This is a genomic window from Streptomyces sp. NPDC020807 (genome assembly GCF_040641575.1).
Lineage (GTDB): Bacteria > Actinomycetota > Actinomycetes > Streptomycetales > Streptomycetaceae > Streptomyces.
In genome coordinates this window covers 388320-442749 of the sequence record NZ_JBFADU010000002.1, presented here as the reverse complement: position 1 = coordinate 442749, position 54430 = coordinate 388320, and the positions used below count along the sequence as shown (strand labels likewise).

Below are 54430 nucleotides of genomic sequence, written 5' to 3'. Positions count from 1 at the left end.
CGCGATCCCTGCGGACTCGGGCGTCGGCGAGCGGGTCGTGTACGCGCTCCACGACCGCCGCGTCTGGCTGGTGGACGAGAAGAACAAGGCCACGCGCACGTTCTCGGTGATGCCGAGCACGGTCCACCCCGCGCCGGGCGGCTACCGGGTGACCTCGCGTTCGGGTTCGGTGCGCGGCTCGGACGGCGTGCAGATCGAGCACGTGGTGCGGTTCGCGACGACCCAGGACGTGGCGATCGGCTTCAGCGCGGCGGTCGACGGCTCGACGCCGTCCCCCGACCCCTCGAAGAAGACGGGCGGCATCCGCATGAAGCGGGCCGACGGTGACGCGTTGTGGTCGTTCGCGACGATCGGCTCGAAGATCGTCGTCGTCGACTGACGGAAGCCCCTCCCCAGGGCCCTCGATCACGGTCTGCCCCGATCGAGTGAAGATTGATCTCTCTCCGTAACTGGACGTGTACGCTGCGTAACGCGTCCAACCCCCCACGAGAAGAGAGGGCACCCCTATGCCCACGAACCTGCTGACCCGCAAGATCGGCCGTCACTTCGACCTCGTCGACACCAACGGTGACGGCAGCATCACCTGGGACGACTTCGAGCTGATCATCTCCCGCATGGCGAAGGAGTTCACGCAGTCGGTCTCGTCCCCGAAGATCATCGCCCTCAGCGACGCCTACCAGGGCCTGTGGGACGGCCTGCGGGAGAGCATGGACACGGACGGCGACGGCGAGATCAGCCGCGAGGAGTACGTGGCCGGTCTGGAGTCCGACGCCGCGACGGGCGAGGGCTACCGCCGCCTCGTCGTGCCGGTCGCGAAGGCGATCATCGCGCTCGGCGACACCGACGGCGACGGCCGCCTCGACAGCGAGGAGCTGGCCCGGATCCACGCCGGCCTGGGCATGGGCGACAAGGACCACCAGGAGGCCATGGCCCGCATCGACCTCGACGGCGACGGCTACGTCACCGAGCAGGAGCTCGCGCAGGCCATCGAGGAGTTCTTCCTGAGCGACGACGAGAACGCGGGCGGCAACCACCTCTTCGGCAAGATCTGACGCCGACGACGTACGGGTGGGCGCCTCCGGTCTCGGGGACCGGCGGCGCCCACTGCCGTGTCCGGCACCGGGCGCCCTGCACCGGGGGCCCAGTGCCGGATGCTCGGTGCCGGGGGCTCAGTGCCGGGGGGCTCAGCTCCGTGCGTCCAGGAGGTCCCGCACCCGGCCCCGCTGCCACTTCCCGCTGGTCGTCCGCGGCAGCCCCCCGGGCCGTACGGGCTCCACGTGGACGGCCGCGATCCCCAGCCGCTCGGCGAGCGCCCGGCGGATCGACCCGGCCACGGCCTCCGGGTCGCCGCCGGGGGCGATCTCCGCGGCCACGACGAGCCGCTCCCTGGCGTCGTCCGCGAAGGCGACACAGTTCCCCCGGTGGACGCCGGGCTGCTCGCGGGCGAGGTTCTCGGCGTCCTCGGGGAAGTGGTTCTGCCCGTTGACGATGATCATCTCCTTGCGGCGGCCCGTGACGAAGAGGTCCCCGTCCAGGACGAACCCGAGGTCGCCGGTGCGCAGCCAGGGCCCGTCGAAAGCGGTCGCGGTCGCGGCGGGGGCCGCGTAGTACCCCGTGGTCACGGCGGGACCGGCGATCTGGATCTCGCCGAGCCGCCCCGGCGCGCAGGGGGCGCCGTCCGCGCCGGCGACCCGGAGCCGCATGCCCTCGACCGGCCGCCCGACGCCGACGAGCGCCTTCGCCCGGGGGTCGTCGGCCGGCACCGGGACGGCGAGGCCGTCGTCGGCGAGCCGCGACCGGTCGAGGTGGACGACCCGGGGCTCGGCGCCGGGCGGCGGGAAGGCGACGGCGAGGGTCGCCTCCGCCATGCCGTACACCGGGTACATCGCGGAGGCGGCGAGCCCGGCGGGCGCGAGCCGCGTGACGAAGGCGTCGACGGTGGCGGCCCTGACGGGCTCGGCGCCGTTGAAGGCGAGCCGCAGCGGCGAGAGGTCGAGCTCGGCGAGCAGCTCGGGGGTCGCGACGGCGGCGAGGCGCGCGTACGAGAAGTCGGGGCCGGTGAGGACGGTCGCCCGGGTCTCGGAGAGCAGCCGCAGGAGCCCGGCGGGCCGCCGGACGAAGTCCATCGGCGGCACGAGGTGCACCCGGCCGCCCGCGAAGAACACGGAGAGCGGGCCGAAGAGGCCCATGTCGTGGAAGTGCGGCACCCAGGACACCATCACGTCGTGACGGTCCATCGCGGCGGACGTGACGATCGCCCGGAGCCCGGCGAGGACGGTCGCGTGGGAGAGCATCACGCCCTTGGGAGCGGAGGTGCTGCCGGAGGTGAACTGGACGACGGCGAGGTCGCGGGGCGCGACCCGTGGCAGTACGGCCTCCGGCGCCTCCCCCACGCCGCCGCCCTCACCGCTCAGCTCCCCCCCGTTCCCTTCCGCCCCGCCTTCCTCCTCCCCGACGAGGGTCACGGCGGGGCACAGCGCCCGCACCGCGCGGGCGGTGTCGAGGCACTCCCGGTGGACGACCAGGTGCCGCATCCCGGCGGCGGCGACCGCCGGGGCGAGCCGCTCGGCCTCCCGCTCGGGCAGGCCGACGGCGGCCGGGAACATGCTCGCGGCGGCCCCGGCGCGCGCGATCCCGAGGAGTCCGACGAGGACGAGCGGGCTCGTCGGCGCGAGCACGCCGACGACCTCGCCCGGCCTCACCCCGGCGGCGACCAGCCGGTGGGCGAACCGCGTGGCGGCGGCGTCGAGCTCGGCGGCGGTGAACCGCTCGCCGGTACGGGGGAAGGCCACGGAGGCCCCGGCGCCGAGGGCGCGGACGGCCTCGCAGAGCGTGAGTCGCTCGAAGGGATCCATGGAGGTCACCGGGGGATTCGGTCGAGGCGGACGAGGAGGGGACGGGCCGGGGTGACGGTGGAGCCGTTGAGGGAGACGTCACCCACGTACGGGCCCGGCGGGACCGTCAGCCGGAACTCCCGCACCACCGCGGCGGCGAGGAGCTTGGTCTCCAGGGTCCCGAGGTGGAGGCCCGCGCAGATGCGGCGCCCGGAGCCGAAGGGCGTGAGCGCGTACCGCCCGTGCCGCTCGCCCTCGGTGAAGCGCTCCGGCCGGAACGCGTCGGGCGCGGCGAAGGTGCCGGGGTCGCGCTGGGCCTCCCCCACCGCGTAGAACACCTCGGAACCGGCGGGCACCCGGGTCTCCCCGCACACCAGGTCGGTGAGCGCCCGACGGGGCAGCCAGGCGAGCGGCGGGTGCAGCCGGGCGGTCTCCTGGAAGACCGCGTCGAGGAACGGCCCGTCCAGGAACGACCCGGCCGGGAACGGCCCGTCCGCGAAGGGCTCGGCCGGCGGGCCCCCGACCTCTCTCCGTACGGCCTCCTGGGCCTCGGGGTGCCGGGCGAGCAGCCACAGCAGGCGGGCGGAGAGGTAGCCGGTGGTCTCGTACCCGGCGAGGATCAGGATCGCGATGTTCTCCGCGACGACGTCGTCCGACGGCGGCCCCGGCAGCGCGCGCAGTCGCCGTACGGGCCCGTCGGCCGGGTCGCCGTCGCGGAGCCGTACGACCGCACCGCGCAGCAGCTCCCGCACCCGCCGCCGGGCCCGCCCCACCCGCCGGGCGGCGCGGTTGCCGCCGGGCGTCCCGAGCTCGCCGTCCGGCGGTGTCCGCAGCTCGCCGTAGAGCCCGTACAGCTCCTCGGCCTCCCTCTCGTCGAGTCCGGCGAAGAGCCGCGCGGCGACGGCGAAGGCGGTGGTCTGGGTGACGGCGTGCAGATCGAAGGGGCTGCCCACGGGCAGCGAGGAGACGGCCCTCCCCACCACCTCCTCGATCGTCCCCCGGTGGGCCGCGACGGCGGCGCTGCGGAGCAGGGGCATGAGCGCCTGGCGGTACGTGCGGTGCGGCTCGCCGTCCAGGTTGAGGACCCCGCGGCCGAACCGGCCGCCGAAGACGACGTCCCAGCCCTCCGCGTGCGAGAGCGTGGAGTCCGGGGCGGCGAAGAAGACCTCGGCGGCCTCGGGGCCCGAGGGGCTCAGCCGCCCGCCCGCGTGCGGGCAGGGGGCGGTGAGCACCGCCGTACCGCCGCCACCACCGTCACCACTGCCACTGCCACCGCCACCGCCCAGGACGTCGACGGCGCTCACAGGAGCGCGTCCTCGGCGACGGCGATCTGCGCGACCAGCTCGTCGAGCGTCGACGGCGTCACGAAGATCCGGGGATCCACCTCGTCCTCGACCCCGAACTCCTCCTCGAGCATCACGAGCAGCTCGACCCGGGCCACCGAGTCGAGCCCGAGGTCCGCCGCGAGGTGCTCGTCACCGGTGATCGGCACCCCGGCGAGCTCGGGCCTGAGCTCCCGCAGGGCCGCCACGAGGACCGCCCGCACCTCCGACCTGGTCATCCGTCGCTCGCTCACCGTGCGCACCCCGCACCCCATCCGCTCGCCGTCCCGACCCACGCGGAGAATGCTACTCTACGCAACGTTTTACCCACACAGAGTAATCGTCAAACGGGAGCGAGACCACGATGGCGGCAAGCCTGGCAGGGCGGAACGCGCTGGTCACGGGCGGTTCGCGGGGCATCGGCCGCGCGATCGTGGAGCGCCTGGCCGCCGAGGGCGCCCAGGTCGCCTTCGGCTTCCACCGGGCCGAGGAGGCGGCACGCGAGGTCGCCGCCGCCACGGGAGCGCACGCCATCCGCGCCGACCTCGCCGACTCGGCCGAGGTCGCCGCCCTCTTCGACCGCGCGGAGGAGGCCGTGGGCGCGCTCGACGTCCTGGTGGCGAACGCTGCGGTGTGGCTCCCGCACGCGCGGATCGAGGAGGCGAGCGAGGAGACCTACGACCGGGTGATGGCGGTCAACACGAAGGGCACGTTCCTCGCCCTCCAGCACGCCTCGACGCGGCTGCGCGACGGCGGTCGCGTGATCACGATGTCCTCGATCGGGGTCCGCCGCCCGACCCCCGGCAACGCGGTGTACGCGGCCAGCAAGGCGGCGGTCGAGCAGTTCACGGCGGTGGCGGCGCAGGAGCTCGGCCCGCGCCGGATCACGGTCAACTGCGTGGCGCCCGGCGCGACGGACACCGAGATGCTGCGGCAGTCCATGCCGCGGCGCCTGATGGAGCGCGCCGCCCGCAACACCGTCCTCGGCCGACTCGGCACGGGCGACGACATCGCCGGGATCGTGACGTTCCTGGCCGGTCCGGACGCGGCCTGGATCACGGGCCAGACGATCTCGGCGACGGGCGGACTGCTCTGAAGCGGCGCGGCAGGGGGTTACGCGGCCTTCCGGCCGACCCCGCCCTGCCGCAGCACGGTCTCCACGACGGCCCCGGACTCGGCGGCTCTCTCCGCGCCGTCCTGGGACTCGACTCTGCGCGGTGGCGTGGAAACGGCCTGGACGGCGGCACCGAAGGCCAGCAGCTGGCCGATCGAGACCTGCTCCCGGCCCTGGTCGCCGTTTTCCGCGCGCTGTGGCGTCGCCATGCATGCCTCCCGTTGGTTAGGTACCCCTAACCATCTCCTGAGTCCATGTCACCACGACCCCTACCGCCCACGCAATATCTTGCCGACACGTTGTCGGAACCTCCTACGAACGGGCGTACGGGAGACACGGCGTCCACGCGCCGGGGCTCAGCCCAGATCGAGGTCCTCGTCCGCCCACCGCGAGCCGACCCCGCGCAGCACGACCGTGCGCCGGTCGTCGTCGGTGTCGCCGGTCACCCGGTGGATGAGGACGTGGAGCCGGTCGTCGGTCAGGTCCTCGACCTTGCCGTCGCCCCACTCCACGACCACCACGGACTCGGGCAGCGAGACGTCGAGGTCGAGGTCCTCCATCTCGTCGAGACCGCCGCCGAGCCGGTACGCGTCGACGTGGACGAGCGCGGGACCGCCGACCAGGGACGGATGGACGCGGGCGATGACGAAGGTCGGGGACGTGACGGCCCCCCGCACGCCGAGCCCCTCGCCGAGGCCGCGGGTGAGCGTGGTCTTCCCGGCGCCGAGCTCACCGGTGAGCATGACGAGGTCGCCGGGGCGGAGGATTTTCGCGAGCCGGCGGCCGAGGTCCTGCATCTGCTCGGGGGAGTCGATGGACAGGGTGGCGCCGGAGACGGGCGGGTGCGCAGCTTCCATACCCGCAAATCTAGCCCTTGGCCGGGACGCTCCCCGCCGCGCGGACGAGCAGGCCGTCCAGGCGTTCCGTGACGGCCTCGGGGTGCTCCAGCATCACCAGGTGCCCGGCGTCGGGGACGATGACGAGCTCGGCACCGGGCAGCAGCGCGCCGATGGCCTCGGTGTGGGCGGCGGGAGTGACCAGGTCGCCGTCCCCGGCGAGCGCGAGCACCGGGACGTCCCGGAACGCGGAGAGGGCGATGGCCTTGTCGTGCTCGGCGAAGGCCGGATAGAACTCGGCGACGACGTCGATCGGGGTCGCCTCGATCATCCGCTCGGCGAAGCGGGCCACCGCCGGGTCCACGTCCCGGGACGCGAACGAGTACTTCTTGACGACCCCGGCGAACAGGTCGGCCGTCGCCCTGCGCCCGCGCTCGACCAGCTCCGCCTGGGAGCCGAGCGCCCGCAGCACGCCCGGCAGGACCCGGCGCACGGCGTTGACGCCGGCGAGCGGCAGCCCGTACGACACCTCGCCGAGCTCCCCCGCCGACGTACCGACGAAGGCGGCGCCGACGACCCGGTCGCGGACCAGGCCGGGGTACTGCGCGGCGAGCGCCATCACCGTCATGCCGCCCATGGAGTGCCCGACGAGGACGAGCGGGCCCTCGGGGGCGGCGGCATCGAGGACGGCCTTGAGGTCGCGGCCGAGCTGGTCGATGGAGACGGGCACCCCGTCGGGCCCGGACTGGGCGACGCCGCGGGCGGAGCGGCCGTGGCCGCGCTGGTCCCAGTGGACGGTGCGGACGCGACCGCGGAGGGCGGCGCGCTGGAAGTGCCAGGAGTCCTGGTTGAGGCAGTAGCCGTGCGAGAAGACGACGGTGAGGGGCGGCTCTCCGAGAGCGCCCTCGTCGACCCCGTCGACCCCGTCGGCCCCGTCGACCCCGTCGGCCCCGTCGACCCCCTCGACCTCGTCGACCTCGTAATACAGCTCGGTCGAGTCATCGCTCCGAGCCCACCCGGAAATCCCCCGGAGATCCCCGTACGGCCCACTGGAGTCAAGGGCCAGCCGGGCCTTCTGGCGTACGGAACGGCCGACCGTGAGCCGCTCGACGGCGACACCGGCGGCGGCGCCGGCCGCGAGCACGCCGATCGCGGCACCGGCGATCCCGGCCCGCTTCCAACCCCTGGTCGACTCGCCCACGAAGCCCCCTAGAACCGTGTCCGCCGAGCCACTACTCGTCCAGATAGACGCGCGGCACGCGCGCGCCGATCCGGGTGACGATCTCGTACGCGATGGTGTCGGCGGCCACGGCCCAGTCCTCCGCCGTCGGCTCACCCCGGTCGCCGGGGCCGAAGAGCACGGCCTCGGTGCCGGGCCCGGGGGTGTCGCCGCCGAGGTCGACGACGAACTGGTCCATGGCGACGCGCCCGGCGACGGTGCGGACGCGGTCGCCGACGAGGACGGGACCGCGGCCCGAGGCGTGCCGGGGCACCCCGTCGGCGTACCCCAGGGGCACGAGACCGAGGGTGGTCTCGGAGCCCGTGACGTAGTGGTGGCCGTAGCTGACGCCGTGGCCGGCCGGGACCTGCTTGACGAGGGCGACGCTCGCCTTGAGGGACATGACGGGCCGCAGCCCGAAGTCGGCGGAGGTGCCGAGCTCGGGGCTCGGCGAGACGCCGTACATCGCGATGCCGGTCCTGACCAGGTCGAAGTGCGACTCGGGCAGGGTGAGGGTGGCCGGCGAGTTGGCGATGTGCCGGATCTCGGGGGTGACGCCCGCCTTCTCCGCGAAGTCGAGCATCGAGCGGAAGACGTCGAGCTGGGACGCGATGGACGGGTGGTGGGGCTCATCGGCGCAGGCGAAGTGCGACCACAGACCGGTGATCTTGACGAGCCCGTTCTTCTCGGCCGTGAGCGCCTCGCCGACGAGCCGGGGCCAGTCGGCGGGCTGGCAGCCGTTGCGGCCGAGGCCGGTGTCGGCCTTGAGCTGGATGCGGGCGGTGCCGCCGGTGCGGCGGGCCGCCTCCACGACCTCCTCCAGGGCCCACATGCCGCTGACGGCCATGTCGAGACCGGCCTCGATCCCGGCGTCCCACGGATCGCCCGGGGTCCACAGCCAGCACATGACGGGGACGTCGGTGATCCCGGCGGCGCGCAGGGCGAGCGCCTCGTGCGGGGTGGCCGTACCGAGCCACTCCGCGCCCGCCTCCAGGGCGGCGCGGGCACAGCGCACGGCGCCGTGTCCGTACGCGTCGGCCTTGACCACGGCCATGATCCGGGTGTGCGGGGCGATGCGGGCGCGCAGCGTGCGGACGTTCGCACGCAGCGCGCCGAGGTCGATCTCGGCGCGGGCTCTGCGGGGCGGGGGTGTCTCAGTCATCGCGCCCAGTCTCTCAGGTGTCAGGTGCCCGGCCGCTTCCCCCAGATGTAGACCCGGTCACCCTTGCGCAGGACGTCCCAGAGTTTCCGCGCGTTCGCGTAGCTGAGATTGACGCAGCCGCGGCTGCCGGTGGGCGTGGCGATCTGCCCGTAGACGGCGTGGAAGGCCTGTCCGCCGCTGAAGAACTGGGAGTACGGCATGGGCGTGTCGTAGATCGACGACCAGTGGTCCTTGTGCCGCCAGTAGATCGAGTGCCACCCCGTCCGGGTGGCGTACCCCTTCCGCCCGCTCCGGATGTTGACGACGGCGTACGTGATCTTCTTGTCCTTCCGCACCCACATGAGCTGCCGGTCGAGGTCGACGCAGGCGACGGTGTACTTCTTCACGGGGCAGCGACGGCCCGGGTCGAGGTTCTTCCGCGCGGCGAGGAGCTCGGCGCGGGCCCAGGTGATGGGACCGGCGTAGCCGTTGGCCGGCTTGATCTTCTCCTTCACCTGGAAGGCCTTGATGGCCTTGCAGTCGGCGGCGGACTGCTTGCCGTCGACCTTCAGCTTGAGCAGACGCTCCACCTGCCGCTGGTAGATCCCGGTGGTCGCCGTGCACGCCTCGGCCACGGCGCCGCGCGGCAGATGCTCGACGAGCTCGTCGACCTGCCGCTCGGGCTCGGGCACGGGGACGACCGGCTCGCCCTCGGAACGGAGCGGCGGAAGCACCTGGTCGGGCGTGTCCATGGGGTACTCGGCCCGGCCGGCGCCGACGATGCCCGGGACGAGGGGGTCGGGTTCGTCGGCCGCGGCCGTGGCCGAGCCGGGGGTGGGGGCGAGGGCGAGGGCGAGGGCTGCGGCGAGGACGGACAACAGGGGCGCGGTGCGGCATCTTCTCCAACTGATCACCCCACAGACCCTTTCCCGCCGGGGGCGGAGTGGCGCGCGGGGTCGCACGGGTGGGGCAACGGATTGAGCCGGGTGGGGGGGCGGGGCGCCTGCGGGTGGGTGGCGCCTGCGGCGGGCCTTCACCCCACCCCGCCCCTTCCCGAAACCGGGGCTCCGCCCCGGACCCCGCGCCTCAAACGCCGGCGGGGCTGGATTTCCAGCCCGCCCGGCGTTTGAGGGCACGGCCGTCAGGCCGTACGGGGGCCCGGGGGCTTGCCCCCGGTTTCGGGAAGGGGCGGGGTGGGGGAGAGCCCCGCGCAGCGGCCCGCCCGCCTACTCCCCCGCCGTCACGTCCCCCCACGCCCCCCGCAGCGCACCCGCCACCTCCGTGGCCGTGATCGGCCCGCCCCCGGCCGAGGCGCGGCGGGCAGCCAGCCCATGGAGGTACGCCGCGCAGGACGCCGCGTCGAGCGGCGGCAGCCCCGCCGCGAGGAGGGACCCCGCGAGGCCGGACAGGACGTCGCCGCTGCCGGCGGTCGCCAGCCAGGGCGTCCCGGTCGGGTTGACCCGTACGGCCCCGGTGCCGCCCGCCCCGCAGACCAGGGTGGTCGCCCCCTTGAGGAGTACGGTCGCGCCGAAACGGGCGGCCAGCTCGCGGACGGAGGCGAGCCGCCCCGCCTCGACGGCGTCCCGCGACACGCCGAGGAGCGCCGCGGCCTCCCCCGCGTGCGGGGTGAGGAGGGTCGGCGCGCGCCGGGCCCGTACCGCCTCGGGGTCGAGCCCGCGCAGCCCGTCGGCGTCGACGAGGACGGGCACGTCGGAGGCGAGGACCTCGTCGACCGCGACACCGGCCCCGGGCCCCTCCCCGAGCCCCGGCCCGACGACCCAGGCCTGGACGCGCCCGGCCTGCTCCGGCCGCCCCGAGTGGACGAGGGTCTCGGGGTGCGCGGCGAGGACGGCGTCACCGGCGGGCCCGACGTACCGCACGGCCCCCGCGCCGCCGCGCAGCGCGCCCGCGACGGCGAGGACGGCGGCGCCGGGGTAGCGGACGGATCCGGCGACGACGCCGACGACCCCGCGCCGGTACTTGTCGCTGGCGGCGCCGGGTACGGGCAGCAGGTGGGCGAGGTCCTGGTGCTGGAGCGCCTCGATCTCGGGAACGCCCGGAAGGAAGTCGGTGAGCCCGATGTCGACGAGGTGGAGGGCCCCGGCGTACTCGCGGGCGGGGTCGACGAGGAGGCCGGGCTTGTAGGCCCCGAACGTGACGGTCGCGTCGGCGCGCAGCACTTCGCCGGTGACCTCGCCCGTGTCGGCGTCGACGCCGCTCGGCAGGTCGACGGCGAGAACGACGGCGTCGGAGCCGCGGGCGGCGCGGGCGACGGGAACGGCCTCGGGCCGGAGCCCGCCGCGTCCGCCGATGCCGGTGATCCCGTCGACCACGAGATCGGCGACGGCGAGCGCGTCGAAGGGATCGTCGACCACCCGCCCACCGGCCGCCCTGAGCGCGGCGAGCCCGCCGGTGTGGGCCTTGCTCCCCAGGAGCACGGCGCTCACCCCGGCGCCCCGCCGGGCGAGCCGGGCCCCGGCGTAGAGGGCGTCGCCGCCGTTGTCCCCGCTGCCGACGAGCAGGACGACCCGCGCCCCGTACACCCGCGGCAACACCCCCCGACAGGCGGCGGCCAGCCCGGCGGCGGCCCGCTGCATGAGCGCCCCCTCCGGCAGCCGCGCCATGAGCGCGGCCTCGGCGGCCCGAACGGTCTCGACGCGGTAAGCGGTACGCATGGTGAGCAGTCTGCCGCAGCGGGACGGGGGCCGCTGCGCGGGGCTCTCCCCCACCCCGCCCCTTCCCGAAACCGGGGCACTGCCCCGGACCCCGCGCCTCAAGCGCCGGCGGGGCTGGGGTGCCGGGGCTTCGCCCCAGGCCCCCGGTCCTCGGACGCCGGGGGGCTGAAGCATTCGGGGGCTCCGCCCCCGGACCCCGCGCCTCAAACGCCGGCGGGGCTGGTTCTCCGGCCCCGCGGGCGCCTGAGGGCAAGGCCGCAGACCGTACGGGGTCCAGGGCGCAGCCCCGCCGCAGTCCCAGCCCGCCCGGCGCCCGAGGACGCAGCCGCAGACCGTACCGGGTCCAGGGCGCAGCCCCGCCGCAGTCCCAGCCCGCCCGGCGCCTGAGGGCAAGGCCGCAGGCCGTACGGGGTCCGGGGCGGAGCCTCGGCACCCCAGCCCGCCCGGCGCCTGAGGGCAAGGCCGCAGGCCGTACGGGGTCCGGGGGCTTGCCCCCGGTTTCGGGAAGGGGCGGGGTGGGGTGAAGGCCCGCCGCAGGCGCCGCCCACCGACCAGCCCGCACCGGGCACCCCACCCGCCCTACCCCTCCGCGATCACCACCGCCGACGCCACCCCCGCGTCGTGGCTCAACGACACGTGCCAGTGCCGAACCCCGAGCTCCGCCGCCCGCGCCGCCACGGTCCCCCGTACCCGCAGCCTCGGCTGCCCCGTCGGCTCGACGTATATCTCCGCGTCGGTCCACAGCAGCCCGCCCGGCGCGCCCAGCGCCTTCGCGAGTGCCTCCTTCGCGGCGAAGCGCACCGCGAGGGAGGCGATGCCGCGCCGCTCCCCGCTCGGGAGCAGCAGCTCGCGCTCGACGAAGAGGCGCTGGAGCATCGCCGGAGTCCGTTCGACCGACGCGGCGAACCGGTCGATCTCCGCCACGTCGATCCCCACCCCAATGATCATGGCGTCACTCTCGCACGGCCTTCGCGCCTCACTCCACCGTCACCGACTTCGCCAGGTTCCGCGGCTGGTCCACCTCGTTCCCCCGCGCCGTCGCCAGCTCGCAAGCGAAGACCTGGAGCGGCACGGTCGAGACCAGCGGCTGGAGCAGCGTCGGTGTGGCGGGGATGCGGATCAGGTGGTCGGCGTACGGGACGACCGCCTCGTCGCCCTCCTCCGCGATGACGATCGTCCGCGCCCCCCGCGCCCGGATCTCCTGGATGTTGGAGACGATCTTGCCGTGGAGTACGGACCGTCCCCTGGGCGAGGGGACGACCACGACGACCGGCAGGTCCTCCTCGATGAGTGCGATCGGCCCGTGCTTGAGCTCCCCGGCGGCGAACCCCTCCGCGTGCATGTACGCGAGCTCCTTGAGCTTCAACGCGCCCTCCAGGGCCACGGGGTAGCCGACGTGCCGCCCGAGGAAGAGGACGGTGTCCTTCCCGGCCAGGGAGCGCGCGAGAGCCCGTACCGGCTCCATCGTCTCCAGGACCCGCTCGACCTCGTCGCCGATCCGCGCGAGCTCGCGCACGACGGCGTGGATCTCGTCGCCCCACTTGGTCCCCCGCACCTGCCCGAGGTACAGCGCGAGCAGGTAGCAGGCCACGAGCTGGGTCAGGAACGCCTTGGTGGAGGCGACGGCGACCTCGGGGCCGGCGTGCGTGTAGAGGACCGCGTCCGACTCCCTCGGGATCGTCGACCCGTTCGTGTTGCACACGGCGAGCACCTTCGCGCCCTGCTCGCGCGCGTGCCGCAGCGCCATCAGCGTGTCCATGGTCTCGCCGGACTGCGAGATCGCGACGACCAGCGTCCGCTGGTCGAGGATCGGGTCCCGGTAGCGGAACTCGCTGGCGAGCTCGACCTCGCAGGGGATGCGGGTCCAGTGCTCGATGGCGTACTTGGCGATGAGCCCGGCGTGGAAGGCGGTGCCGCAGGCGATGATGACGACCTTGTCGGCCTCGCGGAGCACCGCGTCGGGGATCCGCACCTCGTCGAGGGCGAGCCGCCCCGAGCCGTCGATCCGTCCGAGGAGGGTGTCCGCGACGGCCTTGGGCTGCTCGGCGATCTCCTTGAGCATGAAGGAGGCGTAGCCGCCCTTCTCGGCGGCCGAGGCGTCCCAGTCGACGTGGTAGGCCCGTACTTCGGCGGGCGCGCCCTCGAAGTCGGTGACGGTGACGGCCTCCCTGGTCAGCTCGACGACCTGGTCCTGGCCGAGTTCGATCGCGGACCGGGTGTGCGCGATGAAGGCGGAGACGTCGGAGGCGAGGAAGTTCTCGCCCTCGCCGACGCCGACGACGAGCGGCGAGTTCCGCCGGGCGCCGACGACGACGCCGGGCTGGTCGGCGTGGACGGCGACGAGGGTGAAGGCGCCTTCGAGCCGCCGGCAGACGAGCCGCATGGACTCGGCGAGGTCTCCGACGGAGGAGAACTCCTCGGCGAGGAGGTGGGCGACGACCTCGGTGTCGGTCTCGGAGGAGAGGTCGTGGCCGCGCTCGGTGAGCTCCTCGCGGAGGGCGGCGAAGTTCTCGATGATGCCGTTGTGGACGACGGCGACGCGCCCGGCGTTGTCGAGGTGCGGGTGCGCGTTGACGTCGGTCGGCCCGCCGTGGGTGGCCCAGCGGGTGTGTCCGATGCCGACGGAGCCGCCGGGGAGGGGCCGGTCGACGAGTTCCTTCTCCAGGTTGACGAGCTTGCCGGCCTTCTTCGCCGCGGCGAGGCCCCCGTCGGAGAGCACCGCGACACCGGCCGAGTCGTAGCCCCGGTATTCGAGCCGCTTGAGGCCCGCGACCACCACGTCAAGTGCCGACTGCCCGCCGGCGTATCCCACGATTCCGCACATGTCGGAAGCGTAGGGCGCGGGGCGCCCGGAAGGCAGGAGTCTGCGGGGTTCGGCGCCCGCGCGTTCAGGTGACACCGGGGAGCGGGGGTGACCACCGGCCGGGGAGGACCACCGGGGCCGGCCCGGCCGGGGAGGACCGGCGGGCCGGATGACCGTGGCATGACCACCGCGTGACCGACCCCACGACCCACGCACGCCCTCGACCCCCGACAATGGCGGGGTGATCAGTTCGCCGCCACGAAGCGCCAACGGAGACGGTTCCCCCGACGGGGGCGGCTCCGCCAACGGAGAGTGTCCCCCCGAGGAAGACTGTCCGGGCCAAGCGACCCCGCGCAAGGACGCCTGCCGCGGCAGCAGCAAGACCGGCGGCGGCACCCCCTCCCGCCGCTCCTCCGAGCCGACCCCGTACGTCGACTTCACCCGCGCCGAGTGGAGCGCGCTCCGCGACAAGACCCCGCTCCCCCTCACCGCCGACGAGGTCGAGCGGCTCCGCGGTCTCGGGGACGTCATCGACCTCGACGAGGTGCGGGACGTCTACCTCCCGCTCTCCCAGCTCCTCAACCTGTACGTGAAGGCCACCAGCGGCCTCCGCGGCGCGCTGAACACCTTCCTCGGCGAGAACGCCGAGCAGCGCGGCACCCCCTTCGTCATAGGAGTCGCCGGCTCCGTCGCCGTGGGCAAGTCGACGGTCTCCCGCCTCCTCCAGGCCCTCCTCGCCCGCTGGCCCGAGCACCCCCGCGTCGAGCTCGTCACCACGGACGCCTTCCTCTACCCGATGGAGGAGCTCAAGGCCCGAGGCCTGATGTCCCGCAAGGGCTTCCCGGAGTCGTACGACCGCCGGGCGCTCACCCGCTTCGTCGCGGACGTCAAGGCGGGCAAGGAGGAGGTGACCGCCCCGGTCTACTCGCACCTGATCTACGACCGGGTCCCCGGCGAGCGGCTGGTCGTCCGCCGCCCGGACATCCTCATCGTCGAGGGCCTGAACGTCCTCCAGCCGGCCCTGCCCGGCAAGGACGGCCGCACCCGGGTCGGCCTCGCCGACTACTTCGACTTCTCGGTGTACGTGGACGCGCGGGCCGAGGACATCGAGCGCTGGTACCTCAACCGCTTCCGCAAGCTCCGCGACACCGCGTTCCAGGACCCGTCCTCGTACTTCCAGCGCTTCACCCAGGTCTCCGAGGAGGAGGCCATGGAGTACGCCCGGACGATGTGGCGGACCGTCAACAAGGTCAACCTGCTGGAGAACGTGGCGCCGACCCGGGGCCGGGCGACCCTCGTCGTCCGCAAGGGCCCGGACCACAAGGTGCGACGCCTCAGCCTGCGAAAGCTCTGAGCGCGCGCAGCGGGCGAGCGCGGGCCCGTCTCCGTAAGCTCGCCGCATGCTGCACCTTCGGATCATCGTCCCGAACGACCGCACCAAGGCCGTCGTCCAGTTGCTCGAGTCGACGGTCGGCACCACCCACCTGGTGGTGCTGGAAGGCGCGTCCCGCGAACCGTTCGGGGACGTCGTCATGTGCGACTTCGCCCGCGAGGCGGGGGACGAACTCCTCGGCAGACTGAGGGATCTGGAGGTCGACCACGTCGGTTCGATCGCCGTCACCAACATCGACCTCATGCTCTCCTCGCGCGCCGACGCGGCCGAGAAGGCGGCCCCGGGCGCGTCCGCCGACGCGGTCATCTGGGAGCAGCTGACGGACGCGACGCACGAGGAGTCGACGCTCTCCTTCACGTACGGCGCGTTCATGGTCCTGGCGACGGCGATCGCGGCCTGCGGCGTCGTCCTGGACAACGCGATCCTGATCGTGGGCGCGATGGCGGTCGGCCCGGAGTTCGGCCCGCTCGCCGGGTTCTGCACGGCGATGGTGCAGCGCGCCCCGAAGCTGGCGGCGCGCTCGATGCTCGCCCTGCTCGCGGGCTTCGCGATGGCGATCCTGGCCACCACGGTGTTCAGCGAGGGGATGGACGCGCTCGGCCTGTTCAGCAAGGAGAAGCTGGACGCGGAGCGCCCGCAGACCAGCTTCATCTGGCAGCCGGACCTGTTCTCCTTCGTCGTCGCGCTGCTCGCCGGCATGGCCGGCATGCTCTCGCTGACGTCGTCGAAGTCGGGCGCGCTGGTGGGCGTGGCGATCTCGGTGACGACGATCCCGGCCGCCGCGAACGCGGCGGTCGCGCTGGCCTACGGCGAGGTGGCCCAGATGGGCGGCTCGATCGCGCAGCTCCTGCTCAACCTCTTCGGCATCATCATGGCGGGCACGTTCACGCTGTACGCCCAGAAGACGCTGTGGAGCACCAAGCGGGGCCGCTGGCAGCGCGCCCCGAAGCTCTGACGCGGAGTGCACGCCGAGCGCACGAGGAGAGCGCACGCCGAGCGTACGCGGAAGGCCCCGCCCCTCTTCGGATCAGAAGAGGGGCGGGGCCTTCACGTCGTACGGGCCGTGACGTCGGCTCAGCCGGTCAGCCCCAGCGCCGACTTCACGACGTCCGCGAGCCGCTGCGCGACCGCGCGGGCCTGCTCGATGTCGGCGGCCTCGACCATGACGCGGACCAGCGGCTCGGTGCCGGAGGGGCGCAGCAGGACGCGGCCGGTGGTGCCGAGCTCGCGCTCGGCCTCGGCGACGGCCGTGGCGAGTTCGGCGGAGGTGGAGACGCGCGACTTGTCGACGTCCTTCACGTTGATGAGGATCTGCGGCAGGCGCTCCATGACGCCGGCGAGCTCCGCGAGGGGCTTGCCGGTGGCCGCGACGCGCGCGGCGAGCATCAGGCCGGTGAGGGTGCCGTCGCCGGTGGTGGCGTGGTCGAGCACGATGACGTGCCCGGACTGCTCGCCGCCGAGCGCGTAGTCGTTCACCTTCATGGACTCCAGGACGTAGCGGTCGCCGACCGCCGTCTGGACGAGGTTCAGGCCCTCGCGCTCCATGGCGAGCTTGAAGCCCAGGTTCGACATGACGGTCGCGACGACCGTGTCGCCGCGCAGGGTGCCGGCCTCGCGCATGGCGAGGGAGAGCACGGCGAGGATCTGGTCGCCGTCGACCTCGTTGCCCGCGGCGTCCACGGCGAGGCAGCGGTCGGCGTCGCCGTCGTGGGCGATGCCGAGGTCGGCGCCGTGCTCGACGACGGCGGCGCGGAGCAGGTCCAGGTGGGTGGAGCCGCAGCCGTCGTTGATGTTGAGGCCGTCCGGCTCGGCGCCGATGGTGACGACCTGGGCACCGGCCCGGGTGAAGGCCTCGGGCGAGACGCGGGAGGCGGCGCCGTGCGCCTCGTCGAGGACGATCGTGAGGCCGTCGAGGCGGTTCGGGAGGACGGAGAGCAGGTGGGAGACGTACGTCTCGAAGCCCTCGTCGTAGTCGCGGACGCGGCCGACGCCGGAGCCGGTCGGGCGGGTCCAGGGAGCGCCGGTGCGGTGCTCCTCGTAGACGGCCTCGATCTTGTCCTCCAGCTCGTCGGCGAGCTTGTGGCCGCCGCGCGCGAAGAACTTGATGCCGTTGTCGGGCATCGCGTTGTGGCTCGCGGAGAGCATCACGCCGAGGTCGGCGCCGAGGACGCCGGTGAGGTGGGCGACGGCGGGGGTGGGGAGGACGCCGACGCGCAGCACGTCGACCCCGGCGCTGGCGAGACCGGCCACGACGGCGGCCTCGAGGAACTCACCCGACGCGCGCGGGTCGCGGCCGACCACGGCGATCGGGCGGTGCCCCTCGAAGGTGCCCGCCTCGGCCAGCACGTGCGCCGCCGCGACGGACAGGCCGAGCGCGAGCTCCGCCGTCAGGTCCGCGTTGGCGACACCGCGTACGCCGTCAGTGCCGAAGAGTCGTCCCACAGCTGTCCTCCGAAATGCGTGCCCACGCCGATGAAAGTCTGAAAGCCGGTGATGAAAGAAGGGTGCGAAAAGAAGCGGCTACGAAAAAACGTACGCCCCGACGGCACGGGCAGTGCCGCCGGGGCGTACGCAACAGTCCGAGCAGGCGTGATTAGCGCTTGCTGTACTGCGGGGCCTTACGGGCCTTCTTGAGACCGGCCTTCTTGCGCTCGACCGCACGGTCGTCGCGGGAGAGGAAGCCGGCCTTCTTCAGCGCCGGGCGGTTGTTCTCGACGTCCGCCTCGTTCAGCGCACGGGCCACGCCGAGGCGCAGGGCGCCGGCCTGGCCGGAGACACCGCCACCCGCGATGCGGGCGATGACGTCGTAGCGGTTGTCGAGCTCGAGCACCTTGAAGGGCTCGTTGACTTCCTGCTGGTGCACCTTGTTGGGGAAGTAGTCCTCAAGGGTGCGACCGTTGATCTTCCACTTGCCGGTGCCCGGAACGATCCGGACGCGGGCGATGGCGTTCTTGCGACGGCCCAGGCCGGCGGCCGGCTGCGGGTCGCCGAAGCGGGACGCGAGCGACTCGGAGGTGTAGTCACCCTCGACGAGCTCGGTCTCGGTGGTGTACTCCTCGACGCCCTCGAACTCGTCGACGGGGGTCTCGGGGGTGGTCTCGGCCACGATTCTCCTCAGATTTCTTTCGTTCTTAGGGGGTGTGGCCGGAATTACTGCGCGACCTGGGTGATCTCGAACGGAACCGGCTGCTGGGCAGCGTGGGGGTGGTTCTCGCCCGCGTAGACCTTCAGCTTCGAGAGCATCTGACGGCCCAGGGAGTTCTTGGGGATCATGCCCTTGATGGCCTTCTCGACGGCCTTCTCGGGGTTCTTGTCGAGCAGCTCGTCGTAACGGACGGAGCGCAGACCACCCGGGAAGCCAGAGTGGCGGTAGGCCATCTTCTGGGTCTTCTTGTTGCCGGACAGGTGGACCTTGTCAGCGTTGATGATGATGACGAAGTCGCCCATGTCCATGTGGGGGGCGTAGACGGGCTTGTGCTTGCCTCGCAGGAGGTTCGCAGCCGTCGTCGCCAGACGGCCCAGGACGATGTCCTGCGCGTCGATGATGTGCCACTGGCGAGTGACATCGCCGGGCTTGGGGCTGTACGTACGCACTTCGTAGCCTTCGCTTCTTCAGTGGATGGAGTCCAGACACACCTGAAGCGATCATGCAGCTGGGGCCTGCACTGCCGGGATCACTGCCCGTATGCGAGCCACTGGTAACTGCTCCAGGGAACCTGCGCACCGGCCTGTCGTACGAAGACGACGAACCCAGTACGCATAACAAACCGCAACAGTACCCGCGCCACCCCCGGCGGGTCAAAACGCCGGGGGTGCCCAGGTCAGCGCGTCATCGGCTCACCCGCGGGTCACCGCGCGCGTTCCACCCGCCGCTCGTCCCACACCGGCTCGGGGGTCTCCCGCACGACGCCGTCGGAGCCGAAGACCAGGTACCGGTCGAAGCTCTTCGCGAACCAGCGGTCGTGCGTGACGGCCATCACCGTGCCCTCGTACGACTCCAGGCCGTCCTGGAGCGCCTCGGCGGACTCCAGGTCCAGGTTGTCCGTGGGCTCGTCCAGGAGCAGCGCGGTCGTACCGGCCAGCTCCAGGAGCAGGATCTGGAAGCGGGCCTGCTGCCCGCCGGAGAGCTTGTCGAAGGACTGGTCGCCCTGCCGCTCCAGCTCGTACCGCCGCAGCATCGACATCGCCGCGCCCCGGTCCTTGGCGTGCTCCGTCCACAGGATGTCGACGAGCGGGCGCCCGGCCAGCTCCGGGTGGGCGTGGGTCTGCGCGAAGTGGCCCGGCACGACCCGCGCGCCGAGCTTCCAGTCGCCGGTGTGCGCGACCGTCGGGTCCCCGGCGAGCAGCCGCAGGAAGTGCGACTTGCCGGAGCCGTTCGACCCGAGGACGGCGACCCGCTCCCCGTAGAAGATCTCCAGCGAGAACGGCTTCATCAGGCCGGTCAGCTCAAGGTTCTCGCAGGTCACAGCCCTTACGCCGGTACGTCCGCCGCGCAGCCGCATGCGGATGTCCTGCTCGCGCGGCGGCTCCGGCGGCGGGCCGGCCTCCTCGAACTTCCGCAGCCGGGTCTGCGCGGCCGCGTACCGCGAGGCCATGTCGTGGCTGACCGACGCCGCCTGCCGCAGGTTGAGGACGAGCTTCTTCAGCTGGGCGTGCTTCTCGTCCCAGCGCCGCTTCAGCTCTTCGAAGCGGGCGAAGCGCTCGCGCCGGGCCTCGTGGAAGGTGTCGAAGCCGCCGCCGTGCACCCACACGTCCGAGCCGGCCGGGCCGGGCTCGACCGCGACGATCTTCTGTGCGCTCCGGGAGAGCAGCTCCCGGTCGTGGGAGATGAAGAGCACGGTCTTGCGGGTCTCCCGCAGCCGCTCCTCCAGCCAGCGCTTGCCGGGCACGTCGAGGTAGTTGTCCGGCTCGTCGAGGAGCAGCACCTCGTCCGGGCCGCGGAGCAGCGATTCGAGCACGAGTCGCTTCTGCTCACCGCCGGACAGCGTCCTGACCTCGCGGAACTGCGCCTTCTCGTACGGGACGCCCAGCGCGGCCATGGTGCAGATGTCCCAGAGGATCTCTGCCTCGTACCCCTGCGCCTCGGCCCAGTCGCTGAGGGCCTGCGCGTACTTCATCTGCGCGGCCTCGTCGTCGACCGTCATGATCAGGTGCTCGGCCTCGTCGACCGCCTTCGCGGCCTTCCGGATGCGCGGCTCGGCGACCGAGACCAGCAGGTCACGGACGGTGGACTCGTCCCGTACGGAGCCGACGAACTGCGGCATCACGCCGAGCCCGCCGCTGACGGTGACCGAGCCGCCGTGCGGCTGGAGCTCCCCGGAGATCAGGCGGAGCAGGGTCGTCTTGCCGGCGCCGTTGGCCCCGACGAGGGCGACGACCGCGCCCTCCCCCACCCGGAAGGAGACGTCCCCGAGCAGGACCCTCCCGTCGGGAAGGTAGTACTCAAGATGTGCGGCCTCGACATGTCCCATGAGGTGCATTGTCACCGCCGACCTCCCCTTCGCCCAACCGGTTTAGGATGCGCGGCATGAGCTTTGGGGGACCGCAGTGGCCGCAGGAGCCGCAGCAGCAGGGGCACGGTCAGCAGCCGGGGTACGGGCAGCAGGGTCAGGGGTACGGGCAGGGGCAGGGCTACGGCCAGGGCTACGGCCCGGAGGCGTACGGCCGGCAGCCCGCGTACGGCCAGGAGCAGCCCGGCTACGGCGGGCAGCAGCCCCCCTCCCCCGGCACCCCTGACTGGGGCGCCATGGCGGACGCCTCCGAGAGCCGGGGCCGCCGCAGGCGCTGGCTGCTCGTCGGCACCGGCGTCCTCGCCACCCTGGCGGTGGGCGCGATCGTCGCCACCGCCGTCGTGGCCACGAACAAGCAGAACGACGAGTCGGCCAAGAACGGCGGGACCGTCCCCACCACCGGCGACACCCCGCCCAGCTTCTCCCCCACCCCCGAGCCGACCTTCTCCTCGGTGGCGCCGCCGCCCCCGCCGAACCCGAAGGACTACATCTCGGACCCGAAGAAGGACAAGGCGCCGATCAGCGCCGAGGGCCTCTTCCCGGGCAAGAAGCTCAGCATGAACAAGCGCCCCTACAAGAAGGGGGCCACGGCCACCACCACGAACTGCGCGACCGCCACGCAGGGCGCCCTCGGCACCGTCCTGAAGAAGAACGGCTGCCAGAAGGTCCTGCGCGCGACCTACGTGAAGGACGGCGTGGCGATCACCGTCGGCGTCGCCGTCTTCCCCTCCGAGGCGGCGGCCCTCAAGGCGAAGAGCCAGGCCAGCGGCGGCATCGCCCCGCTCGCCGGCGCGGGCGTCCGCGAGTTCTGCCACGGAACCGTGTGCCTGCGCCGGGCGAACTCGCTCGGCCGGTACGCGTACTTCACCCAGGCCGGCTTCGCCAACGGCAAGAAGGTCACCAAGGCCGACAAGGCCGTCTTCCAGGCCAGCGACGACCTCGGCACCTTCGCGTTCAACCAGATCTACGCCCGCGGGCGCACCCAGGCCTCAGCAGCAGCCGCCGCTCCCGGGGAGTGACCGCTTGTTGCGCGCCTCCCGGCTGCGGGCGGCGAGCAGCGCGTCCTCCGGGTAGCCGACCTCTTCGAGGGTGAGGCCGTGCGGCCGTACGACGTGCACGGCCGAGTCCCGGACACCGGCCGCGAGCACCTTGCCCGGCCAGTCCACGGGCCGGTGCCCGTCGCCGACGAAGAGCAGGGCGCCGACGAGCGAGCGGACCATGTTGTGGCAGAAGGCGTCCGCCTTGACGGTCGCCTCCAGGATCCCGTCCTCGCGCCGCTCCCACCGCAGCACCTGGAGCGTGCGGATGGTGGTCGCGCCCTCGCGCTTCTTGCAGTAGGCGGCGAAGTCGTGCTCGCCGACGAGCGCGGTGGCGGCCTCGTTCATGGCGTCCATGTCGAGGGCCCAGTCGTGCCACAGGACGTGCCCGCGCAGGAGCGGGTCGACGCCGCCGGGGTTGTCGGTGACCCGGTAGGCGTACCGCCGCCAGACCGCGGAGAACCGTGCGTTGAACCCGGCGGGGGCCTCGGCCACCTTCCACACCCGGACGTCGTGGGAGAGCCGCCCGGCGAGCCGCCGCAGCAGCTTGTCCTGGTGCTCGGCCCACACGTCGACGGGCAGGTCGACGTGGGCGACCTGGCCGCGCGCGTGCACGCCGGCGTCGGTCCGGCCCGCGACGGTCAGCTCGTACGTCTCCTTCGACCGCGTCACGGTCCGCAGGGCGTCCTCGATCTCGCCCTGCACGGTCCGCTGCCCCTGGGCCTGCTTGGCCCAGCCGGAGAAGTCCTTGCCGTCGTACGAAAGGTCCAGCCGAACCCGTACGAACCCGTCCTGCACGTCATCGCTGCTCACGCGGAAGATCCTCTCAGAACCATCGAATACAGCAGCGGGCCCGCACCCCCCGAGAGGGGTACGGGCCCGCGAGAGAAAGCTCTCAGGAACGCTTACGCGTCCTTCGACTCCTCAGCCGGAGCCTCGGCGGCCGCGTCGGCCTCCTTGACGGCGCGCTTGGCAGCGGCCTCGGCCTCGGCGACGGTCGCCTTCTTGGCGATCTCGCCCTCGACCAGCTCGATCACGGCCATCGGGGCGTTGTCGCCACGACGGTTGCCGACCTTGGTGATACGGGTGTAACCACCCGGACGCTCCGAGTAGCGCGGGGCGATCTCGGTGAAGAGGGTGTGGACGATGCCCTTGTCGGTGATCGTCTGCAGCACCAGGCGACGGTTGTGGATGTCGCCCTTCTTCGCCTTGGTGATCAGGCGCTCGGCGACGGGGCGCAGGCGGCGGGCCTTGGCCTCGGTCGTCGTGATGCGGCCGTGCTCGAAGAGCGACTTCGCCAGGTTGGCGAGCAGCAGACGCTCGTGAGCGGCGCTGCCACCGAGACGGGCACCCTTGGCGGGACGCGGCATGGTGTTTCTCCTTGTGATCTGCACCGGCCGTATGAGGTACCGATGTCAGTGTCCGAGCGGGCGGTTACCCGTCGGAGACACGCGCCCCCCGGAAGGGGCGCGGGGAACGGGCCTTGCGGCCCGAGCTCTTAGTACTGCTCGGTCTCGACGAAACCGGCGTCCGCGTCGTCGTCGGCGCCGAAGGCGTCGGCGGCGGCGGTCGGGTCGAATCCGGGCGGGCTGTCCTTGAGCGCGAGGCCCATGCCGGCCAGCTTCGCCTTGACCTCGTCGATCGACTTCGCACCGAAGTTGCGGATGTCGAGCAGGTCGGCCTCGGAGCGGGCGACGAGCTCACCCACGGAGTGGATGCCCTCGCGCTTGAGGCAGTTGTACGAACGAACGGTGAGCTCGAGCTCCTCGATCGGCAGCGCGAGGTCGGCGGCAAGGGCGGCGTCCGTGGGGGACGGGCCCATGTCGATGCCCTCGGCGTCGATGTTGAGCTCGCGCGCCAGGCCGAACAGCTCGACCAGGGTCTTGCCGGCGGACGCCATGGCGTCACGCGGGCGCATGGCCTGCTTGGTCTCGACGTCGACGATGAGCTTGTCGAAGTCGGTGCGCTGCTCGACTCGGGTCGCCTCGACCTTGTAGGTGACCTTGAGAACGGGCGAGTAGATGGAGTCGACCGGGATGCGGCCGATCTCCTGGCCCGCCTGCTTGTTCTGCACGGCGGAGACGTAGCCGCGACCGCGCTCGACGGTCAGCTCCATCTCCAGCTTGCCCTTGCCGTTGAGCGAGGCGAGGACGAGGTCGGGGTTGTGCACCTCGACACCGGCCGGGGGCGCGATGTCGGCGGCGGTGACCAGACCCGGGCCCTGCTTGCGCAGGTACATCACGACCGGCTCGTCGTGCTCCGAGGAGACGACCAGCTGCTTGATGTTGAGGATCAGGTCGGTGACGTCCTCCTTGACGCCCGGCACGGTGGTGAACTCGTGCAGGACACCGTCGATGCGGATGCTGGTGACAGCGGCACCCGGGATCGAGGAGAGGAGGGTACGGCGGAGGGAGTTGCCGAGGGTGTAACCGAAGCCCGGCTCCAGCGGCTCGATCACGAACCGGGAGCGGAACTCGTCGACGACCTCTTCGGTCAGCGACGGACGCTGAGCGATCAGCATGCGTTCAATCCTTCAGTCGTGGACGCCCACTATTTGACGTCCTACGGAAATGCCTACTGCAAGGGTACGGGCGGCACGGTCCGAAGAGCCGTACCGCCCGAAAGTCCTCGGTCAAGCAGCCGTGCGTCAGACGCGGCGGCGCTTGGGGGGACGGCAGCCGTTGTGCGGCGTGGGGGTGACGTCCTGGATCGAACCGACCTCGAGGCCCGTGGCCTGGAGGGAGCGGATCGCGGTCTCGCGGCCGGAGCCGGGACCCTTGACGAAGACGTCAACCTTGCGCATGCCGTGCTCCTGCGCGCGACGCGCGGCCGACTCGGCGGCCATCTGCGCGGCGAAGGGGGTGGACTTGCGCGAGCCCTTGAAGCCGACGTGGCCGGCGGAGGCCCAGGAGATCACGTTGCCGGACGGGTCCGTGATCGAGACGATCGTGTTGTTGAACGTGCTCTTGATGTGCGCGTGGCCGTGAGCGACGTTCTTCTTTTCCTTGCGGCGCACCTTCTTGGCAGCGCCCTGACGACCCTTGGGGGGCATCTCTTACTCCTACGGGAGGTGGTCGGTCCTACAGCGAAGACCGCTTGGTCAAGCGTCCGCTGAGGACTACTTCTTGCCCGGCTTCTTCTTGCCGGCGATGGCGCGACGCGGGCCCTTGCGGGTACGAGCGTTCGTGCTGGTGCGCTGACCGCGAACGGGCAGGCCACGACGGTGGCGCAGACCCTGGTAGCAGCCGATCTCGACCTTGCGGCGGATGTCGGCGGCGATCTCGCGGCGGAGGTCACCCTCGGTCCGGAGGTTGGCGTCCACGTACTCGCGGATCTTGACGAGGTCTTCCTCGGCAAGGTCGCGGACACGGGTGGAGGGGTTCACGCCGGTCGCGGCGAGGATCTCCTCGGAACGGGTACGCCCGATGCCGAAGACGTAGGTGAGTGCGACCACCACACGCTTTTCGCGCGGGATGTCAACACCGGAAACGCGTGCCACTAATGGCTCCTGTGTTCTCGGGGGTCTGCTGCAGAGCCGCTCCCGACCGCCGTGTGAGGTACGAGTCGGGTCTCCGGCCCCCGCCGGAGGTACCGCCGACCCTTGAGGGCTGGGCGGGCTCTGCGTATGTACGTATTGCTATGCGTCGCGCGAAGAACTGCGAAATGCAGGTCGGTCGGCGTGCGTCAGCCCTGGCGCTGCTTGTGGCGCAGGTTGTCGCAGATGACCATGACCCGGCCGTGACGGCGGATCACCTTGCACTTGTCGCAGATCTTCTTGACGCTCGGCTTGACCTTCATGGGATGTGAGGTTCTCCGGGTCAGTGCCACCACCCGCGCGGAACGGCGCGGGTGCGGGCAAGATCTACTTGTACCGGTAGACGATCCGGCCACGCGTCAGGTCGTACGGAGAGAGCTCCACGACGACCCGGTCGTCCGGAAGGATTCGGATGTAGTGCATCCGCATCTTGCCGGAGATGTGCGCGAGGACCTTGTGACCGTTCTGGAGCTCCACCTTGAACATGGCGTTCGGGAGGGACTCGATCACGGTGCCCTCGATTTCGATGGCACCTTGCTTCTTGGCCACGCTTCGCCTTTCGAATCGGCTACCTTGATCGACTCTCCGGGCCGGGTGCGGACACACGGGCGCAAGAGAGCCGACGCGTCAGTCTACGCCAGGCACCTGGAAAAGACGAATCCGGGAAGTTTGCCCACCCGGAGTGATCCTTACGCAAGGAACCACGCCGCAGAAAAGAACGACTACGCCAGCGTACGGTCCCGGGCTACGCCAGCGGGTCCGGGGCCGCCGTGACACCCAGCTCCGCGAGCTTCGCCTTGCCGCCGTCGACGGCCGTCAGGACCAGCGGGCCCTCCTCCGTCAGGGCGATGGAGTGCTCCCAGTGGGAGGACCACGTGTTGTCGGTCGTGATGACGGTCCAGTCGTCCTTCAGGACCTCCGTGTGCGGGGTGCCGAGGGAGACCATGGGCTCGATGGCCAGGCAGAGGCCGGGGACCAGCTTGGGACCCTTGCCGCGCTTGCGGGAGACGTAGTTCAGGAGGTGCGGGTCCATGTGCATCTCCGTACCGATGCCGTGGCCGCCGTAGTCCTCGATGATCCCGTAGCGGCCGAGGCTGTGGTCGCCCACGGCCGGACGCGGCTGCCGCTTGATGTACGTCTCGATCGCCTTCGAGATGTCCACGAGGCGGTTGCCCAGCTTCATGGCCGCGATGCCGGCCCACATCGACTCCTCGGTCACCCGGGAGAGCTCCACGAGCTCCGGCGCGTGCCCGGTGCCGACGAAGGCCGTGTAGGCCGCGTCGCCGTGCCAGCCGTCCACGATCGCGCCCGCGTCGATGGAGATGATGTCGCCGTCCTTGAGGACGGTCTTGTCGTCGGGGATGCCGTGGACGACGACCTCGTTCACCGAGGTGCAGATCGTCGCGGGGAAGCCCCCGTACCCGAGGAAGTTCGACTTCGCCCCGTGGTCGGCGATGACCTTCCTCGCGACCTCGTCCAGGTCCTTCGTCGTGGCGCCCGGCACGGCCGCCTCGCGCGTTGCCGCGTGGATGGCGGCGACGACCAGCCCGGCCTCGCGCATCTTCGCGATCTGCTCGGGGGTCTTGATCTGCACCATCGTGGCGGGCCTTTCTTGCGTGTACACGGGACAGAACAACGATACGGCCGCGGCGCCCCTCACGGGCACCGCGGCCGTATCGCACGAACCGGGGTGTTACTTCTGAAGCGCTTCCATCGCCTTGGCGGTGACCTCGTCCACCTTGCCGAGCGCGGAGATCGTCACGACCAGGTTCTGCGCCCGGTAGTAGTCGATGATCGGCTCGGTCTCCGTGTGGTAGACCTCCAGCCGCTTGCGCACGGTCTCCTCGGAGTCGTCCTCGCGCTGGTACAGCTCGCCGCCGCAGACGTCGCAGACGCCCTCGACCTTGGGAGCGTTGTAGGTCGCGTGGAACACGTGCGCGGAGTCGTTGCGGCAGATGCGGCGACCCGCGATCCGCTTCACGACCTCGTCCTCGGGGACCTCCAGGTCGAGGACCGCGTCGAGCTGGACGTCGCCCTCCTTGAGGATCTCGTCCAGAGCCTCGGCCTGGGCCACGTTGCGCGGGAACCCGTCGAGCAGGAAGCCGTTCACGGCGTCCCCCTGCTCCATACGGTCCTTGGCCATCCCGATCGTCACGGAGTCCGGCACGAGCTGGCCGGCCTTCATGTACGACTGAGCCTCCACACCCAGCGGCGTGCCCTGCGAGATGTTCGCACGGAACAGGTCACCCGTGGAGATGTGCGGAATGGCCAGGTTCTTGGCGAGGTACGCGGCCTGCGTACCCTTGCCTGCCCCGGGCGGTCCGACGAGGACGATTCGCATCAGCGGAGGAACCCTTCGTAATTGCGCTGCTGGAGCTGGCTCTCGATCTGCTTCACGGTCTCCAGCCCCACACCCACGATGATGAGGATGCTCGTCCCGCCGAAGGGGAAGTTGGCATTGGCGCCACCGAAGCCTGCCAACGCCATCGTCGGCACAAGAGCGATCAGACCCAAGTACAGCGAGCCCGGCCAGGTGATCCGGTTGAGCACATAGCTGAGGTACTCGGCAGTAGGTCGACCAGCCCGGATGCCCGGGATGAAGCCACCATACTTCTTCATGTTGTCCGCAACTTCCTCGGGGTTGAACGAGATCGCCACGTAGAAGAAGGCGAAGAACACGATCAGGAGGAAGTACGTGGCGATGTAGTAGGGGTGGTCACCCTTGACGAAGTGGGCTTCGATCCAGGTCTTCCAGCCGGCGGTGCTGTTCGAGAACTGCGCGATCAGCGCCGGGATGTAGAGAAGCGACGAGGCGAAGATGACAGGAATCACACCTGCCTGGTTCACCTTGAGCGGGATGTAAGTGGACGTACCGCCGTAGGAACGCCGACCGATCATGCGCTTCGCGTACTGCACCGGGATGCGGCGCTGGGCCTGCTCGACGAAGACCACGAGGGCCACCATCACGAAGCCGATGAGGATGACGGTGCCGAACTCGATCCAGCCCTTGGCGAGCTTGCCGCTCTCCTTGATGGCCCACAGCGCGCCCGGGAAGCCGGCGGCGATCGAGATGAACATCAGGATCGACATGCCGTTGCCGATGCCGCGGTCGGTGATGAGCTCACCGAGCCACATGACGACACAGGTACCCGCGGTCATCGTGATGACCATGGTGGCGATGGTGAAGATCGACTGGTCGGGGACGACCTGGTCGGCGACGACGCAGCCGCTGAAGAGCGCACCGCTCTTGGCGGTGGCGACGAGGCCGGTGCCCTGCAGGACGGCCAGCGCGACGGTCAGGTACCGCGTGTACTGCGTGATCTTGGCGGTGCCGGACTGGCCCTCCTTCTTGAGGGCCTCGAGACGCGGGATCACGACGGTGAGCAGCTGCAGGATGATGCTCGCCGTGATGTACGGCATGATGCCGAGCGCGAAGATGGTGATCTGCAGCAGCGCTCCGCCACTGAACATGTTGACCAGGCCGAACAGGCTGTTGTTGCCCTCGCTGGCCTGCTTCACACACTGCTGGACGGCCTCGTAGCTGACGCCGGGGACCGGGATGTGGGCCCCGAGGCGGTACAGCACGATGATGGCGAGCGTGAAGAGCAGCTTCTTGCGCAGGTCGGGCGTCTTGAACGCCCGGGCGAACGCGGTGAGCACGGTGCCTCCTGCGACCCCCGCGCTATGCGTCAAGGGTGACGGTCTTGAGGTTCGACGATTGGTTATCGGTCTTCAATCCCGTGCGGGCATACCGCACGGAGTCTAGACAGTGCACGCCACCTTACCGGCGACCATGCCCGCCTAGGAACGACCAACGGTGGATACCCCTTTTGCGCGCATCCCCGCCACGGGGTGGCTCCGGGTGTCCACGGTCCGACTTCGGTCGGCCGTCCGCCCCGCGAGCCGGTGAGGAACCCTCTTTCGAAGGGCGGTCCGGAGGAGCGGGGCCCGCGGGCGGAGCCGCGGAAGTCCATCACCTCGGGGGACGGCCCCGGAACGCCGAGAAGCCCGGCCGACTCCCCCGAGGGGGAACCGGCCGGGCTTGCTCAGTGCTGTTGTCTACCGGACTCAGACGAGCTCGGTGACGGTGCCGCCGGCAGCGGCGATCTTCTCCTTGGCGGAGCCGGAGACGGCGTCAACCGTCACCTGCAGCGCCACGGTGATCTCGCCCTGGCCGAGGACCTTGACGAGCTGGTTCTTGCGAACCGCACCCTTGGCGACCAGGTCGGCCACCGTGACCTCGCCACCCTGCGGGTAGAGCGCGGTCAGCTTGTCCAGGTTCACGACCTGGTACTCGGTGCGGAACGGGTTCTTGAAGCCCTTGAGCTTCGGGAGGCGCATGTGGAGGGGCATCTGCCCACCCTCGAAGCGCTCCGGAACCTGGTAACGGGCCTTGGTGCCCTTGGTACCACGACCGGCCGTCTTACCCTTCGACGCCTCACCACGACCGACACGGGTCTTCGCGGTCTTGGCGCCGGGGGCGGGACGGAGGTTGTGGGCCTTCAGCGGGTTGGTCTCCGCCATGTCAGTCAACCTCCTCGACCGTCACGAGGTGGCGGACGGTGTGCACCATGCCGCGGAACTCGGGGCGGTCCTCCTTGACAACCACGTCGTTGACCTTCTTGAGGCCAAGCGAGCGCAGGGTGTCGCGGTGGTTCTGCTTGCTGCCGATGTACGACTTCGTCTGCGTGACCTTGAGGCGAGCCATTACGCACCCGCCCCAGCACGCGCACGGAGCAGAGCCGCGGGAGCGACGTCCTCGAGGGGCAGACCACGGCGAGCCGCGATCTCCTCGGGACGCTGCAGGCCCTTCAGGGCCTCCACGGTCGCGTGCACGATGTTGATCTGGTTGTCGGAGCCGAGCGACTTCGACAGGATGTCGTGGATACCGGCGCACTCGAGCACGGCACGCACCGGGCCACCGGCGATAACACCGGTACCGGGGGAAGCCGGCTTGAGCAGGACGACGCCCGCGGCCTTCTCGCCCTGGATCGGGTGAGGGATGGTGCCCTGGATGCGGGGAACCTTGAAGAAGTTCTTCTTGGCTTCCTCGACGCCCTTGGCAATGGCCGCGGGAACTTCCTTGGCCTTGCCGTAACCGACACCTACGGTGCCGTCACCGTCACCCACCACGACGAGCGCGGTGAAGCTGAAGCGACGACCACCCTTGACAACCTTGGCGACGCGGTTGATCGCGACAACGCGCTCAACGTACGCGGTCTTCTCGGCGGCAGCGCCACCGTCGCGGCCCTTCCGGTCCCGCCGCTCGCCGCCACCGGCACCGCTTCCGCGGCGCTGGGGTCCAGCCATTGGATTACCTCTCTCTGTTACGTCCGTTAGTCCCGGAACCGGGGCTTAGAACTTCAGCCCGGCTTCGCGGGCGGCGTCAGCCAGAGCGGCAATGCGCCCGGCGTACCTGTTGCCACCACGGTCGAACACGACAGCCTCGACACCGGCGGCCTTGGCGCGCTCGGCGACCAGGGCGCCGACCTGCTTGGCCTGCGCGGACTTGTCACCCTCGCCGCCACGGATCGACGCGTCCAGGTTCGACGCCGACGCAAGGGTGTGACCCTTGAGGTCGTCGATGACCTGAGCGGTGATGCCGCGGTTCGAACGCGTCACGACGAGGCGCGGACGCTCCGCCGTACCCGACACGTTCTTGCGGATGCGGATGTGGCGGCGCGCCTTGGCAGCACGCTTGTAAGCGTCGCCCTTGGCGATCTTCACACCGTATGCCATGGCTTACTTACCAGCCTTTCCGACCTTGCGGCGGATGACCTCGCCGGCGTACTTGACGCCCTTGGCCTTGTACGGGTCGGGCTTCCGCAGCTTGCGGATGTTCGCCGCGACCTCGCCGACCTTCTGCTTGTCGATGCCCTCGACCGAGAACTTGGTCGGCGACTCGACCTTGAACGAGATGCCCTCGGGCGCCTCGACCACGATCGGGTGGCTGTAGCCGAGCTGGAACTCCAGACCGGAGCCCTTCGCGGCCACGCGGTAACCGACACCGCTGATCTCGAGCGCCTTCACGTAACCCTGGGTCACACCGGTGATCATGTTGGCCACCAGCGTGCGGGACAGGCCGTGAAGGGCCTTGTTCTGACGCTCGTCGTTCGGACGGTTGACGTTCAGAACGCCATCCTCGCCCTTAACGATCTCGATCGGCGCGGCGACGGTGTGGCTCAGGGTGCCCTTGGAACCCTTCACCGTGACCGTGCGGCCCTCGATGGTGACGTCCACGCCGGCGGGAACCTGGATAGGCAGCTTGCCAATACGCGACATTAGCTATTCCTCCGTTCCCGACTACCAGACGTAGGCGAGGACTTCCCCACCTACGCCCTTCTTGCCTGCCTGCTGGCCGGTCAGGAGACCGTGGGACGTGGAGATGATCGCCACGCCCAGGCCGCCGAGAACCTTCGGCAGGTTGGTGGACTTCGCGTAGACCCGGAGGCCGGGCTTCGAGATCCGCTTGATGCCCGCGATGGAGCGCTCACGGTTCGGACCGAACTTGAGCTCGAGGACGAGGTTCTTGCCGACCTCGGCGTCCTCGACCTTCCAGCCCGTGATGAAGCCCTCCTGCTGGAGGATCTCCGCGATGTGAGACTTGATCTTGCTGTGCGGCATCGTCACGGAGTCGTGGTATGCCGAGTTCGCGTTACGCAGACGAGTCAGCATGTCCGCGATCGGATCAGTCATGGTCATGAATTGGCCTTCGGCCTCTCTCGCCGGGGTTTCCAGTGCGCCATCCCTCTCCCCACACAGGGGCGGGACGGGTGCGGCGCGGGGACCTACGGCGTAGTAAGTCGTACGGGCGGCGGACGCCCAACCACACAAGCCTAAGGCATGCGGGGCCGGGCATCCGCCGACCAATGCTTACCGAGAGACTCCGGTCATCCCAACTAGGGGATTACCAGGAGCTCTTGGTCACGCCCGGCAGCTCGCCACGGTGAGCCATCTCACGGAGGCACACGCGGCACAGGCCGAACTTGCGGTACACGGAGTGGGGACGACCACAGCGCTGGCAGCGCGTGTAGCCACGCACGCCGAACTTGGGCTTGCGGGCAGCCTTCGCGATGAGAGCCTTCTTCGCCATCTCGCTTACGCCTCCTTGAAGGGGAAGCCGAGGTGACGCAGAAGGGCACGGCCCTCGTCGTCGTTGGTCGCCGTGGTCACCACGGTGATGTCCATACCCCGGACACGGTCGATCTTGTCCTGGTCGATCTCGTGGAACATGACCTGCTCCGTGAGACCGAAGGTGTAGTTGCCACGCCCGTCGAACTGCTTGGGGGACAGACCACGGAAGTCGCGGATGCGCGGAAGCGCGAGCGACAGGGTGCGGTCCAGGAACTCCCACATGCGGTCGCCACGGAGGGTGACGTGCGCACCGATCGGCTGGCCCTCGCGCAGCTTGAACTGCGCGATGGACTTGCGGGCCTTGGTGACGGCCGGCTTCTGACCCGTGATGGTGGTCAGGTCGCGGATCGCACCGTCGATCAGCTTCGAGTCACGGGCGGCGTCGCCGACACCCATGTTGACCACGATCTTCACGAGGCCGGGAACCTGCATGACGTTCTCGTACGAGAACTCCTCACGCAGCTTGCCCGCGATCTCCTCGCGGTACTTCGTCTTGAGACGCGGAGTGGTGGTAGCCATCAGATGTCCTCACCCGTCCGCTTGGCAACGCGGATCTTGTTGCCCTCGTCGTCGAAGCGGTAACCGACACGCGTGACGACCTTCTTGCCGTCCTTCTCCACGACCAGCTGGACGTTGGAGACGTGGACCGGAGCCTCGGTCGTGACGATGCCACCGGCCTGCGACGGGCCGGCCTTGGTGTGCTTCTTGACCCGGTTGACACCCTCGACGAGGACGCGGTTCTCGCTGGGGAAGGCCGTGATGACCTTGCCCTGCTTGCCCTTGTCCTTACCGGTGATGACCTGGACCAGGTCGCCCTTCTTGATCTTCATGCTTACAGCACCTCCGGCGCGAGCGAGATGATCTTCATGAACTTCTTCTCGCGCAGCTCACGGCCGACCGGGCCGAAGATACGGGTGCCACGAGGGTCGCCGTCGTTCTTGAGAATGACAGCGGCGTTCTCGTCAAAGCGGATGTACGAGCCGTCCTGGCGGCGGCGCTCCTTGACGGTGCGAACGATGACCGCCTTGACGACGTCACCCTTCTTCACGTTGCCACCGGGGATCGCGTCCTTGACGGTGGCGACGATGACGTCACCGATGCCCGCGTAGCGGCGACCCGAGCCACCGAGAACACGGATGCAAAGGATCTCCTTGGCACCAGTGTTGTCGGCGACACGCAGTCGCGACTCCTGCTGGATCACGTCTATCTCCTGATTTGTCTGCCGGTTCCCGGCCGGGGCTTCTCAGGGAAGCCCCGGCCGAGCCTGGCGGAACTGACTCGCGGGAAACCCCGCGAGCGGAACTTTTGGATTTCCCTCGCGGGAAATTCCTTACTTGGCCTTCTCGAGGATCTCGACGACGCGCCAGTGCTTCGTCGACGACAGCTTCCGGGTCTCCATCAGGAGGACGCGGTCACCGATGCCGGCAGCGTTCTGCTCGTCGTGAGCCTTGAGCTTGTTCGTACGGCGGATGACCTTGCCGTACAGCGCGTGCTTCACGCGGTCCTCGACAGCGACGACGACGGTCTTGTCCATCTTGTCGCTGACGACGAGGCCCTCGCGGACCTTACGAGCGTTGCGCTCGGTCTTCTCAGTCACGTTGCTCTCGCTCATCAGACGTTCTCCACCGTCTCGATGCCCAGCTCGCGCTCGCGCATCAGGGTGTAGATCCGGGCGATGTCCTTACGGACGGACTTGAGCCGACCGTGGTTCTCGAGCTGACCCGTCGCCGCCTGGAAGCGGAGGTTGAACAGCTCTTCCTTGGCCTCGCGGAGCTTGTTGAGAAGCTCCTCGTTGCCCAGCTCGCGCAGCTCGGACGCCTTGGTACCGGCCGACATCACAGCTCACCTGCTTCGCGCTTCACGATCTTGCACTTCATCGGCAGCTTGTGGGCCGCACGGGTGAGGGCCTCGCGCGCGATCTTCTCGTTCGGGTAGGACAGTTCGAACATCACCCGACCCGGCTTGACGTTCGCGATCCACCACTCCGGAGAACCCTTACCGGAACCCATGCGGGTCTCGGCGGGCTTCTTCGTCAGCGGGCGGTCCGGGTAGATGTTGATCCAGACCTTGCCGCCACGCTTGATGTGGCGGGTCATCGCGATACGAGCCGCCTCGATCTGGCGGTTGGTCACGTACGCCGGCGTGAGGGCCTGAATGCCGTACTCGCCGAACGCGACCTGAGTACCACCCTTGCTCGCGCCGGAGCGCTTCGGGTGGTGCTGCTTGCGGTGCTTGACCCTACGGGGGATCAGCATGTCGGTCAGGCCTCCGTTCCGGTGCTCTCAGCCGGAGCAGCGGCGGCGGCCTCGGCCTTGGGGGCCTCGGCGGCCGGAGCCGACTGCTGCGGCTTGCGGCCGCGGCCGCCACGCTCGCCACCGCGGCCACCACGGCCGGCCGGGCGGTCGCCAGCGCCGGCACCACGGGCCGGGCGGTTACCCGCACGGGCCGCAGCGTTCTCGGCGCGGACCTCGGCGATGTTCTTGACGTCGCCCTTGTAGATCCAGACCTTGACGCCAATGCGACCGAAGGTCGTCTTGGCCTCGAAGAAGCCGTAGTCCACGTTCGCGCGGAGCGTGTGCAGCGGCACACGACCCTCGCGGTAGAACTCCGAGCGGGACATCTCGGCGCCGCCGAGACGGCCACCGCACTGGACCTTGATGCCCTTGGCGCCGGCCTTCATCGTGCCCTGCATGCTCTTACGCATGGCGCGACGGAAGGAGACGCGGGAGGAGAGCTGCTCGGCAACGGCCTGAGCGACCAGCTGGGCGTCCATCTCGGGGTTCTTGACCTCGAGGATGTTCAGCTGGACCTGCTTGCCCGTGAGCTTCTCGAGGTCGCCGCGGATGCGGTCGGCCTCGGCGCCACGGCGGCCGATGACGATGCCGGGACGCGCGGTGTGGATGTCCACACGCACACGGTCACGGGTGCGCTCGATCTCAACCTTCGAGATGCCGGCGCGCTCCATGCCGGACGTCATCATCCGACGGATGGCGACGTCTTCCTTGACGTAGTCCTTGTACAGCTTGTCGGCGTACCAGCGGGACTTGAAGTCCGTGGTGATGCCGAGCCGGAACCCATGCGGGTTAACCTTCTGGCCCATTACCGGGTTCCTTCCTTGCTGCTGACGACCACGGTGATGTGGCTGGTCCGCTTACGGATCCGGTAGGCACGGCCCTGGGCACGCGGACGGAACCGCTTCAGGGTCGGGCCCTCATCGACGAACGCCTCGCTGATGAACAGCGAAGAGGCGTCCGAGTGGTCGTAGTTGTGCGCGGCATTGGCGATGGCGCTGTCCAGCACCTTGCCAACCGGCACGCTCGCGGCCTGCGGGGCGAAACGCAGGACCGCCTGAGCCTCCGTGGCATCCATGCCACGGATAAGGTCCACCACACGGCGGGCCTTCATGGGCGTAACGCGGATGTACCGCGCCTGGGCCCTGGCTTCCATGGTTGTCCTTCCAGTGTCTGTCATGGTCATTCCACCCCGCTACTAGCGGCGCTTCGACTTCCGGTCGTCCTTCACGTGACCCCGGAAGGTGCGCGTCGGCGAGAACTCGCCGAGCTTGTGGCCGACCATCGACTCGGTGACAAACACCGGAATGTGGGTCTTGCCGTTGTGCACCGCGATCGTGTGGCCGAGCATGGCCGGGATGATCATCGAGCGACGGGACCAGGTCTTGATGACGTTCTTGGTACCGGCTTCGTTCTGGGCGTCCACCTTCTTGACGAGGTGGCCGTCGACGAAGGGTCCCTTCTTGAGACTGCGCGGCATCTAAACCCGCTCCTAGCGCTTCTTGTTCGTCTTGCGGCGGCGGACGATGTACTTGTTCGAAGCCTTCTTCGGCGAACGAGTACGACCCTCCTTCTGACCCCACGGGGAGACCGGGTGGCGACCACCGGAGGTCTTGCCCTCACCACCACCGTGCGGGTGGTCGACCGGGTTCATCGCCACACCGCGAACGGTCGGGCGAACGCCCAGCCAGCGCTTACGGCCGGCCTTGCCCCAGTTGATGTTCGACTGCTCGGCGTTGCCGACCTCGCCGATGGTGGCGCGGCAGCGGGCGTCGACGAGACGGATCTCACCGGACGGCATGCGAAGGTGGACCATGGTCCCCTCCTTCGCGAGCAGCTGCACGGAGGCACCAGCGGAGCGAGCGAACTTGGCGCCGCCACCGGGACGGAGCTCGATCGCGTGGATCGTGGTACCGACCGGGATGTTGCGGAGCGCCAGGTTGTTGCCGGGCTTGATGTCAGCGCCGGGGCCGTTCTCGACGCGGTCACCCTGCGTCAGACCCTTGGGGGCGATGATGTAGCGCTTCTCGCCGTCCAGGTAGTGGAGCAGCGCGATGCGCGCGGTGCGGTTGGGGTCGTACTCGATGTGAGCGACCTTCGCCGGCACGCCGTCCTTGTCGTGACGACGGAAGTCGATCACACGGTAGGCGCGCTTGTGGCCACCGCCCTGGTGGCGGACGGTCACACGACCGGTGTTGTTACGGCCGCCCTTGCTGTGCAGGGGGCGGACCAGCGACTTCTCCGGCGTGGACCGCGTGATCTCGACGAAGTCGGCTACGGAAGAGCCACGACGGCCCGGCGTAGTCGGCTTGTACTTGCGGATTCCCATTTCTCAGTCCTCGTCCGATTCCGGACGATCCAGACCGCCCTTAGGCGGTCGGACCGCCGAAGATGTCGATACGGTTGCCCTCGGCAAGGGTCACGATGGCGCGCTTGGTGTCCTTGCGCTTGCCGAAACCGGCCTTGGTGCGCTTGCGCTTACCCTGGCGGTTGATCGTGTTGACCCCGGTGACCTTGACCGAGAAGACCGCCTCGACGGCCTGCTTGATCTGGGTCTTGTTGGAGCCAGGCGCGACGATGAACGTGTACTTGTTCTCGTCCAGCAGGGCGTAGCTCTTCTCCGAGACAACCGGCTTGACGAGAATGTCGCGCGGGTCCGAGAAGGTCTTGCTGGTGACGACGGCCTCAGTCATCAGGCGTCGCTCCCTTCGGTCTCAGCGGTCTGGGGGCCAGACACGAAGGACTCGAGGGCGGCCTGGGTGAAGACCACGTCGTCGGAGACGATCACGTCGTACGTGTTGAGCTGGCCCGGCTCCAGGATGTGCACCTGGGGCAGGTTGCGGGCGGACAGCCACGCGGCCTCGTCGGCACGCTCGACGACCAGGAGCAGGTTCTTGCGCTCCGAGATCTTGCCGAGCAGCGTCTTGGCGGCCTTGGTGGAGACGGCACCCTCGACCACGCCGGTGACGACGTGGATGCGGGAGTGGTTCGCCCGGTCCGACAGGGCACCGCGGAGGGCGGCGGCCTTCATCTTCTTCGGGGTCCGCTGCGAGTAGTCACGCGGCACGGGACCGTGCACGACGCCACCACCGGCGAACTGCGGGGCGCGGGTCGAACCCTGACGGGCGCGGCCGGTGCCCTTCTGGCGGTAAGGCTTCTTGCCACCACCACGGACTTCGCCACGGGTCTTGGTCTTGTGCGTGCCCTGACGGGCCGCGGCCAGCTGCGCGACGACGACCTGGTGGATCAGCGGAACGCTGACCTTGGCGCCGAAGATCTCCGCGGGGAGCTCGACGGTCCCGGCCTTGTCGCCAGACGGCGAAAGGATGTCAATGGTGCTCATCGGTTCCTCAAACCCCCTTGGCCGCGGTGCGGACCAGGACGAGGCCACCGTTGGGGCCGGGGACGGCGCCCTTGATGAGCAGCAGACCCTTCTCGGCGTCAACGGCGTGGACGGTCAGGTTCTGGGTGGTCACACGCTCGTTGCCCATGCGACCGGCCATGCGCATGCCCTTGAAGACACGGCCCGGGGTGGCGCAGCCACCGATGGAACCGGGCTTGCGGTGCACGCGGTGGGCACCGTGCGACGCCTTGCCACCACGGAAGTTGTGGCGCTTCATGACACCGGCGAAGCCCTTGCCCTTGCTCTTGCCGGTGACGTCGACCTTGACGCCGGCCTCGAAGAGCTCGGCGGTGATCTCCTGGCCGAGCGTGTACTCGGAGGCGTCAGCGGTGCGGAGCTCCACCAGGTGGCGGCGCGGGGTGACGTCGGCCTTGGCGAAGTGACCCTTGAGGGGCTTGTTCACCTTGCGCGGGTCGATCTCGCCGAAGGCGATCTGGACCGACTCGTAGCCGTCGCTGTCGTTCGTACGGACCTGGGTCACGACATTCGGGCCAGCCTTGACGACGGTCACCGGGACGACCCGGTTGTTCTCGTCCCAGACCTGCGTCATGCCGAGCTTCTCGCCCAGGATGCCCTTGATGTTCTTAGCCATCTCGCGCGTCACCTCAGAGCTTGATCTCGATGTCGACGCCCGCCGGCAGGTCGAGACGCATGAGCGAGTCAACCGTCTTCGGCGTGGGGTCGAGGATGTCGATGAGGCGCTTGTGCGTGCGCATCTCGAAGTGCTCGCGCGAGTCCTTGTACTTGTGCGGCGACTTGATGACGCAGTACACGTTCTTCTCAGTGGGCAGCGGCACCGGGCCCGCGACCGACGCACCAGTGCGGGTCACCGTCTCGACGATCTTCTTCGCCGAAGAGTCGATGACCTCGTGGTCGTAGGCCTTGAGCCGGATGCGGATCTTCTGTCCCGCCATGGCTACTAGTAGTCCTTTGTCTCTTAACGCTCTGGCATCCGGTCGACTGTGCTTCCTGGGAAGCGCCGTCCTCCTCCGACCCACGCGGTCGGGCGTGTCGCACTCCCTCTACGCAGAAATCCCTAAGGATTTCCCAACCAAGGGGGTGCGGTCCCAAGACCGCGAGTCGGGGGCAGAACACCCACCGGGAGCCTGGCAGGCACCCCGCTGACGCTTCCCAGAAGATTCCCGTACGTCCGACCCGAGGGGTCGACGAGTACTGTGGGACTCGCTTCCGGTCCTCCCGACGGGAGGCGCGCAGCATCGGCACTCAACCGAGCAACCCTGACAGTCTGCCATACGCGGCCATCTCGCCGCCAATCAGGAGCGAAGACTGTACCCCACGTCACTCGGGGGTACGCGCCGGGGCACGCGTCGGCCCCGGGAATTCTCGGCGTACGGGCCTCAGCCGAGCCGCCGGGCCCGCTCCGTCAGATGCCGCCGCTCGGGCGCGCTGGTCGCGCGGCGGGCCGCCTCCCGGTAGGCGAGAGCCGCCTCCTCCCCCCTCCCGAGCAGTTCGAGCAGGTGCGCGCGGGTGGCGAGCAGCCGGTGGTGGCGGGCGAGCCGCTTGTCCCCCGCCAGGTCGTCCAGGAGCTCCAGGCCGGCCGCCGGGCCGTGGACCATCGCGACCGCCACCGCCCGGTTGAGCGTGATCATCGGGTTGGGGCCGGTCCGCTCCAGTAGCTCGTACAGGGCGAGGACCTGCGGCCAGTCCGTCACCTCGGCCGACTCCGCCTCGTCGTGGACGGCGGCGATGGCCGCCTGGAGCTGGTACGGGCCGACCCGGCCGAGCGGCAGGGTGCGGCCGAGCAGCTCGACGCCCTCGGCGATCAGTGCGCCGTCCCAGCTCCCCCGGTCCTGCTCCGCGAGCGGCACGAGCTCCCCGTGCGGGCCCGTGCGGGCCGGGCGCCGGGCGTCCGTGAGCAGCATGAGGGCGAGCAGCCCCGCCGTCTCGGTGTCCTCGGGCACGAGGCGGAGCAGGAGCCTGGTCAGCCGGATCGCCTCGGTGGAGAGCGCGGGCGCGGTGAGGTCCTCGCCGCCGCTTGCCGTGTACCCCTCGTTGAAGACCAGATAGAGGACGTGCCGGACCTCCGCGAGCCGGGCCGCCCGGTCCTCCCCCGCCGTCAGCTCGAACCCGCCGCCGGCCGCCCTGATCGTCTGCTTGGCCCGGCTGATCCGCTGCGCCATCGTCGCCTCGGGTACGAGGAAGGCGGCGGCGATCTGCGCGGTGGTGAGGCCGCCGACGGCCCGCAGCGTGAGCGCGATCCGGCTCGGCGGGGACAGCTCGGGGTGGCAGCAGAGGAAGAGCAGCGCCAGGGAGTCGTCGCGGTCGCCGTCCGCGCTCTCGTCGGCCGCCCGCGCGAGGAGCGCGGAGTCGGGCGTGGCGAGCGCGACGGCGTCCTCGCGGCGGCGGCGCGCGGCCTCGGCGCGCACGAGGTCCACGTACCGCCGCCCGGCGACGGTCAGCAGCCAGCCGCGCGGGTTGTCGGGGACCCCGTCGCCGGGCCACTGCCGGGCCGCGGCGATCAGGGCCTCCTGGACGGCGTCCTCGCAGAGGTCGAAGTCGCCGTACCTGCGGACGAGCGCGCCGAGGACCCGCGGCGCGGACGCGCGCAGCAGGTCCTCGACCTCGGCGGAACCGCTCACGCGTCCGCCGCCGCCTCGTGCAGGACGGGCCAGAGCTCGACGGGGTCGACGTCGGCGAAGGGCATGTCGGCGGCGATCTCCTGGGCGCGCTCCAGGCTCTCGCAGTCGAGCAGGTAGAAGCTCGCCAGGTACTCCTTCGTCTCCAGGTACGGCCCGTCGGTGACCGCCGGGGCACCGCCCTCGCGCCGTACGAGCTGCGCGGCGGCCGCGTCCGCGAGGCCGTACGCGCCGATGAGCTCGCCGCTCTCCCGGTACCTGCGGTTGAAGGCGTCCTGGCGGGCGATCGCCTCGGGCCAGGCCTCGGCGGGGAAGGAGTCCCACTTGGCCTGGTTGCCGTAGATCATCGCGACGTACTTCATGAGGGTGTCCTCCGTGTTCCGCGCGCCCCCGTGGCGCACTGTCACCCCTGGGTCGGAGCCCGGAGCCGGGGCTCGACATCGGCGTGCGCGTTTCTTCGAAGATCTTTTTCCGTCGGGTGAATCCTCGCAGCGAAAGGCGCGTCCGTACACAACCACGGGTACCGGACAGACGTCTTGATCACGACGGAGAAGTCGAGGGAACGGACCGCGCACGTGACGACAGCCCCCCGCCGCAGGTCGGTGCTCGCCACCGCGCTCGCCGTCGTCGCCGCGGTCTCCGGCTGCTCCGTGCCCGAGCCGCGCAGGACCGCGCCGACCGCCGACCCGGCCCCCGGCAGGCCGATCGCCCCCGCGCGGGCCCGCCGGGCGCTGCTCCTCCAGGTCTCCGCGCACCCGGACGACGACCTGTACTTCATGAACCCGGACACGCAGCGGCTGCTCGACTCCGGGGTGCCGCTCGTCTCGGTGTACGTGACGGCCGGCGAGCACACCGGGCGGAACCGGATCGCGGGGATGCCGGAGACTCCCCCGGACCCGGCCGCGTACTCCTCCGCCCGCCACCAGGGCCTGCGCCAGGCGTACGCGGGCGCGCTCGGGCTCCCCCTCTTCACGCGGTGGCGGCGGGAGGCCGTCACGCTCCCGGGCGGCCGGCACGCCGAGGTCGCCACGCTCACGAGCGGCCGGCGCCGGGTCGAGCTCGTCTTCCTCAACCTGCCGATGCACACGAGCCGCCGGTACACGGCCGTCCCCGCGCTCTGGCACGACCGGGCCCTCGAACTGCCGACGCACCTGCCGGCCGGTTCGCCGCTGACGCGCTCGGAGCCGTACGACTACGACGGCCTGGTCGGCGTCCTCGTCGGGCTCCTGCGCCGCTACCGCCCGACCGTCGTCCACACCCTCGACCCGGACCCCGACATCGGGACGGGCGACGAGGCCGAGCGGCGGCGGGACAGCGAGCAGCCGGGGTACGAGGACCACGGTGACCACACGGCCGTCGCCTGCTTCACCTGGGCCGCGCTGAGCCGCTGGGTCTCCGAGGCGGTACGGGACGGGGCGCCGGTCCCGGCCTTCGCCACGACCGCCTTCCGCGGCTACTACAACCGGCACTGGCCCAAGAACCTGCCGCCCGGGGTCCTCCGGGAGAAGGCCGCCCACCTCGTCCCGTACGGCGGCGACCCGTCCTGGGCCTGCGGCAACCCCTCGGGCTGCGGCGACTACGCCGTGGGCGGCGACCGGCCGCTCACCAACCGGAAGGGCTGGGTGCGCTCGACGCACCACCGCTGGCCCGTCCGGGGTCCGGCGCTGGCGGAGGGCGCCGACGGCCGCCTGACGGCGTACGGGGTGCTCGGGCTGCGCGCGGTGCGGTGGCGGGAGGAGGACGAGGGGGCGTGGGGCGAGCCCGAGGACCTCGGCGGCGGGCCGCTCGCGCCGGCGCTCGGCCCGGCGGTCCTCGGCGACGGGCGGGTCCTGCTCTTCGGCGTGCGGTTCGCCGCGCTCGAAGGGCACGGCGGGCCGAACCGGCGCGAGGTGGTGCTCCTCGAACAGCGCTCCCCCGGCGGGCCGTTCCTCGCCTGGCGCGGCCTCGGCGGCCCGGAGCGCGGGGACGACCGGGGGCGGCGGATCGGCGCCCCGGTGGCGGTCGCGGCCCCCGACGGCCGCGTCCACCTCTTCGTACGGAACGCGGACAAGGGCGTCTCGACGCGCGTACGGGAGGCGGAGGGCGGCTCCTGGGGCCCGTGGGAGGCGCTTCCCGGCGCCGGGACCGGCGCGGAGGTCCAGGACGGCCTGGCGGTCTCGCTCGACGCGGCGGGCCGGGTCCATCTGTACGCGGCCGGGCGCGCGTCCGTACGGCACTGGGTCGACGGCCTCCCGCGGCCGGAACGGCTGCCGCTCTCCGGCTCCGCGGTCGCCTCGGCCGACGGCGAGCTGTACTACCGGCCGCCCGCCGCGGCGGAGCTGCTCGGCCCGGCGGGTGACGCCGGGCTCGACGGGTACGGGGCCGTGGTCGCCGCGCGCTCGGCGGCGCTGGGCACCGTCCTGCTCGGCACGGACGCGAAGGGGCGGCCCGTACTCAGGGCGGGCGAACGGCTCCGTACGGCCCCGGGGACGGCGGTGGCGACGGCGCTGCACGTCGGCGCGCGCGGGGTGACGGTCGTCGGACTCGGCGCGGACGGCCACCCGTGGTCCTGGCGGCCTTAGCGGATACCGGACGACGTCCCGGAACGCGAGAAGGCCCCGCACCTTGCGGTGCGGGGCCTTCCCTTACTGCTCAGCAGCTCTGACGAGCTACCAGGTCAGTTCAAGATCAGGCAGTGATCTTGACGACCTGGCCGGCGCCGACGGTCCGGCCACCCTCACGGATGGCGAACTTGAGGCCCTCCTCCATGGCGATGGGCTGGATCAGCTCAACGGACATGGAGGTGTTGTCGCCCGGCATGACCATCTCGGTGCCCTCGGGGAGGGTCACGACGCCGGTCACGTCCGTGGTACGGAAGTAGAACTGCGGGCGGTAGTTGTTGAAGAACGGGGTGTGACGGCCACCCTCGTCCTTCGACAGGATGTACGCCTGCGCCTCGAAGTTGGTGTGCGGCGTGACCGAGCCCGGCTTGATGATGACCTGGCCGCGCTCGACGTCCTCGCGCTTGATGCCACGGAGGAGCAGACCGACGTTCTCACCGGCCTGGCCCTCGTCGAGGAGCTTGCGGAACATCTCGATGCCGGTGACCGTGGTGGTGGTCTTCTCGGTCTTGATGCCGATGATGTCGACGGTCTCGTTGACCTTGAGGACACCACGCTCGATACGACCGGTGACGACGGTGCCACGACCGGTGATCGTGAAGACGTCCTCGATCGGCATCAGGAACGGCTTGTCGACGTCACGCTCGGGCTGCGGGATGGACTCGTCCACGGCCTTCATGAGGTCGAGGAGCTTGCCGCCCCACTCAGCGTCGCCCTCGAGGGCCTTGAGCGCGGAGACGCGGACGACCGGCAGGTCGTCGCCCGGGAACTCGTACTCGGAGAGGAGCTCACGGACCTCGAGCTCGACGAGCTCCAGGATCTCCTCGTCGTCCACCATGTCGGCCTTGTTCAGGGCGACGACGATGTACGGAACGCCGACCTGGCGAGCAAGGAGGACGTGCTCCTTGGTCTGCGGCATCGGGCCGTCGGTGGCGGCGACCACGAGGATGGCGCCGTCCATCTGCGCCGCACCCGTGATCATGTTCTTGATGTAGTCAGCGTGACCGGGGCAGTCGACGTGCGCGTAGTGACGCGACTCCGTCTGGTACTCGACGTGCGCGATCGAGATCGTGATACCGCGCTGGCGCTCCTCGGGAGCCTTGTCGATCTGGTCGAAGGCCGAGGCCTCGTTCAGGTCCGGGTACGCGTCGTGCAGCACCTTGGTAATGGCGGCCGTGAGGGTCGTCTTACCGTGGTCAATGTGACCGATGGTGCCGATGTTGACGTGCGGCTTAGTCCGCTCGAACTTCGCCTTCGCCACTGGTTCCTCCTGTGGAGTGGTTCTGTACGCCTTGCTTCATCGGCGCCAGGTGATCTTTGCTGGGATGCCAGTCGCCGGGGTCGCACCTCGGGGTTCCGGGGCCGAGCCCCGACGACTGGTGTCAAGCCTAAAGCGTGAACTCGGGAGAGTTACTCGCCCTTGGCCTTCGCGATGATCTCCTCGGCGACGTTCCGCGGAACCTCGGCGTAGGAGTCGAACTGCATCGAGTAGCTTGCGCGACCCGAGGTCTTGCTGCGGAGGTCTCCGACGTAGCCGAACATCTCCGAGAGGGGCACGAGGCCCTTCACGATGCGAGCACCGTGACGCTCCTCCATGGCCTGGATCTGGCCACGGCGGGAGTTGATGTCGCCAATGACCTCACCCATGTAGTCCTCGGGCGTGGTGACCTCAACGGCCATCATCGGCTCAAGGATGACGGGAGAAGCCTTGCGCGCGGCCTCCTTGAAGGCCTGCGAGCCGGCGATCTTGAACGCGAGCTCGGAGGAGTCGACCTCGTGGTAGCCGCCGTCGAGAAGGATGACGCGGACGCCGGTCATCTCGTAGCCGGCCAGGATGCCGAACTGCATGGCCTCCTGCGCACCGGCGCCGACCGAAGGGATGTACTCCTTCGGGATGCGGCCACCGGTGACCTTGTTCACGAACTCGTACGTGGCGTCGCCGTCCGTGATCGGCTCGATCGCGATCTGCACCTTGGCGAACTGACCGGTACCACCGGTCTGCTTCTTGTGGGTGTAGTCCACGCGCTCGACGGTCTTGCGGATCGTCTCGCGGTACGCGACCTGCGGCTTGCCGACGTTCGCCTCGACCTTGAACTCGCGACGCATGCGGTCGACGAGGATGTCGAGGTGAAGCTCGCCCATACCACCGATGATGGTCTGGCCGGTCTCCTCGTCAGCGTGAACCTGGAAGGAGGGGTCCTCCTCCGCGAGACGCTGGATGGCGACACCCAGCTTCTCCTGGTCACCCTTGGACTTGGGCTCGATGGCGACCTGAATAACCGGGGCCGGGAAGTCCATGGACTCCAGGATGACCGGGTTCTTCTCGTCGCACAGCGTCTCACCGGTGGTGGTCTGCTTGAGGCCCATGACGGCGACGATGTCGCCGGCGCCCACCGAGTCGATCTCCTCACGCTTGTTCGCGTGCATGCGGTAGATCTTGCCGATGCGCTCCTTCTTGCCCTTGACGGAGTTCAGCACCGCGGTGCCGGCCTCCAGGCGACCGGAGTAGATCCGGACGAAGGTGAGCTTGCCCAGGTGCGGGTCGCTCGCGATCTTGAACGCGAGGGCGGCCAGCGGCTCGTCGTCGGACGGCTTGCGCTTCACGACGACCTCGGCGTCCCGGACGTCGTGGCCCTCGATGGCCTCGACGTCGAGCGGCGACGGGAGGTAGCGGACGACGGCGTCGAGCAGGGGCTGAACGCCCTTGTTCTTGAACGCGGTGCCACAGAAGACCGGGGTCACCGTGGTGTCGCCACCCTTGCCAGAGGCAATGGTGATGCGGCGGACAGCGGCGTAGAGCTGCTCCTCGGTGGGCTCGACGCCCTCGAGGAAGAGCTCCATGAGCTGCTCGTCGTTCTCCGCGATGGTCTCGACCATCTTGGCGCGGTACTCGTCGGCCAGCTCGGCCTTGTCCGCGGGGATGTCGACGACGTCGTACATCTCACCCTTGGTGGCCTCGGCGGACCAGACAAGAGCCTTCATGCGGACGAGGTCGATGACGCCCTCGAAGTCGGCCTCGGCACCGATCGGGAGCTGCATGACGATCGGGGTCGCGCCGAGGCGCTCCACGATCATGTCGACGCAGCGCAGGAAGTCGGCGCCCGTGCGGTCGAGCTTGTTGACGAAGCAGATACGCGGAACGCCGTAGCGGTCCGCCTGACGCCAGACAGTCTCGGACTGGGGCTCGACACCGGCCACGCCGTCGAACACGGTCACAGCGCCGTCGAGCACGCGCAGCGAACGCTCCACCTCGACGGTGAAGTCGACGTGACCCGGCGTGTCGATGATGTTGATCGTGTGGTCGACGTTCTCGAGCGGCCAGTGGCAGGTGGTGGCAGCGGACGTGATCGTGATGCCACGCTCCTGCTCCTGCTCCATCCAGTCCATCGTGGCAGCGCCGTCGTGGACCTCACCGATCTTGTACGAAACGCCGGTGTAGAACAGGATCCGCTCGGTGGTGGTCGTCTTGCCCGCGTCGATGTGGGCCATGATGCCGATGTTGCGCACCTTGGCCAGGTCAAGCGAAGTGGTAGCCATAAGGCTTCAGTCTTCTCTCGGTCTCGATGTGGGTTGCGACTACCAGCGGTAGTGCGCGAAGGCCTTGTTGGACTCGGCCATCTTGTGCGTGTCCTCACGCTTCTTGACCGAAGCGCCGAGGCCGTTGGAGGCGTCGAGGAGCTCGTTCAGGAGGCGCTCGGTCATGGTCTTCTCGCGACGGGCGCGGGAGTAACCGACGAGCCAGCGGAGGGCAAGGGTGGACGCGCGGCCCGGCTTGACCTCGATCGGCACCTGGTAGGTGGCGCCACCGACACGGCGGGACTTGACCTCGAGGGACGGCTTGACGTTCTCAAGCGCGCGCTTCAGCGTGATGACCGGGTCCTGGCCGGTCTTCTCGCGAAGACCCTCCATGGCGCCGTACACGATGCGCTCGGCGGTGGAACGCTTGCCGTCAAGCAGGATCTTGTTGATCAGCGAGGTGACAAGAGGAGAGCTGTAGACCGGGTCGATGATGACCGGGCGCTTCGGGGCGGGGCCCTTACGAGGCATTCTTACTTCTCCTTCTTGGCGCCGTAGCGGCTGCGAGCCTGCTTACGGTTCTTGACGCCCTGCGTGTCGAGGGAACCGCGGATGATCTTGTAGCGAACACCCGGAAGGTCCTTCACACGGCCACCGCGCACGAGCACGATGGAGTGCTCCTGCAGGTTGTGACCCTCACCCGGAATGTAGGCCGTGACCTCGATGCCCGAGGTCAGACGCACACGCGCGACCTTACGGAGGGCCGAGTTCGGCTTCTTCGGGGTGGTCGTGAACACACGCGTGCAGACGCCACGACGCTGAGGGGAACCCTCAAGTGCGGGCGTCTTGTTCTTCTCGACCTTGTCCTGCCGGCCCTTACGGACCAGCTGCTGGATCGTAGGCACTACTTCTCCGGTTTCTGTGTGCCGTCGGTAAAACTAACCTGGAACATTCGCCGACCCACGCGGTCGGGTGTGTCGAATCCCGCGGACCTCCACCGGGGGCGGAAAAGGCGCGGATTGCGGTGGCCGTTGATCGGGCTCGCCGTGCGGCTGAAGACACGCACACGACCCCAGGCACACCCCAGGCACAAGGCATGAGCGTACCTATCGCATGGACTCCGGTCAAAACAAATGCCCACGCGCTCGGAGCCCCGGGCGTGTCCCGAGGCGTGGGACGACGCGCGCGGGGCGGGTGCGGGCGGGGTGCGACCGGCCGACCTGCGGTTCAGTCGCGGGCGGCGCGCCTGGCCCCGGCTCCGGCCGCTTCGTCCGCACTTTCCTCGTCGGGCTCCAGGAACTGGTTGACGACCTTGACGAAGACGCCGAGGCGCTCGTCGGGGACGCCGAGCCAGCGGGCGAAGCCCTCCATCGTCGGCTGCCAGTCGCTCGCCCCTCTGCGCCCCGGGGTGGCCCCCGAACGTGGAGAACCGTTCCAGCCCGACCCGTCCCCCTGACAGGCCGCCGCCGCGTGCGCCGGCCTCTCCCCGTCCGTCGTCTTCGCGCGCCGCCCGGCGCGCGGCGCTGCTGCGCGAACAGCGCCACGGACTCGCCGTCCCCGGCCACGTCGCCGACCCGATCCGGCTCCACGTCTCCGACACCGTCCGGGACGTCACCGACGGCTGGAGGAGGCGGCCTGTGCCCGGTTCACACCGGCCCAGGGCGCTTGCGTCGTGCCGTCCTACGTCCGGAGGAAGGCGTGCAGGGAGTCGGCGAAGGCGGTGACGAAACGTTCCCTCACGGGCTCGGTCACGCGGTCGAGGGAGAGGTACGGGTTGAGGTCCTCCAGCTCGACGAGGAGGAGGCCGCCCTCGGGCGTGCGGCAGGCGTCGACCCGCTGGATGCCGTGGTCGAGGGTGTTCCAGTCGACGAAGCGGCGGGCGAAGGCGAGGTCGTCGGCGGTGGGCTCGTACGGCTCCAGGACCCATCGGCGCTCGGGGTCGGGGGCGTACAGGGCGTACTGGAAGAGGTCGTCGACGAAGTAGAGGGAGACCTCGTAGCGGAAGTCGATCCCCGGCTGGACGAGGAGCCCGTCGAGGTCGAGGCCGGCGAGTTCCCCGTACGGGAGGAAGCGCAGGCCTATGGAGTCGGCGCCGGCCCTGGGCTTGACCGCGTAGCGCGCGGCGTCGGGGAGGCGGTGGAGGTCCTCGGGGCGGTCGACGGTGGGGATGACGGGGTAGCCGGCGGCGGTGAGGTCGAGGAGGTACTGCTTTCCGGCCATGTCACCGCGGCCGTGGAGCGGGTTGTAGACGCGGGTCCCGGCGGCCATGGCCCGGGCGCGGAACTCCTCGTACGCCTCCTGGTAGGCGAGGACGGGGCCGCTGTTGCGGACGACGACGGCGTCGAAGCCGTCCATGAGGGCGGCCGCGTCGAGCGGGTGGCAGAGGGCGAGGTCGAAGTCGGCGCGGAGGCGGGCGGTGAGGTGGATGTCCTCGTCGCCGTAGCGGCGGCCGCGGGCGGGGTAGGCGAGGTCGGTGACGTAGAGGAGGCGGGGGCGGTGGTGGCGGGCGGGGGGCATGGCGGCTCCCTGGGGTCGGTGGCGGCCAACCTATCGGGCCTCTGACCTGGCTTTGAGGAGCACCTCCCGTTTCTGGTTGCGTGCGCGCACGACCGCTGTCGCAGTTGGTGCAGCGCGGACCTGCGCCCGCAGGACGGGACGCGGCTCCGCCGTCCGCGTACCGCCCCCGCCCCCGCCCCCGCCCTCGCCCTCGCCGGCGTCACCGTCGCAGCCGCCCGCGCCGGCCGGCTTCGACGGCACCACGAGCGCCGTCCTGGTGAACCGCCGCGGCGGCGCCTGGGTCGGCGACCTGCACGCCGGCATGCCGCTGATCACGACGTCGAGGACCAGGACGGGCCGCGCTGGATGCCCGACCACTCCACCGGGGCGCGAACCGCTCTGTCCCGCGTACGCCGTAGGGCCCGGCCCCCGACGGAGCGAGGCCGACCGCCTCAGCTACGTGAAGTAGCAGCGGAAGCTCGGCTTCCGTGGTGCGGACGCCGACGGGCCCCCGGGCGCGGCCCCGTGGAACGCGCTGAAGGTCCCGTACACGAACGGCCAACCCGGGAGATCACCGCCCGCTGACACGCCGAAGGGCGGCCACCCCGGAAAACCGGGGTGACCGCCCTTCGGTCAAGCGACTCGCTTACTGGTTGTACGGACCGTAGTCGTAGTCCTCCAGCGGAACGGCCTGGCCGGAGCCCGAGCCGAACGGCGAGTAGTCGATGTCGTCGTAGCCGACGGCCGAGTACATCGCGGCCTTGGCCTCCTCGGTCGGCTCGACCCGGATGTTGCGGTAGCGGGCGAGGCCCGTACCGGCCGGGATGAGCTTACCGATGATGACGTTCTCCTTGAGGCCGACCAGGGAGTCCGACTTGGCGTTGATCGCCGCGTCGGTCAGAACCCGGGTCGTCTCCTGGAAGGACGCCGCCGACAGCCACGACTCGGTGGCGAGCGAGGCCTTGGTGATACCCATCAGCTGCGGACGGCCGGAGGCGGGGTGACCGCCCTCGGTGACCACACGACGGTTCTCGGTCTCGAACTTCGAGCGCTCGACGAGCTCGCCCGGCAGGAGCTCCGCGTCGCCGGACTCGATGATCGTCACGCGGCGGAGCATCTGCCGGATGATGATCTCGATGTGCTTGTCGTGGATCGACACGCCCTGCGAGTTGTAGACCTTCTGGACCTCGGCGACCAGGTGGACCTGGACCGCGCGCTGACCCAGGATGCGCAGCACGTCGTGCGGGTTGGTCGCACCGACGGTGAGCTTCTGGCCGACCTCGACGTGGTCGCCCTCGCCCACGAGCAGACGGGCACGCTTCGAGATCGGGAACGCCGTCTCGTCGGTGCCGTCGTCCGGGGTGACGACGATCTTCTTGGTCTTCTCGGTCTCCTCGATGCGGACGCGGCCGGCCGCCTCCGAGATCGGGGCGACACCCTTGGGCTGACGCGCCTCGAAGAGCTCGACGACACGCGGCAGACCCTGGGTGATGTCGTCACCGGCCACACCACCGGTGTGGAAGGTACGCATCGTCAGCTGGGTACCGGGCTCACCGATGGACTGGGCGGCGATGATGCCGACCGCCTCACCGATGTCGACCAGCTTGCCGGTGGCGAGCGAACGGCCGTAGCAGAACGCACAGGTACCGACGGCGGACTCACAGGTCAGGACCGAGCGGGTCTTGACCTCCTCGACGCCCGCGTTGACGAGGGCGTCGATGAGCACGTCACCCAGGTCGACGTTGGCCGGCGCGATGACCTTGCCGTCGACGACGACGTCCTCGGCGAGCATCCGCGCGTACACGGAGGTCTCGACGTCGTCCGTCTTCCGCAGGACACCGGCCTCGTCCTTGGCCGCGATCCGCAGCTTCAGACCGCGCTCGGTGCCACAGTCCTCCTCGCGGATGATGACGTCCTGCGAGACGTCCACCAGACGACGGGTCAGGTAACCCGAGTCGGCGGTACGCAGGGCGGTGTCGGCGAGACCCTTACGGGCACCGTGCGTGGAGATGAAGTACTCGAGGACGGTGAGGCCCTCGCGGAACGACGCCTTGATGGGACGCGGGATCGTCTCGTTCTTGGCGTTCGACACCAGACCACGCATACCGGCGATCTGACGCATCTGCATCATGTTTCCTCGGGCACCCGAGTCAACCATCATGAAGATGGGGTTGGTCTTGGGGAAGTTCGCGTTCATCGCCTCGGCGACCTCGTTGGTCGCCTTGGTCCAGATCGCGATGAGCTCCTGCGTGCGCTCTTCCTTGGTGATCAGACCACGCTCGTACTGCTTCTGGACCTTCTCGTCCTGCGCCTCGTAGCCCTTGACGATCTCCTTCTTCGCCTCGGGAACGACGACGTCGGAGATGGCCACGGTGACGCCGGAACGGGTCGCCCAGTAGAAGCCCGCCGCCTTCAGGTTGTCGAGCGTCGCCGCCACGATGACCTTGGGGTAGCGCTCGGCGAGGTCGTTGACGATCTCGGAGAGCTGCTTCTTGCCGACGGAGTAGTCGACGAACGGGTAGTCCTCGGGCAGCAGCTCGTTGAAGAGCGCGCGGCCCAGGGTCGTCCGCAGGCGGAAGGTGTCACCCTGCTGCCACTCCGGCTCGCCCTCCTCGGCGACCGGGGGAACCCAGCCGCGGGGAGCGACGGTGCCGACGGGGAAGCGGATGTCGATCTCCGACTGGAGAGCGAGCTCGCCCGCGTCGAACGCCATGATCGCCTCGGCCGTGGAGCCGAACGCGCGGCCCTCGCCCTTGGTGTCACGGAGCTCGCCGTCGGTGGTCAGGAAGAACAGACCGAGGACCATGTCCTGGGTCGGCATCGTGACCGGGCGGCCGTCGGCCGGCTTGAGGATGTTGTTCGAGGACAGCATCAGGATGCGGGCCTCGGCCTGCGCCTCCGCGGAGAGCGGCAGGTGGACGGCCATCTGGTCACCGTCGAAGTCCGCGTTGAACGCGGTGCAGACGAGCGGGTGGATCTGGATGGCCTTGCCCTCGACGAGCTGCGGCTCGAAGGCCTGGATGCCGAGGCGGTGCAGCGTGGGCGCACGGTTCAGCAGAACCGGGTGCTCGGCGATGACCTCTTCGAGGACGTCGTACACGACCGTGCGGCCGCGCTCGACCATCCGCTTGGCGCTCTTGATGTTCTGCGCGTGGTTCAGGTCGACCAGGCGCTTCATCACGAACGGCTTGAAGAGCTCCAGCGCCATGGCCTTCGGGAGACCGCACTGGTGCAGCTTCAGCTGCGGACCGACGACGATGACGGAACGCGCGGAGTAGTCCACACGCTTGCCGAGCAGGTTCTGACGGAAACGACCCTGCTTACCCTTCAGCATGTCGCTGAGGGACTTCAGCGGACGGTTGCCGGGGCCCGTCACCGGGCGACCGCGACGGCCGTTGTCGAAGAGGGCGTCGACCGCCTCCTGGAGCATCCGCTTCTCGTTGTTCACGATGATCTCGGGGGCACCGAGGTCGAGCAGACGCTTCAGACGGTTGTTGCGGTTGATCACGCGGCGGTACAGGTCGTTCAGGTCGGAGGTCGCGAAGCGGCCACCGTCCAGCTGCACCATCGGACGCAGGTCCGGCGGGATGACCGGGACGCAGTCGAGAACCATGCCCTTGGGGCTGTTCGCGGTCTGCAGGAACGCGGAGACGACCTTGAGGCGCTTGAGCGCACGGGTCTTCTTCTGGCCCTTGCCGGTACGGATGATCTCGCGGAGGCGCTCGGCCTCCTCCTCGAGGTCGAAGGACTCCAGGCGCTTCTGCAGCGCCGCGGCACCCATCGAGCCGTCGAAGTACGTGCCGAAGCGGTCACGCAGCTCGCGGTAGAGGAGCTCGTCGCCCTCCAGGTCCTGGACCTTGAGGTTCTTGAAGCGGGACCAGACCTCGTCCAGACGGTCGATCTCGCGCTGCGCGCGGTCGCGCAGCTGCTTCATCTCGCGCTCGGCACCCTCGCGCACCTTGCGGCGCACGTCGGCCTTGGCACCCTCGGCCTCGAGCTCGGCGAGGTCGTTCTCGAGCTTCTTGGCGCGGGCCTCCAGGTCGGAGTCGCGACGGTTCTCGATCTGCTGACGCTCGACGGAGACGTGCGCCTCCAGCGAGGGCAGGTCACGCGTACGACGCTCGTCGTCGACGTACGTGATCATGTACGCCGCGAAGTAGATGACCTTCTCGAGGTCCTTCGGGGCGAGGTCGAGCAGGTATCCGAGGCGCGACGGGACGCCCTTGAAGTACCAGATGTGGGTGACGGGAGCGGCGAGCTCGATGTGGCCCATCCGCTCACGGCGCACCTTGGCGCGGGTGACCTCGACGCCACACCGCTCGCAGATGATGCCCTTGAAGCGGACACGCTTGTACTTGCCGCAGTAGCACTCCCAGTCCCGGGTCGGACCGAAGATCTTCTCGCAGAAGAGTCCGTCCTTCTCGGGCTTGAGCGTGCGGTAGTTGATGGTCTCCGGCTTCTTGACCTCGCCGTGGCTCCACTGACGGATGTCGTCAGCGGTGGCCAGACCGATCCGGAGCTCGTCGAAGAAGTTGACGTCGAGCACTATGCGTCAATCCCTCTCAGGGTTGTAAGGCTGTGGGGTCTGATACGGGGGTCCTGGGGCCGGCGGGGGGACCATCACTGGTCCCCCTGCCGGACTCCCGTCAGACCTCTTCGACGCTGCTCGGCTCGCGCCGCGACAGGTCGATGCCGAGCTCCTCCGCTGCGCGGAAGACGTCCTCGTCGGTGTCGCGCATCTCGATGGACATGCCGTCCGAGGACAGCACCTCCACGTTGAGGCACAGGGACTGCATCTCCTTGATGAGCACCTTGAAGGACTCGGGGATGCCGGGCTCAGGGATGTTCTCGCCCTTGACGATGGCCTCGTAGACCTTCACGCGGCCGGTCACGTCGTCGGACTTGATCGTCAGCAGCTCCTGGAGGGCGTACGCGGCGCCGTATGCCTCCAGCGCCCACACCTCCATCTCACCG

Annotated in this window: 63 protein-coding genes and 1 pseudogene (2 of these 64 only partly in view); 8 read left to right on the top strand and 56 right to left on the bottom strand. The window is 69.9% G+C overall.

Translation table 11 applies throughout. The features are described 5' to 3' along the window. On the top strand, window positions 1-379 hold the 3' portion of the coding sequence (locus AB0G79_RS05205; RefSeq protein WP_360800600.1) for a hypothetical protein. The gene continues 164 nt to the left of window position 1, outside the view; only the last 379 of its 543 coding nucleotides appear in the window; its start codon lies beyond the left edge, outside the window; the stop codon is at window positions 377-379. A 127-nt stretch (window positions 380-506) separates the two neighbouring features. Then, on the top strand, window positions 507-1052 hold the full coding sequence (locus tag AB0G79_RS05200; RefSeq protein ID WP_360800309.1) for an EF-hand domain-containing protein: 546 nt from the start codon (window positions 507-509) through the stop codon (window positions 1050-1052). A 132-nt stretch (window positions 1053-1184) separates the two neighbouring features. Here AB0G79_RS05200 and AB0G79_RS05195 read toward each other — a convergent pair whose 3' ends face one another. The 3 genes from AB0G79_RS05195 to AB0G79_RS05185 are packed head-to-tail and all read right to left on the bottom strand — an operon-like array spanning window position 1185 to window position 4410. Further along, window positions 1185-2855, bottom strand: coding sequence for an AMP-binding protein (locus tag AB0G79_RS05195; protein WP_360800306.1), 1671 nt, complete (start codon window positions 2853-2855; stop codon window positions 1185-1187). Between the two features lie 5 nt (window positions 2856-2860). Beyond that, a complete protein-coding gene (locus AB0G79_RS05190) occupies window positions 2861-4138 on the bottom strand; it encodes a cytochrome P450 (RefSeq protein WP_360800303.1) in 1278 nt (425 codons plus the stop codon). Continuing rightward, window positions 4135-4410, bottom strand: coding sequence for a phosphopantetheine-binding protein (locus AB0G79_RS05185; protein WP_360800300.1), 276 nt, complete (start codon window positions 4408-4410; stop codon window positions 4135-4137). The genes AB0G79_RS05190 and AB0G79_RS05185 overlap by 4 nt, the downstream gene beginning before the upstream one ends. A 110-nt stretch (window positions 4411-4520) precedes the next feature. Here AB0G79_RS05185 and AB0G79_RS05180 point away from each other — a divergent pair, with 110 nt between their 5' ends. After that, complete coding sequence (locus tag AB0G79_RS05180; RefSeq protein ID WP_360800297.1) at window positions 4521-5252, top strand: SDR family oxidoreductase; 732 nt, start codon at window positions 4521-4523, stop codon at window positions 5250-5252. A 17-nt stretch (window positions 5253-5269) separates the two neighbouring features. On the opposite strand, the gene AB0G79_RS05175 is transcribed toward AB0G79_RS05180, so the two are convergent. The 8 genes from AB0G79_RS05175 to glmS form a co-directional block, all read right to left on the bottom strand. Further along, window positions 5270-5479, bottom strand: a complete 210-nt coding sequence (locus AB0G79_RS05175) for a hypothetical protein (protein WP_360800295.1) — start codon at window positions 5477-5479, stop codon at window positions 5270-5272. A gap of 147 nt (window positions 5480-5626) precedes the next feature. Further along, a complete protein-coding gene (tsaE, locus tag AB0G79_RS05170; protein WP_360800292.1) occupies window positions 5627-6127 on the bottom strand; it encodes a tRNA (adenosine(37)-N6)-threonylcarbamoyltransferase complex ATPase subunit type 1 TsaE in 501 nt (166 codons plus the stop codon). A gap of 10 nt (window positions 6128-6137) precedes the next feature. Next, window positions 6138-7307, bottom strand: a complete 1170-nt coding sequence (locus tag AB0G79_RS05165; protein ID WP_360800289.1) for an alpha/beta hydrolase — start codon at window positions 7305-7307, stop codon at window positions 6138-6140. A 31-nt stretch (window positions 7308-7338) separates the two neighbouring features. Beyond that, window positions 7339-8487, bottom strand: coding sequence for an alanine racemase (alr, locus tag AB0G79_RS05160; protein ID WP_360800286.1), 1149 nt, complete (start codon window positions 8485-8487; stop codon window positions 7339-7341). 20 nt (window positions 8488-8507) lie between these two features. After that, window positions 8508-9344: a L,D-transpeptidase family protein gene (locus tag AB0G79_RS05155; protein WP_360800284.1), complete on the bottom strand. Its 837-nt coding sequence runs from the start codon at window positions 9342-9344 to the stop codon at window positions 8508-8510. 348 nt (window positions 9345-9692) lie between these two features. Then, window positions 9693-11141, bottom strand: coding sequence for an NAD(P)H-hydrate dehydratase (locus AB0G79_RS05150; protein WP_360800281.1), 1449 nt, complete (start codon window positions 11139-11141; stop codon window positions 9693-9695). A 579-nt stretch (window positions 11142-11720) separates the two neighbouring features. Beyond that, a complete protein-coding gene (locus AB0G79_RS05145) occupies window positions 11721-12089 on the bottom strand; it encodes a holo-ACP synthase (RefSeq protein WP_360800278.1) in 369 nt (122 codons plus the stop codon). Window positions 12090-12117: 28 nt separating this feature from the next. Next, window positions 12118-13965 carry a glutamine--fructose-6-phosphate transaminase (isomerizing) gene (gene glmS / locus AB0G79_RS05140; RefSeq protein ID WP_360800275.1) on the bottom strand — a complete coding sequence of 616 codons (1848 nt, stop codon included), beginning with the start codon at window positions 13963-13965 and terminating at the stop codon, window positions 12118-12120. A gap of 220 nt (window positions 13966-14185) precedes the next feature. On the opposite strand from glmS, the gene coaA reads away from it, so the two are divergent. Together coaA and AB0G79_RS05130 are read left to right on the top strand one after the other, a co-directional pair. Further along, window positions 14186-15298: a type I pantothenate kinase gene (gene coaA / locus AB0G79_RS05135; protein ID WP_360800273.1), complete on the top strand. Its 1113-nt coding sequence runs from the start codon at window positions 14186-14188 to the stop codon at window positions 15296-15298. A gap of 46 nt (window positions 15299-15344) precedes the next feature. After that, a complete protein-coding gene (locus AB0G79_RS05130; RefSeq protein WP_360800270.1) occupies window positions 15345-16292 on the top strand; it encodes a DUF389 domain-containing protein in 948 nt (315 codons plus the stop codon). A gap of 119 nt (window positions 16293-16411) precedes the next feature. Here AB0G79_RS05130 and glmM read toward each other — a convergent pair whose 3' ends face one another. The 4 genes from glmM to AB0G79_RS05110 all read right to left on the bottom strand — a co-directional run bounded on the left by glmM (window position 16412) and on the right by AB0G79_RS05110 (window position 20808). Continuing rightward, complete coding sequence (glmM, locus tag AB0G79_RS05125) at window positions 16412-17779, bottom strand: phosphoglucosamine mutase (RefSeq protein ID WP_360800267.1); 1368 nt, start codon at window positions 17777-17779, stop codon at window positions 16412-16414. A 151-nt stretch (window positions 17780-17930) separates the two neighbouring features. After that, on the bottom strand, window positions 17931-18443 hold the full coding sequence (gene rpsI, locus AB0G79_RS05120; protein ID WP_188269149.1) for a 30S ribosomal protein S9: 513 nt from the start codon (window positions 18441-18443) through the stop codon (window positions 17931-17933). Between the two features lie 44 nt (window positions 18444-18487). After that, the gene (rplM, locus tag AB0G79_RS05115; protein ID WP_041130788.1) at window positions 18488-18931 is read right to left on the bottom strand and encodes a 50S ribosomal protein L13; all 444 of its coding nucleotides are present in this window, start codon (window positions 18929-18931) and stop codon (window positions 18488-18490) included. A 254-nt stretch (window positions 18932-19185) separates the two neighbouring features. Then, complete coding sequence (locus AB0G79_RS05110) at window positions 19186-20808, bottom strand: ATP-binding cassette domain-containing protein (RefSeq protein ID WP_360800263.1); 1623 nt, start codon at window positions 20806-20808, stop codon at window positions 19186-19188. Between the two features lie 56 nt (window positions 20809-20864). Here AB0G79_RS05110 and AB0G79_RS05105 point away from each other — a divergent pair, with 56 nt between their 5' ends. Further along, complete coding sequence (locus AB0G79_RS05105; RefSeq protein ID WP_360800260.1) at window positions 20865-21866, top strand: hypothetical protein; 1002 nt, start codon at window positions 20865-20867, stop codon at window positions 21864-21866. Here AB0G79_RS05105 and truA read toward each other — a convergent pair. The 33 genes from truA to AB0G79_RS04940 form a co-directional block, all read right to left on the bottom strand. Continuing rightward, window positions 21837-22697: a tRNA pseudouridine(38-40) synthase TruA gene (truA, locus tag AB0G79_RS05100; RefSeq protein ID WP_360800257.1), complete on the bottom strand. Its 861-nt coding sequence runs from the start codon at window positions 22695-22697 to the stop codon at window positions 21837-21839. The genes AB0G79_RS05105 and truA overlap by 30 nt on opposite strands. Before the next feature lie 92 nt (window positions 22698-22789). Then, on the bottom strand, window positions 22790-23254 hold the full coding sequence (gene rplQ / locus AB0G79_RS05095; RefSeq protein WP_360800254.1) for a 50S ribosomal protein L17: 465 nt from the start codon (window positions 23252-23254) through the stop codon (window positions 22790-22792). 128 nt (window positions 23255-23382) lie between these two features. Continuing rightward, window positions 23383-24405 carry a DNA-directed RNA polymerase subunit alpha gene (locus AB0G79_RS05090; RefSeq protein ID WP_071373341.1) on the bottom strand — a complete coding sequence of 341 codons (1023 nt, stop codon included), beginning with the start codon at window positions 24403-24405 and terminating at the stop codon, window positions 23383-23385. A 126-nt stretch (window positions 24406-24531) separates the two neighbouring features. Then, window positions 24532-24936 (bottom strand): 30S ribosomal protein S11, encoded by a 405-nt coding sequence (rpsK, locus tag AB0G79_RS05085; protein ID WP_003956432.1) that lies wholly within the window; start codon window positions 24934-24936, stop codon window positions 24532-24534. A gap of 66 nt (window positions 24937-25002) precedes the next feature. Continuing rightward, the gene (rpsM, locus tag AB0G79_RS05080; RefSeq protein ID WP_030209021.1) at window positions 25003-25383 is read right to left on the bottom strand and encodes a 30S ribosomal protein S13; all 381 of its coding nucleotides are present in this window, start codon (window positions 25381-25383) and stop codon (window positions 25003-25005) included. A gap of 185 nt (window positions 25384-25568) precedes the next feature. Next, window positions 25569-25682, bottom strand: a complete 114-nt coding sequence (rpmJ, locus tag AB0G79_RS05075) for a 50S ribosomal protein L36 (protein ID WP_003956441.1) — start codon at window positions 25680-25682, stop codon at window positions 25569-25571. 64 nt (window positions 25683-25746) lie between these two features. Further along, a complete protein-coding gene (infA, locus tag AB0G79_RS05070; RefSeq protein WP_003956442.1) occupies window positions 25747-25968 on the bottom strand; it encodes a translation initiation factor IF-1 in 222 nt (73 codons plus the stop codon). A 196-nt stretch (window positions 25969-26164) separates the two neighbouring features. Continuing rightward, window positions 26165-27016, bottom strand: a complete 852-nt coding sequence (map, locus tag AB0G79_RS05065) for a type I methionyl aminopeptidase (protein ID WP_189800374.1) — start codon at window positions 27014-27016, stop codon at window positions 26165-26167. A 96-nt stretch (window positions 27017-27112) separates the two neighbouring features. Next, window positions 27113-27760, bottom strand: coding sequence for an adenylate kinase (locus tag AB0G79_RS05060; protein ID WP_360800248.1), 648 nt, complete (start codon window positions 27758-27760; stop codon window positions 27113-27115). Beyond that, window positions 27760-29079: a preprotein translocase subunit SecY gene (gene secY, locus AB0G79_RS05055; RefSeq protein ID WP_360800245.1), complete on the bottom strand. Its 1320-nt coding sequence runs from the start codon at window positions 29077-29079 to the stop codon at window positions 27760-27762. The genes AB0G79_RS05060 and secY overlap by 1 nt, the downstream gene beginning before the upstream one ends. Window positions 29080-29487: 408 nt before the next feature. Continuing rightward, complete coding sequence (gene rplO, locus AB0G79_RS05050) at window positions 29488-29943, bottom strand: 50S ribosomal protein L15 (RefSeq protein WP_360800242.1); 456 nt, start codon at window positions 29941-29943, stop codon at window positions 29488-29490. Between the two features lies 1 nt (window position 29944). Beyond that, entirely contained in the window at window positions 29945-30127 is a 183-nt protein-coding gene (gene rpmD / locus AB0G79_RS05045) for a 50S ribosomal protein L30 (protein ID WP_015035589.1), read from the bottom strand. Further along, a complete protein-coding gene (rpsE, locus tag AB0G79_RS05040) occupies window positions 30127-30729 on the bottom strand; it encodes a 30S ribosomal protein S5 (RefSeq protein ID WP_360800239.1) in 603 nt (200 codons plus the stop codon). The genes rpmD and rpsE overlap by 1 nt, the downstream gene beginning before the upstream one ends. 45 nt (window positions 30730-30774) lie before the next feature. After that, window positions 30775-31158 carry a 50S ribosomal protein L18 gene (rplR, locus tag AB0G79_RS05035; protein WP_015035587.1) on the bottom strand — a complete coding sequence of 128 codons (384 nt, stop codon included), beginning with the start codon at window positions 31156-31158 and terminating at the stop codon, window positions 30775-30777. Window positions 31159-31161: 3 nt separating this feature from the next. After that, window positions 31162-31701, bottom strand: coding sequence for a 50S ribosomal protein L6 (rplF, locus tag AB0G79_RS05030; protein ID WP_360800235.1), 540 nt, complete (start codon window positions 31699-31701; stop codon window positions 31162-31164). A gap of 21 nt (window positions 31702-31722) precedes the next feature. Continuing rightward, window positions 31723-32121, bottom strand: coding sequence for a 30S ribosomal protein S8 (rpsH, locus tag AB0G79_RS05025; RefSeq protein ID WP_015035585.1), 399 nt, complete (start codon window positions 32119-32121; stop codon window positions 31723-31725). Window positions 32122-32326: 205 nt separating this feature from the next. Continuing rightward, window positions 32327-32512: a type Z 30S ribosomal protein S14 gene (locus AB0G79_RS05020; protein WP_003948630.1), complete on the bottom strand. Its 186-nt coding sequence runs from the start codon at window positions 32510-32512 to the stop codon at window positions 32327-32329. Between the two features lie 5 nt (window positions 32513-32517). Beyond that, window positions 32518-33075, bottom strand: coding sequence for a 50S ribosomal protein L5 (gene rplE / locus AB0G79_RS05015; protein WP_086024646.1), 558 nt, complete (start codon window positions 33073-33075; stop codon window positions 32518-32520). Next, on the bottom strand, window positions 33072-33383 hold the full coding sequence (gene rplX, locus AB0G79_RS05010; RefSeq protein ID WP_017239581.1) for a 50S ribosomal protein L24: 312 nt from the start codon (window positions 33381-33383) through the stop codon (window positions 33072-33074). The genes rplE and rplX overlap by 4 nt, the downstream gene beginning before the upstream one ends. Window positions 33384-33385: 2 nt before the next feature. After that, a complete protein-coding gene (rplN, locus tag AB0G79_RS05005; protein ID WP_003956455.1) occupies window positions 33386-33754 on the bottom strand; it encodes a 50S ribosomal protein L14 in 369 nt (122 codons plus the stop codon). Between the two features lie 129 nt (window positions 33755-33883). Next, window positions 33884-34165 carry a 30S ribosomal protein S17 gene (gene rpsQ, locus AB0G79_RS05000; protein WP_024755411.1) on the bottom strand — a complete coding sequence of 94 codons (282 nt, stop codon included), beginning with the start codon at window positions 34163-34165 and terminating at the stop codon, window positions 33884-33886. After that, a complete protein-coding gene (rpmC, locus tag AB0G79_RS04995; RefSeq protein WP_056552388.1) occupies window positions 34165-34389 on the bottom strand; it encodes a 50S ribosomal protein L29 in 225 nt (74 codons plus the stop codon). The genes rpsQ and rpmC overlap by 1 nt, the downstream gene beginning before the upstream one ends. Continuing rightward, a complete protein-coding gene (gene rplP / locus AB0G79_RS04990; RefSeq protein ID WP_017239579.1) occupies window positions 34389-34808 on the bottom strand; it encodes a 50S ribosomal protein L16 in 420 nt (139 codons plus the stop codon). Before rplP ends, rpmC begins: the two co-directional genes overlap by 1 nt. Before the next feature lie 5 nt (window positions 34809-34813). After that, the gene (gene rpsC / locus AB0G79_RS04985) at window positions 34814-35653 is read right to left on the bottom strand and encodes a 30S ribosomal protein S3 (RefSeq protein ID WP_360800230.1); all 840 of its coding nucleotides are present in this window, start codon (window positions 35651-35653) and stop codon (window positions 34814-34816) included. After that, the gene (gene rplV / locus AB0G79_RS04980) at window positions 35653-36000 is read right to left on the bottom strand and encodes a 50S ribosomal protein L22 (RefSeq protein ID WP_135332555.1); all 348 of its coding nucleotides are present in this window, start codon (window positions 35998-36000) and stop codon (window positions 35653-35655) included. The genes rpsC and rplV overlap by 1 nt, the downstream gene beginning before the upstream one ends. A 42-nt stretch (window positions 36001-36042) precedes the next feature. Then, entirely contained in the window at window positions 36043-36324 is a 282-nt protein-coding gene (rpsS, locus tag AB0G79_RS04975) for a 30S ribosomal protein S19 (RefSeq protein WP_015035577.1), read from the bottom strand. A 12-nt stretch (window positions 36325-36336) separates the two neighbouring features. After that, complete coding sequence (rplB, locus tag AB0G79_RS04970; protein ID WP_360800227.1) at window positions 36337-37173, bottom strand: 50S ribosomal protein L2; 837 nt, start codon at window positions 37171-37173, stop codon at window positions 36337-36339. A gap of 40 nt (window positions 37174-37213) precedes the next feature. Next, window positions 37214-37537 (bottom strand): 50S ribosomal protein L23, encoded by a 324-nt coding sequence (gene rplW / locus AB0G79_RS04965; RefSeq protein ID WP_024755407.1) that lies wholly within the window; start codon window positions 37535-37537, stop codon window positions 37214-37216. After that, window positions 37537-38187, bottom strand: coding sequence for a 50S ribosomal protein L4 (gene rplD / locus AB0G79_RS04960; protein ID WP_360800224.1), 651 nt, complete (start codon window positions 38185-38187; stop codon window positions 37537-37539). The genes rplW and rplD overlap by 1 nt, the downstream gene beginning before the upstream one ends. Before the next feature lie 7 nt (window positions 38188-38194). Further along, window positions 38195-38839 carry a 50S ribosomal protein L3 gene (gene rplC, locus AB0G79_RS04955; RefSeq protein ID WP_360800221.1) on the bottom strand — a complete coding sequence of 215 codons (645 nt, stop codon included), beginning with the start codon at window positions 38837-38839 and terminating at the stop codon, window positions 38195-38197. A gap of 13 nt (window positions 38840-38852) precedes the next feature. Continuing rightward, window positions 38853-39161: a 30S ribosomal protein S10 gene (gene rpsJ / locus AB0G79_RS04950; RefSeq protein WP_003948644.1), complete on the bottom strand. Its 309-nt coding sequence runs from the start codon at window positions 39159-39161 to the stop codon at window positions 38853-38855. A gap of 444 nt (window positions 39162-39605) precedes the next feature. After that, window positions 39606-40847 carry a DUF6596 domain-containing protein gene (locus AB0G79_RS04945; protein ID WP_360800219.1) on the bottom strand — a complete coding sequence of 414 codons (1242 nt, stop codon included), beginning with the start codon at window positions 40845-40847 and terminating at the stop codon, window positions 39606-39608. Next, window positions 40844-41206, bottom strand: a complete 363-nt coding sequence (locus AB0G79_RS04940) for a YciI family protein (protein ID WP_360800217.1) — start codon at window positions 41204-41206, stop codon at window positions 40844-40846. The genes AB0G79_RS04945 and AB0G79_RS04940 overlap by 4 nt, the downstream gene beginning before the upstream one ends. Window positions 41207-41419: 213 nt before the next feature. Here AB0G79_RS04940 and AB0G79_RS04935 point away from each other — a divergent pair, with 213 nt between their 5' ends. Beyond that, window positions 41420-43405 (top strand): PIG-L family deacetylase, encoded by a 1986-nt coding sequence (locus AB0G79_RS04935; RefSeq protein WP_360800214.1) that lies wholly within the window; start codon window positions 41420-41422, stop codon window positions 43403-43405. A gap of 106 nt (window positions 43406-43511) precedes the next feature. Here AB0G79_RS04935 and tuf read toward each other — a convergent pair whose 3' ends face one another. The 6 genes from tuf to AB0G79_RS04905 form a co-directional block, all read right to left on the bottom strand. Then, complete coding sequence (tuf, locus tag AB0G79_RS04930) at window positions 43512-44705, bottom strand: elongation factor Tu (RefSeq protein ID WP_360800212.1); 1194 nt, start codon at window positions 44703-44705, stop codon at window positions 43512-43514. A gap of 149 nt (window positions 44706-44854) precedes the next feature. Next, window positions 44855-46981, bottom strand: coding sequence for an elongation factor G (gene fusA / locus AB0G79_RS04925; protein WP_360800209.1), 2127 nt, complete (start codon window positions 46979-46981; stop codon window positions 44855-44857). 39 nt (window positions 46982-47020) lie between these two features. Then, window positions 47021-47491, bottom strand: a complete 471-nt coding sequence (gene rpsG / locus AB0G79_RS04920) for a 30S ribosomal protein S7 (protein ID WP_055641845.1) — start codon at window positions 47489-47491, stop codon at window positions 47021-47023. 2 nt (window positions 47492-47493) lie between these two features. Continuing rightward, on the bottom strand, window positions 47494-47865 hold the full coding sequence (rpsL, locus tag AB0G79_RS04915) for a 30S ribosomal protein S12 (RefSeq protein WP_003948652.1): 372 nt from the start codon (window positions 47863-47865) through the stop codon (window positions 47494-47496). Between the two features lie 322 nt (window positions 47866-48187). Next, entirely contained in the window at window positions 48188-48331 is a 144-nt protein-coding gene (locus AB0G79_RS04910; RefSeq protein WP_360800207.1) for a hypothetical protein, read from the bottom strand. Between the two features lie 309 nt (window positions 48332-48640). After that, the gene (locus AB0G79_RS04905) at window positions 48641-49477 is read right to left on the bottom strand and encodes a hypothetical protein (protein WP_360800205.1); all 837 of its coding nucleotides are present in this window, start codon (window positions 49475-49477) and stop codon (window positions 48641-48643) included. A 379-nt stretch (window positions 49478-49856) separates the two neighbouring features. Here AB0G79_RS04905 and AB0G79_RS04900 point away from each other — a divergent pair. After that, window positions 49857-50078: pseudogene (locus tag AB0G79_RS04900) on the top strand (hypothetical protein); the annotation flags it as partial. 24 nt (window positions 50079-50102) lie between these two features. On the opposite strand, the gene AB0G79_RS04895 reads toward AB0G79_RS04900, so the two are convergent. Together AB0G79_RS04895 and rpoB are read right to left on the bottom strand one after the other, a co-directional pair. Continuing rightward, entirely contained in the window at window positions 50103-54002 is a 3900-nt protein-coding gene (locus AB0G79_RS04895; RefSeq protein WP_360800203.1) for a DNA-directed RNA polymerase subunit beta', read from the bottom strand. Between the two features lie 100 nt (window positions 54003-54102). Continuing rightward, on the bottom strand, window positions 54103-54430 hold the end of the coding sequence (gene rpoB, locus AB0G79_RS04890) for a DNA-directed RNA polymerase subunit beta (protein WP_360800200.1). It continues 3155 nt past the right edge of the window; the window shows 328 of its 3483 coding nt (coding positions 3156-3483); its start codon lies beyond the right edge, outside the window — the gene reads right to left on this strand; it ends in the stop codon at window positions 54103-54105.

Bases quoted from the DNA above. Each gene is read 5' to 3' on its own strand.
- AB0G79_RS05200 (WP_360800309.1), top strand. From the start codon at position 507: ATGCCCACGAACCTGCTGACCCGCAAGATCGGCCGTCACTTCGACCTC.
- AB0G79_RS05195 (WP_360800306.1), bottom strand. From the start codon at position 2,855: ATGGATCCCTTCGAGCGACTCACGCTCTGCGAGGCCGTCCGCGCCCTC.
- AB0G79_RS05180 (WP_360800297.1), top strand. From the start codon at position 4,521: ATGGCGGCAAGCCTGGCAGGGCGGAACGCGCTGGTCACGGGCGGTTCG.
- AB0G79_RS05175 (WP_360800295.1), bottom strand. From the start codon at position 5,479: ATGGCGACGCCACAGCGCGCGGAAAACGGCGACCAGGGCCGGGAGCAG.
- tsaE (WP_360800292.1), bottom strand. From the start codon at position 6,127: ATGGAAGCTGCGCACCCGCCCGTCTCCGGCGCCACCCTGTCCATCGAC.
- alr (WP_360800286.1), bottom strand. From the start codon at position 8,487: ATGACTGAGACACCCCCGCCCCGCAGAGCCCGCGCCGAGATCGACCTC.
- AB0G79_RS05150 (WP_360800281.1), bottom strand. From the start codon at position 11,141: ATGCGTACCGCTTACCGCGTCGAGACCGTTCGGGCCGCCGAGGCCGCG.
- AB0G79_RS05145 (WP_360800278.1), bottom strand. From the start codon at position 12,089: ATGATCATTGGGGTGGGGATCGACGTGGCGGAGATCGACCGGTTCGCC.
- glmS (WP_360800275.1), bottom strand. From the start codon at position 13,965: ATGTGCGGAATCGTGGGATACGCCGGCGGGCAGTCGGCACTTGACGTG.
- AB0G79_RS05130 (WP_360800270.1), top strand. From the start codon at position 15,345: ATGCTGCACCTTCGGATCATCGTCCCGAACGACCGCACCAAGGCCGTC.
- AB0G79_RS05110 (WP_360800263.1), bottom strand. From the start codon at position 20,808: ATGGGACATGTCGAGGCCGCACATCTTGAGTACTACCTTCCCGACGGG.
- AB0G79_RS05105 (WP_360800260.1), top strand. From the start codon at position 20,865: ATGAGCTTTGGGGGACCGCAGTGGCCGCAGGAGCCGCAGCAGCAGGGG.
- rplQ (WP_360800254.1), bottom strand. From the start codon at position 23,254: ATGCCGCGTCCCGCCAAGGGTGCCCGTCTCGGTGGCAGCGCCGCTCAC.
- AB0G79_RS05090 (WP_071373341.1), bottom strand. From the start codon at position 24,405: ATGCTGATCGCTCAGCGTCCGTCGCTGACCGAAGAGGTCGTCGACGAG.
- rpsK (WP_003956432.1), bottom strand. From the start codon at position 24,936: ATGCCCCCCAAGGGTCGTCAGGGCGCTGCCAAGAAGGTGCGCCGCAAG.
- rpmJ (WP_003956441.1), bottom strand. From the start codon at position 25,682: ATGAAGGTCAAGCCGAGCGTCAAGAAGATCTGCGACAAGTGCAAGGTG.
- map (WP_189800374.1), bottom strand. From the start codon at position 27,016: ATGGTGCAGATCAAGACCCCCGAGCAGATCGCGAAGATGCGCGAGGCC.
- AB0G79_RS05060 (WP_360800248.1), bottom strand. From the start codon at position 27,760: ATGCGAATCGTCCTCGTCGGACCGCCCGGGGCAGGCAAGGGTACGCAG.
- rplO (WP_360800242.1), bottom strand. From the start codon at position 29,943: ATGGCGGAGACCAACCCGCTGAAGGCCCACAACCTCCGTCCCGCCCCC.
- rpmD (WP_015035589.1), bottom strand. From the start codon at position 30,127: ATGGCTCGCCTCAAGGTCACGCAGACGAAGTCGTACATCGGCAGCAAG.
- rpsE (WP_360800239.1), bottom strand. From the start codon at position 30,729: ATGGCTGGACCCCAGCGCCGCGGAAGCGGTGCCGGTGGCGGCGAGCGG.
- rplR (WP_015035587.1), bottom strand. From the start codon at position 31,158: ATGGCATACGGTGTGAAGATCGCCAAGGGCGACGCTTACAAGCGTGCT.
- rplF (WP_360800235.1), bottom strand. From the start codon at position 31,701: ATGTCGCGTATTGGCAAGCTGCCTATCCAGGTTCCCGCCGGCGTGGAC.
- rpsH (WP_015035585.1), bottom strand. From the start codon at position 32,121: ATGACCATGACTGATCCGATCGCGGACATGCTGACTCGTCTGCGTAAC.
- AB0G79_RS05020 (WP_003948630.1), bottom strand. From the start codon at position 32,512: ATGGCGAAGAAGGCTCTCATCGCGAAGGCTGCCCGCAAGCCCAAGTTC.
- rplX (WP_017239581.1), bottom strand. From the start codon at position 33,383: ATGAAGATCAAGAAGGGCGACCTGGTCCAGGTCATCACCGGTAAGGAC.
- rpsQ (WP_024755411.1), bottom strand. From the start codon at position 34,165: ATGAGCGAGAGCAACGTGACTGAGAAGACCGAGCGCAACGCTCGTAAG.
- rpmC (WP_056552388.1), bottom strand. From the start codon at position 34,389: ATGTCGGCCGGTACCAAGGCGTCCGAGCTGCGCGAGCTGGGCAACGAG.
- rplP (WP_017239579.1), bottom strand. From the start codon at position 34,808: ATGCTGATCCCCCGTAGGGTCAAGCACCGCAAGCAGCACCACCCGAAG.
- rpsC (WP_360800230.1), bottom strand. From the start codon at position 35,653: ATGGGCCAGAAGGTTAACCCGCATGGGTTCCGGCTCGGCATCACCACG.
- rplV (WP_135332555.1), bottom strand. From the start codon at position 36,000: ATGGAAGCCAGGGCCCAGGCGCGGTACATCCGCGTTACGCCCATGAAG.
- rpsS (WP_015035577.1), bottom strand. From the start codon at position 36,324: ATGCCGCGCAGTCTCAAGAAGGGACCCTTCGTCGACGGCCACCTCGTC.
- rplB (WP_360800227.1), bottom strand. From the start codon at position 37,173: ATGGGAATCCGCAAGTACAAGCCGACTACGCCGGGCCGTCGTGGCTCT.
- rplW (WP_024755407.1), bottom strand. From the start codon at position 37,537: ATGACTGAGGCCGTCGTCACCAGCAAGACCTTCTCGGACCCGCGCGAC.
- rplD (WP_360800224.1), bottom strand. From the start codon at position 38,187: ATGAGCACCATTGACATCCTTTCGCCGTCTGGCGACAAGGCCGGGACC.
- rplC (WP_360800221.1), bottom strand. From the start codon at position 38,839: ATGGCTAAGAACATCAAGGGCATCCTGGGCGAGAAGCTCGGCATGACG.
- rpsJ (WP_003948644.1), bottom strand. From the start codon at position 39,161: ATGGCGGGACAGAAGATCCGCATCCGGCTCAAGGCCTACGACCACGAG.
- AB0G79_RS04940 (WP_360800217.1), bottom strand. From the start codon at position 41,206: ATGAAGTACGTCGCGATGATCTACGGCAACCAGGCCAAGTGGGACTCC.
- fusA (WP_360800209.1), bottom strand. From the start codon at position 46,981: ATGGCTACCACTTCGCTTGACCTGGCCAAGGTGCGCAACATCGGCATC.
- rpsG (WP_055641845.1), bottom strand. From the start codon at position 47,491: ATGCCTCGTAAGGGCCCCGCCCCGAAGCGCCCGGTCATCATCGACCCG.
- AB0G79_RS04910 (WP_360800207.1), bottom strand. From the start codon at position 48,331: ATGGAGGGCTTCGCCCGCTGGCTCGGCGTCCCCGACGAGCGCCTCGGC.
- AB0G79_RS04905 (WP_360800205.1), bottom strand. From the start codon at position 49,477: ATGCCCCCCGCCCGCCACCACCGCCCCCGCCTCCTCTACGTCACCGAC.